Annotated in this window: 60 protein-coding genes, 1 tRNA gene and 1 riboswitch (2 of these 62 only partly in view); of the genes, 28 read left to right on the forward strand and 33 right to left on the reverse strand. The window is 68.5% G+C overall.

Annotation, left to right across the window (positions count from 1 at the left end; genetic code table 11):
* The 3 genes from phnD to STARVERO_RS02850 form a co-directional block, all read left to right on the forward strand.
* Positions 1-5, forward strand: the end of a protein-coding gene (gene phnD / locus STARVERO_RS02840) for a phosphonate ABC transporter substrate-binding protein (RefSeq protein WP_159597842.1). It extends 1,000 nt beyond the left edge of the window; 5 of the gene's 1,005 nt are visible here — the last part of the coding sequence; the start codon falls outside the window, past its left edge; it ends in the stop codon at positions 3-5.
* A gap of 206 nt (positions 6-211) precedes the next feature.
* Positions 212-1,054, forward strand: a complete 843-nt coding sequence (gene phnE / locus STARVERO_RS02845; RefSeq protein WP_159597843.1) for a phosphonate ABC transporter, permease protein PhnE — start codon at positions 212-214, stop codon at positions 1,052-1,054.
* Positions 1,055-1,159: 105 nt separating this feature from the next.
* Complete coding sequence (locus STARVERO_RS02850; protein WP_159597844.1) at positions 1,160-2,902, forward strand: ABC transporter ATP-binding protein/permease; 1,743 nt, start codon at positions 1,160-1,162, stop codon at positions 2,900-2,902.
* A 7-nt stretch (positions 2,903-2,909) separates the two neighbouring features.
* On the opposite strand, the gene clcA is transcribed toward STARVERO_RS02850, so the two are convergent.
* The 4 genes from clcA to STARVERO_RS02870 all read right to left on the reverse strand — a co-directional run bounded on the left by clcA (position 2,910) and on the right by STARVERO_RS02870 (position 7,583).
* Positions 2,910-4,226 carry a H(+)/Cl(-) exchange transporter ClcA gene (gene clcA / locus STARVERO_RS02855; RefSeq protein WP_159597845.1) on the reverse strand — a complete coding sequence of 439 codons (1,317 nt, stop codon included), beginning with the start codon at positions 4,224-4,226 and terminating at the stop codon, positions 2,910-2,912.
* A gap of 148 nt (positions 4,227-4,374) precedes the next feature.
* The gene (locus STARVERO_RS02860) at positions 4,375-5,325 is read right to left on the reverse strand and encodes an ABC transporter substrate-binding protein (protein ID WP_159597846.1); all 951 of its coding nucleotides are present in this window, start codon (positions 5,323-5,325) and stop codon (positions 4,375-4,377) included.
* Between the two features lie 80 nt (positions 5,326-5,405).
* Positions 5,406-5,522: riboswitch (TPP riboswitch) on the reverse strand.
* Positions 5,523-5,566: 44 nt separating this feature from the next.
* The gene (locus STARVERO_RS02865) at positions 5,567-6,769 is read right to left on the reverse strand and encodes a winged helix-turn-helix domain-containing protein (RefSeq protein WP_159597847.1); all 1,203 of its coding nucleotides are present in this window, start codon (positions 6,767-6,769) and stop codon (positions 5,567-5,569) included.
* Positions 6,770-6,830: 61 nt separating this feature from the next.
* Complete coding sequence (locus STARVERO_RS02870; RefSeq protein ID WP_159597848.1) at positions 6,831-7,583, reverse strand: ABC transporter permease; 753 nt, start codon at positions 7,581-7,583, stop codon at positions 6,831-6,833.
* A 161-nt stretch (positions 7,584-7,744) separates the two neighbouring features.
* On the opposite strand from STARVERO_RS02870, the gene STARVERO_RS02875 reads away from it, so the two are divergent.
* From STARVERO_RS02875 to STARVERO_RS02885, 3 genes are all read left to right on the forward strand, one after another.
* Complete coding sequence (locus STARVERO_RS02875; protein WP_144343201.1) at positions 7,745-8,584, forward strand: universal stress protein; 840 nt, start codon at positions 7,745-7,747, stop codon at positions 8,582-8,584.
* A gap of 163 nt (positions 8,585-8,747) precedes the next feature.
* The gene (locus STARVERO_RS02880; RefSeq protein WP_159597849.1) at positions 8,748-9,848 is read left to right on the forward strand and encodes a choloylglycine hydrolase family protein; all 1,101 of its coding nucleotides are present in this window, start codon (positions 8,748-8,750) and stop codon (positions 9,846-9,848) included.
* Between the two features lie 95 nt (positions 9,849-9,943).
* Positions 9,944-10,093: a hypothetical protein gene (locus tag STARVERO_RS02885; RefSeq protein ID WP_186291937.1), complete on the forward strand. Its 150-nt coding sequence runs from the start codon at positions 9,944-9,946 to the stop codon at positions 10,091-10,093.
* Here STARVERO_RS02885 and STARVERO_RS02890 read toward each other — a convergent pair.
* From STARVERO_RS02890 to STARVERO_RS02905, 4 genes are all read right to left on the reverse strand, one after another.
* Positions 10,090-10,479 carry an A1S_2505 family phage non-structural protein gene (locus STARVERO_RS02890; RefSeq protein WP_159597850.1) on the reverse strand — a complete coding sequence of 130 codons (390 nt, stop codon included), beginning with the start codon at positions 10,477-10,479 and terminating at the stop codon, positions 10,090-10,092. The genes STARVERO_RS02885 and STARVERO_RS02890 overlap by 4 nt on opposite strands.
* Positions 10,480-10,605: 126 nt before the next feature.
* Positions 10,606-10,682 (reverse strand) — tRNA-His (locus STARVERO_RS02895).
* 108 nt (positions 10,683-10,790) lie between these two features.
* Entirely contained in the window at positions 10,791-11,555 is a 765-nt protein-coding gene (locus STARVERO_RS02900; protein ID WP_159597851.1) for a TIGR02186 family protein, read from the reverse strand.
* Positions 11,552-12,478, reverse strand: a complete 927-nt coding sequence (locus tag STARVERO_RS02905; protein WP_159597852.1) for a sulfite exporter TauE/SafE family protein — start codon at positions 12,476-12,478, stop codon at positions 11,552-11,554. Before STARVERO_RS02905 ends, STARVERO_RS02900 begins: the two co-directional genes overlap by 4 nt.
* Before the next feature lie 337 nt (positions 12,479-12,815).
* On the opposite strand from STARVERO_RS02905, the gene STARVERO_RS02910 reads away from it, so the two are divergent.
* Together STARVERO_RS02910 and STARVERO_RS02915 are read left to right on the forward strand one after the other, a co-directional pair.
* Complete coding sequence (locus STARVERO_RS02910; RefSeq protein ID WP_159597853.1) at positions 12,816-14,102, forward strand: PQQ-dependent sugar dehydrogenase; 1,287 nt, start codon at positions 12,816-12,818, stop codon at positions 14,100-14,102.
* Positions 14,103-14,164: 62 nt separating this feature from the next.
* Positions 14,165-14,491 (forward strand): c-type cytochrome, encoded by a 327-nt coding sequence (locus STARVERO_RS02915; RefSeq protein ID WP_244616524.1) that lies wholly within the window; start codon positions 14,165-14,167, stop codon positions 14,489-14,491.
* On the opposite strand, the gene STARVERO_RS02920 is transcribed toward STARVERO_RS02915, so the two are convergent.
* The 3 genes from STARVERO_RS02920 to meaB form a co-directional block, all read right to left on the reverse strand.
* Positions 14,469-15,125 carry a pyroglutamyl-peptidase I gene (locus tag STARVERO_RS02920; protein ID WP_159597854.1) on the reverse strand — a complete coding sequence of 219 codons (657 nt, stop codon included), beginning with the start codon at positions 15,123-15,125 and terminating at the stop codon, positions 14,469-14,471. The genes STARVERO_RS02915 and STARVERO_RS02920 overlap by 23 nt on opposite strands.
* A gap of 1 nt (position 15,126) precedes the next feature.
* The gene (locus STARVERO_RS02925) at positions 15,127-15,513 is read right to left on the reverse strand and encodes a response regulator (RefSeq protein WP_144343193.1); all 387 of its coding nucleotides are present in this window, start codon (positions 15,511-15,513) and stop codon (positions 15,127-15,129) included.
* Between the two features lie 109 nt (positions 15,514-15,622).
* The gene (gene meaB / locus STARVERO_RS02930) at positions 15,623-16,615 is read right to left on the reverse strand and encodes a methylmalonyl Co-A mutase-associated GTPase MeaB (protein ID WP_159597855.1); all 993 of its coding nucleotides are present in this window, start codon (positions 16,613-16,615) and stop codon (positions 15,623-15,625) included.
* Between the two features lie 203 nt (positions 16,616-16,818).
* Between meaB and STARVERO_RS02935 the strand changes: the two genes are divergently transcribed.
* A complete protein-coding gene (locus tag STARVERO_RS02935) occupies positions 16,819-17,022 on the forward strand; it encodes a CsbD family protein (RefSeq protein ID WP_144343191.1) in 204 nt (67 codons plus the stop codon).
* Positions 17,023-17,091: 69 nt separating this feature from the next.
* Here the strand turns inward: STARVERO_RS02935 and STARVERO_RS02940 are convergent, their stop codons facing one another.
* The 3 genes from STARVERO_RS02940 to STARVERO_RS02950 all read right to left on the reverse strand — a co-directional run bounded on the left by STARVERO_RS02940 (position 17,092) and on the right by STARVERO_RS02950 (position 21,002).
* Positions 17,092-17,949, reverse strand: coding sequence for a branched-chain amino acid aminotransferase (locus STARVERO_RS02940; protein ID WP_159597856.1), 858 nt, complete (start codon positions 17,947-17,949; stop codon positions 17,092-17,094).
* Between the two features lie 11 nt (positions 17,950-17,960).
* Positions 17,961-19,343 (reverse strand): M20/M25/M40 family metallo-hydrolase, encoded by a 1,383-nt coding sequence (locus STARVERO_RS02945; protein ID WP_159597857.1) that lies wholly within the window; start codon positions 19,341-19,343, stop codon positions 17,961-17,963.
* 126 nt (positions 19,344-19,469) lie between these two features.
* Positions 19,470-21,002, reverse strand: a complete 1,533-nt coding sequence (locus STARVERO_RS02950) for a helicase HerA-like domain-containing protein (protein WP_159597858.1) — start codon at positions 21,000-21,002, stop codon at positions 19,470-19,472.
* 199 nt (positions 21,003-21,201) lie between these two features.
* On the opposite strand from STARVERO_RS02950, the gene folP reads away from it, so the two are divergent.
* Together folP and folK are read left to right on the forward strand one after the other, a co-directional pair.
* On the forward strand, positions 21,202-22,044 hold the full coding sequence (gene folP / locus STARVERO_RS02955) for a dihydropteroate synthase (RefSeq protein ID WP_144343187.1): 843 nt from the start codon (positions 21,202-21,204) through the stop codon (positions 22,042-22,044).
* The gene (gene folK / locus STARVERO_RS02960; RefSeq protein WP_144343186.1) at positions 22,034-22,573 is read left to right on the forward strand and encodes a 2-amino-4-hydroxy-6-hydroxymethyldihydropteridine diphosphokinase; all 540 of its coding nucleotides are present in this window, start codon (positions 22,034-22,036) and stop codon (positions 22,571-22,573) included. The genes folP and folK overlap by 11 nt, the downstream gene beginning before the upstream one ends.
* Positions 22,574-22,635: 62 nt before the next feature.
* Here folK and STARVERO_RS02965 read toward each other — a convergent pair whose 3' ends face one another.
* Positions 22,636-22,968 carry a hypothetical protein gene (locus STARVERO_RS02965; protein ID WP_159597859.1) on the reverse strand — a complete coding sequence of 111 codons (333 nt, stop codon included), beginning with the start codon at positions 22,966-22,968 and terminating at the stop codon, positions 22,636-22,638.
* A 179-nt stretch (positions 22,969-23,147) separates the two neighbouring features.
* On the opposite strand from STARVERO_RS02965, the gene STARVERO_RS02970 reads away from it, so the two are divergent.
* Both STARVERO_RS02970 and STARVERO_RS02975 read left to right on the forward strand, forming a co-directional pair.
* On the forward strand, positions 23,148-24,134 hold the full coding sequence (locus tag STARVERO_RS02970) for a zinc transporter ZntB (RefSeq protein ID WP_144343184.1): 987 nt from the start codon (positions 23,148-23,150) through the stop codon (positions 24,132-24,134).
* Between the two features lie 84 nt (positions 24,135-24,218).
* Positions 24,219-24,590 carry a hypothetical protein gene (locus STARVERO_RS02975; protein WP_144343183.1) on the forward strand — a complete coding sequence of 124 codons (372 nt, stop codon included), beginning with the start codon at positions 24,219-24,221 and terminating at the stop codon, positions 24,588-24,590.
* A gap of 66 nt (positions 24,591-24,656) precedes the next feature.
* On the opposite strand, the gene STARVERO_RS02980 is transcribed toward STARVERO_RS02975, so the two are convergent.
* A complete protein-coding gene (locus tag STARVERO_RS02980) occupies positions 24,657-25,253 on the reverse strand; it encodes a superoxide dismutase (RefSeq protein ID WP_144343182.1) in 597 nt (198 codons plus the stop codon).
* Between the two features lie 378 nt (positions 25,254-25,631).
* Here STARVERO_RS02980 and STARVERO_RS02985 point away from each other — a divergent pair, with 378 nt between their 5' ends.
* Positions 25,632-26,585, forward strand: a complete 954-nt coding sequence (locus STARVERO_RS02985) for a hypothetical protein (RefSeq protein ID WP_244616526.1) — start codon at positions 25,632-25,634, stop codon at positions 26,583-26,585.
* Positions 26,586-26,639: 54 nt separating this feature from the next.
* On the opposite strand, the gene STARVERO_RS02990 is transcribed toward STARVERO_RS02985, so the two are convergent.
* Positions 26,640-28,751, reverse strand: coding sequence for a S9 family peptidase (locus STARVERO_RS02990; protein ID WP_159597861.1), 2,112 nt, complete (start codon positions 28,749-28,751; stop codon positions 26,640-26,642).
* On the reverse strand, positions 28,748-29,185 hold the full coding sequence (gene msrB, locus STARVERO_RS02995) for a peptide-methionine (R)-S-oxide reductase MsrB (RefSeq protein ID WP_159597862.1): 438 nt from the start codon (positions 29,183-29,185) through the stop codon (positions 28,748-28,750). The genes STARVERO_RS02990 and msrB overlap by 4 nt, the downstream gene beginning before the upstream one ends.
* A 366-nt stretch (positions 29,186-29,551) precedes the next feature.
* On the opposite strand from msrB, the gene STARVERO_RS03000 reads away from it, so the two are divergent.
* Positions 29,552-29,974 carry a Ros/MucR family transcriptional regulator gene (locus tag STARVERO_RS03000; RefSeq protein ID WP_144343178.1) on the forward strand — a complete coding sequence of 141 codons (423 nt, stop codon included), beginning with the start codon at positions 29,552-29,554 and terminating at the stop codon, positions 29,972-29,974.
* 56 nt (positions 29,975-30,030) lie between these two features.
* On the opposite strand, the gene STARVERO_RS03005 is transcribed toward STARVERO_RS03000, so the two are convergent.
* A complete protein-coding gene (locus STARVERO_RS03005) occupies positions 30,031-30,333 on the reverse strand; it encodes a hypothetical protein (protein ID WP_244616871.1) in 303 nt (100 codons plus the stop codon).
* Between the two features lie 270 nt (positions 30,334-30,603).
* On the opposite strand from STARVERO_RS03005, the gene STARVERO_RS03010 reads away from it, so the two are divergent.
* Complete coding sequence (locus tag STARVERO_RS03010; protein ID WP_244616528.1) at positions 30,604-30,900, forward strand: helix-turn-helix domain-containing protein; 297 nt, start codon at positions 30,604-30,606, stop codon at positions 30,898-30,900.
* Positions 30,893-31,441, forward strand: a complete 549-nt coding sequence (locus STARVERO_RS03015; RefSeq protein WP_159597864.1) for a DUF6456 domain-containing protein — start codon at positions 30,893-30,895, stop codon at positions 31,439-31,441. The genes STARVERO_RS03010 and STARVERO_RS03015 overlap by 8 nt, the downstream gene beginning before the upstream one ends.
* Before the next feature lie 6 nt (positions 31,442-31,447).
* On the opposite strand, the gene STARVERO_RS03020 is transcribed toward STARVERO_RS03015, so the two are convergent.
* Together STARVERO_RS03020 and STARVERO_RS03025 are read right to left on the reverse strand one after the other, a co-directional pair.
* Positions 31,448-31,882 carry a SufE family protein gene (locus STARVERO_RS03020; protein ID WP_159597865.1) on the reverse strand — a complete coding sequence of 145 codons (435 nt, stop codon included), beginning with the start codon at positions 31,880-31,882 and terminating at the stop codon, positions 31,448-31,450.
* Between the two features lie 95 nt (positions 31,883-31,977).
* The gene (locus STARVERO_RS03025; protein ID WP_144343174.1) at positions 31,978-32,475 is read right to left on the reverse strand and encodes a DUF5330 domain-containing protein; all 498 of its coding nucleotides are present in this window, start codon (positions 32,473-32,475) and stop codon (positions 31,978-31,980) included.
* A gap of 218 nt (positions 32,476-32,693) precedes the next feature.
* On the opposite strand from STARVERO_RS03025, the gene STARVERO_RS03030 reads away from it, so the two are divergent.
* Both STARVERO_RS03030 and STARVERO_RS03035 read left to right on the forward strand, forming a co-directional pair.
* Positions 32,694-33,386, forward strand: a complete 693-nt coding sequence (locus tag STARVERO_RS03030; protein ID WP_159597866.1) for a peptidoglycan-binding domain-containing protein — start codon at positions 32,694-32,696, stop codon at positions 33,384-33,386.
* A gap of 1 nt (position 33,387) precedes the next feature.
* A complete protein-coding gene (locus STARVERO_RS03035) occupies positions 33,388-33,738 on the forward strand; it encodes a DUF1491 family protein (protein WP_159597867.1) in 351 nt (116 codons plus the stop codon).
* Here STARVERO_RS03035 and STARVERO_RS03040 read toward each other — a convergent pair.
* Complete coding sequence (locus STARVERO_RS03040) at positions 33,735-34,937, reverse strand: DUF2336 domain-containing protein (protein ID WP_159597868.1); 1,203 nt, start codon at positions 34,935-34,937, stop codon at positions 33,735-33,737. The genes STARVERO_RS03035 and STARVERO_RS03040 overlap by 4 nt on opposite strands.
* A 143-nt stretch (positions 34,938-35,080) precedes the next feature.
* On the opposite strand from STARVERO_RS03040, the gene STARVERO_RS03045 reads away from it, so the two are divergent.
* Positions 35,081-35,275: a hypothetical protein gene (locus STARVERO_RS03045; protein ID WP_144343170.1), complete on the forward strand. Its 195-nt coding sequence runs from the start codon at positions 35,081-35,083 to the stop codon at positions 35,273-35,275.
* On the opposite strand, the gene STARVERO_RS03050 is transcribed toward STARVERO_RS03045, so the two are convergent.
* The 3 genes from STARVERO_RS03050 to STARVERO_RS03060 all read right to left on the reverse strand — a co-directional run bounded on the left by STARVERO_RS03050 (position 35,270) and on the right by STARVERO_RS03060 (position 38,785).
* A complete protein-coding gene (locus tag STARVERO_RS03050) occupies positions 35,270-35,815 on the reverse strand; it encodes a DUF1254 domain-containing protein (RefSeq protein WP_159597869.1) in 546 nt (181 codons plus the stop codon). The genes STARVERO_RS03045 and STARVERO_RS03050 overlap by 6 nt on opposite strands.
* Positions 35,816-35,873: 58 nt before the next feature.
* Complete coding sequence (locus STARVERO_RS03055; protein WP_144343286.1) at positions 35,874-36,464, reverse strand: DUF1214 domain-containing protein; 591 nt, start codon at positions 36,462-36,464, stop codon at positions 35,874-35,876.
* A gap of 77 nt (positions 36,465-36,541) precedes the next feature.
* A complete protein-coding gene (locus tag STARVERO_RS03060; protein ID WP_159597870.1) occupies positions 36,542-38,785 on the reverse strand; it encodes a transglycosylase domain-containing protein in 2,244 nt (747 codons plus the stop codon).
* A 187-nt stretch (positions 38,786-38,972) separates the two neighbouring features.
* Here STARVERO_RS03060 and STARVERO_RS03065 point away from each other — a divergent pair, with 187 nt between their 5' ends.
* The gene (locus tag STARVERO_RS03065; protein WP_159597871.1) at positions 38,973-39,488 is read left to right on the forward strand and encodes a YcgN family cysteine cluster protein; all 516 of its coding nucleotides are present in this window, start codon (positions 38,973-38,975) and stop codon (positions 39,486-39,488) included.
* A gap of 7 nt (positions 39,489-39,495) precedes the next feature.
* Here the strand turns inward: STARVERO_RS03065 and STARVERO_RS03070 are convergent, their stop codons facing one another.
* From STARVERO_RS03070 to STARVERO_RS03085, 4 genes are all read right to left on the reverse strand, one after another.
* The gene (locus STARVERO_RS03070) at positions 39,496-39,783 is read right to left on the reverse strand and encodes a hypothetical protein (protein ID WP_159597872.1); all 288 of its coding nucleotides are present in this window, start codon (positions 39,781-39,783) and stop codon (positions 39,496-39,498) included.
* 94 nt (positions 39,784-39,877) lie between these two features.
* The gene (locus STARVERO_RS03075) at positions 39,878-40,456 is read right to left on the reverse strand and encodes a LysE family transporter (RefSeq protein ID WP_159597873.1); all 579 of its coding nucleotides are present in this window, start codon (positions 40,454-40,456) and stop codon (positions 39,878-39,880) included.
* 123 nt (positions 40,457-40,579) lie between these two features.
* Entirely contained in the window at positions 40,580-41,719 is a 1,140-nt protein-coding gene (locus tag STARVERO_RS03080; RefSeq protein WP_144343164.1) for an alpha-hydroxy acid oxidase, read from the reverse strand.
* Between the two features lie 59 nt (positions 41,720-41,778).
* Positions 41,779-43,461 (reverse strand): L-lactate permease, encoded by a 1,683-nt coding sequence (locus STARVERO_RS03085; RefSeq protein ID WP_159597874.1) that lies wholly within the window; start codon positions 43,459-43,461, stop codon positions 41,779-41,781.
* Between the two features lie 235 nt (positions 43,462-43,696).
* Here STARVERO_RS03085 and STARVERO_RS03090 point away from each other — a divergent pair, with 235 nt between their 5' ends.
* Both STARVERO_RS03090 and STARVERO_RS03095 read left to right on the forward strand, forming a co-directional pair.
* A complete protein-coding gene (locus STARVERO_RS03090; protein ID WP_244616530.1) occupies positions 43,697-44,458 on the forward strand; it encodes an FCD domain-containing protein in 762 nt (253 codons plus the stop codon).
* A 98-nt stretch (positions 44,459-44,556) separates the two neighbouring features.
* The gene (locus STARVERO_RS03095; protein ID WP_144343161.1) at positions 44,557-44,883 is read left to right on the forward strand and encodes a DUF6481 family protein; all 327 of its coding nucleotides are present in this window, start codon (positions 44,557-44,559) and stop codon (positions 44,881-44,883) included.
* Positions 44,884-44,984: 101 nt separating this feature from the next.
* Here STARVERO_RS03095 and dcd read toward each other — a convergent pair whose 3' ends face one another.
* Positions 44,985-45,542 carry a dCTP deaminase gene (gene dcd, locus STARVERO_RS03100; protein ID WP_159597875.1) on the reverse strand — a complete coding sequence of 186 codons (558 nt, stop codon included), beginning with the start codon at positions 45,540-45,542 and terminating at the stop codon, positions 44,985-44,987.
* Between the two features lie 229 nt (positions 45,543-45,771).
* On the opposite strand from dcd, the gene STARVERO_RS03105 reads away from it, so the two are divergent.
* Together STARVERO_RS03105 and STARVERO_RS03110 are read left to right on the forward strand one after the other, a co-directional pair.
* Entirely contained in the window at positions 45,772-46,341 is a 570-nt protein-coding gene (locus STARVERO_RS03105; protein ID WP_159597876.1) for an NADPH-dependent FMN reductase, read from the forward strand.
* Between the two features lie 300 nt (positions 46,342-46,641).
* On the forward strand, positions 46,642-48,189 hold the full coding sequence (locus tag STARVERO_RS03110; RefSeq protein ID WP_422802120.1) for a serine hydrolase: 1,548 nt from the start codon (positions 46,642-46,644) through the stop codon (positions 48,187-48,189).
* Between the two features lie 9 nt (positions 48,190-48,198).
* Here STARVERO_RS03110 and STARVERO_RS03115 read toward each other — a convergent pair whose 3' ends face one another.
* The 3 genes from STARVERO_RS03115 to STARVERO_RS03125 are packed head-to-tail and all read right to left on the reverse strand — an operon-like array spanning position 48,199 to position 49,436.
* On the reverse strand, positions 48,199-48,696 hold the full coding sequence (locus STARVERO_RS03115; protein WP_159601542.1) for an SAM-dependent methyltransferase: 498 nt from the start codon (positions 48,694-48,696) through the stop codon (positions 48,199-48,201).
* 12 nt (positions 48,697-48,708) lie between these two features.
* Complete coding sequence (locus STARVERO_RS03120) at positions 48,709-48,918, reverse strand: TOBE domain-containing protein (RefSeq protein WP_144343156.1); 210 nt, start codon at positions 48,916-48,918, stop codon at positions 48,709-48,711.
* Positions 48,915-49,436 (reverse strand): molybdopterin-binding protein, encoded by a 522-nt coding sequence (locus STARVERO_RS03125; protein WP_159597878.1) that lies wholly within the window; start codon positions 49,434-49,436, stop codon positions 48,915-48,917. Before STARVERO_RS03125 ends, STARVERO_RS03120 begins: the two co-directional genes overlap by 4 nt.
* A gap of 570 nt (positions 49,437-50,006) precedes the next feature.
* On the opposite strand from STARVERO_RS03125, the gene STARVERO_RS23450 reads away from it, so the two are divergent.
* The 3 genes from STARVERO_RS23450 to STARVERO_RS03140 all read left to right on the forward strand — a co-directional run.
* Positions 50,007-50,705 (forward strand): helix-turn-helix domain-containing protein, encoded by a 699-nt coding sequence (locus STARVERO_RS23450; protein ID WP_244616532.1) that lies wholly within the window; start codon positions 50,007-50,009, stop codon positions 50,703-50,705.
* Entirely contained in the window at positions 50,671-51,993 is a 1,323-nt protein-coding gene (locus STARVERO_RS03135) for a DNA-packaging protein (RefSeq protein WP_159601544.1), read from the forward strand. The genes STARVERO_RS23450 and STARVERO_RS03135 overlap by 35 nt, the downstream gene beginning before the upstream one ends.
* A gap of 122 nt (positions 51,994-52,115) precedes the next feature.
* On the forward strand, positions 52,116-52,863 hold the 5' portion of the coding sequence (locus STARVERO_RS03140) for a phage portal protein (RefSeq protein ID WP_159597879.1). The gene runs 419 nt beyond the window's last position; the window shows 748 of its 1,167 coding nt (coding positions 1-748); it begins with the start codon at positions 52,116-52,118; its stop codon lies beyond the right edge, outside the window.

Consider the following 52,863-nt stretch of genomic DNA (forward strand, 5'->3'; position numbering starts at 1 on the left):
TGTGAGCCGCGGCGGGCGCCGTGCGCCTGCCATACCTGCCGGAAAGACGGGTCCCGGAGCGGCCGAAAGGCCGTCTCCGGGATCGCCGCAAGAAGACGACCGAGACCACGGCCGGACCATCGGCCGAGACCGCCGAACCGAGACGCCCGGCAACGGGACATGATCCTTGCCGCCGCCTCGACGCGGCCGGGCTGACGACAGGGACACCGCGATGTTTGCCACCGAGACCGACCGTTCCGCCCATCGCGCTGCCGAGCGCGCCGTCGAGCGCACCATGCCGGCCCCGCCGGTGACGCCGCTCACCACGCGGCTGACGCATCTCGCGCTCGCCGCCGTCGCCGTCGTCATCCTGGTCTTTGCCTGGCACGAGGCAGAGATGAACCCGGCGCAGCTGATGCGCGACGCCGGCAACATGGCGACGCTTGGTGCCGATTTCCTGCGTCCCGACTTCACCGACTGGGACGTCTATGTGAACGCCATGGTGGAGACGCTGGCGATCGCCATCTGGGGCACGCTGCTCGCCGTGATCGCGGGCATCCCGCTGGGCATTCTCTCGGCCGACAACGTGGCGCCGCACTGGCTGGTCTTCCTCGTGCGGCGGCTGATGGACGCCTGCCGCGCCATCAACGAGCTGGTCTTCGCGCTGATCTTCATCGCCGCCGTGGGGCTCGGCCCCTTCGCCGGCGTGCTGGCGCTGTTCGTGCACACCACGGGCGTGGTGGCGAAGCTGTTCTCCGAGGCGGTCGAGGCCATCGACCCGGCGCCGGTGGAGGGCATTCGCGGCACCGGCGGCACCTGGCTGCAGGAGATCATCTACGGCGTGCTGCCGCAGGTTCTGCCGCTGTGGATCTCCTACGCGCTGTACCGTTTCGAATCCAATGTCCGCTCTGCGACCGTGCTTGGCATCGTCGGCGGCGGCGGCATCGGCATGACCTTCAACGAGACCATGCGCGGCTTCCTCTATTCGCAGGCCTCCGCGATCCTGATCATCGTCGTGCTGACGGTTTCCGTGCTCGACATGGTCAGCCAGCGCGTCCGCAAGAAGTTCATCTGAACGGGCAGGCGCCGAAACCTCTCCAAACCTTAATCTGGCGGCCACTGTCCGGCCAGTATCGGCGCGCCTAGATGGCGGGAACCCGCCGTTCCCGGAGAAGCTTCCTTGCGCGCCATCCTCTCCCTGCTTGCCGATGTCTGGCGGCTTTCCATCCCCTATTTCCGTGGCGAGGACCGATGGCGGGGCGGCGCGCTGCTCGCGGGCGTGGTCGCGATGGAGGTCGGCTGGGTCTACGCGACCGTGCTGATCAACGAGTGGAACAACGCCTTCTACAACGCGATCCAGGAGAAGGACTACGCGGCCTTTACCCACCAGCTCTGGCTGTTCTCCTTCTACGCCGCCTGCGCCATCGCCGTGGCGGTCTACCAGGTCTATCTGCGCCAATGGCTGGAGATCCGCTGGCGCACCTGGATGACGGAGAAGTACCTCACCGCCTGGCTGGCCCATGAGACGCACTATCGGATGCGGCTGAAGGGCGACACGGCGGACAACCCCGACCAGCGCATCGCCGAGGACATCCGCACCTATATCGGCCAGACCATCAGCCTGTTCATCGGGCTACTCAACGCGGTGATGACGCTGGCCTCCTTCGCGGTGATACTCTGGGGCCTGTCGGGAAATTTCTCGTTCAATCTCTTCGGCAAGAGCTGGGACATTCCCGGTTATCTCGTCTGGGCGGCCTTCGCCTATGCGGCGCTCGGCACGCTGATTGCCCATCTCATCGGCCGGGTGCTGGTGAAGTTGAACTTCGACCAGCAGCGCTACGAGGCGGATTACCGCGTCGATCTGGTGCGCGTGCGCGAGAATGGCGAGCAGATCGCGCTGATGAACGGCGAGCCAGTGGAGCGCGAGCGGCTGCTGGGGCGCTTCGGGCATGTGGTGCACAATTTCTGGGGCATCATGATCGCCCAGAAGCGGCTGACCTGGTTCACCGCCGGCTATGGCCAACTCTCGGTGATCTTTCCCTTCGTCGTCGTGGCCCCGGCCTATTTCTTCGGCTCCATCCAGCTCGGCCAGCTCATGCAGACCTCCTCTGCCTTCGAACGGGTGCAGGGATCGTTCTCCTTCTTCATCGGCGCCTATTCGACGCTGGCGGAATGGAAGTCGGTGGTCGACCGTCTGGTCGGCTTCGAGAAGTCGGTGATGGCGACGCAGGCGGAGACGCTGCGCAGCCAGTTTCGCCAGATGTCGGCGAAAGGGAGCGCACCTCTGGAGCTTGCCGATATGGAAGTCCGCCTGCCGGACGGGCGGGCCTTGCTCACCGTCGACGGTCTGGAGATCCACCGGGGCGAGCGCGTGCTGCTGACCGGCCCTTCCGGCAGCGGTAAGAGCACGCTGTTCCGCGCCATAGCCGGCATCTGGCCCTACGGGCGTGGCGAGGTGTCGCGTGCGCCGGGCGCGCGCGTGCTGACGCTGCCGCAGCGACCTTACCTGCCCATCGGCTCGCTGCGCGGCGCACTGGCTTACCCCGACCCGGAGGGAAAGTACGGTAGCGAGCGGTTGCGCGAGGTGCTGGAGACCGTCGGTCTGCCGGGCTTTGCCGCGCGTTTGGACGAACAGGGCCTGTGGCCGGCGATCATGTCGGGTGGCGAGCAGCAGCGGCTGGCCATCGCCCGCGCCCTGCTGATGAAGCCCGACGTGCTGCTGCTCGACGAGGCGACCTCTGCCCTCGACGAGCCGGGGGAGGCGGCGCTCTATCGCGTGCTGCGGGAGAAGCTGCCGGAGACGGCGTTGCTGTCGATCGGCCACCGCTCCACCCTGCTCGGCCTGCATGAGCGGCACATCGAGCTGCGGCGCGACGCGCAGGGGCCGGCCCGGCTTGAGGCAACCCGCCTCGCCACGGCGTAACGCGACCTCAGCGCGGCGCGTGGGAGGCGCGGCCTTCCGCCTCGATCGCCAGCGTGCGTTCCAGCAGGATCTCGTAGATCGGCCGGCCACCGAGCCACTGCGAGGTCATGTTGGCGAAGATGGCGGTGAGCATCACCGGCACCAGCACGGCGTAGGCGCCGGTGAGCTCCAACACCAGCACCATCCCGACCAGCGGCGCGCCGATGGTGGCGGCGAACAGGCCGCCCATGGCGGTGATCGCGAAGGCGGTCTGCGCCTGCTCGGGCAGAGGCAGCACGGTCGCCAGAGCCGAGCCGTAGCAAAGGCCGATGGTGGTGGCGAGCGCGAGGATCGGCGCGAAGATGCCGCCGGCGACGCCGGTGGAATAGCTCGCCATGGTCATGACGAAGCGCAGCAGGACGATGACGGCGAGGATGGCGAGCGGCCGGCCTTCCCTGGTCAGCTCGACGGCAAGCAGTTCGCCGCCCTGCGTCGCTTCGGGCAGTACCAGCACAAGCACACCGATCATGAGGCCGACGATGGCGGGGAAGATGTAGAAGGAGTGCCGCAGGCCGAGTGCGCGCACGCGGTCCAGCGACCAGACCAGTGTACGGTTGAACGCGACGCCGACCACGCCGAGCAGCACGCCGAGGCCGATGAAGGCCGGCAGCAGCCCATAGGGCATCGTCGAGACCTCGAGCAGCATGTAGGGCGTGTCGCCGGTCAGATACTCGGTTACCACGGCGCTCGCGATGGAGGCGAGGACGACCGCTATGTAGGTGCGCGAGCTGTAGGGGAATTGCCGACGCGTCTCCTCGATGACGAACAGTACCGCTGCCAGGGGAGCGTTGAAGGCGGCGGCGAGTCCGGCCGCGCCGCCGGCCGCCAGCAGGCCTCGCATGTCTTCCGACGACCATTTCATCAGGTCCGACGCGGCCTTGGCGACCGAGGCGCCGATATGGATCGTCGGTCCTTCCCGGCCGAGAACCAGGCCGGAGGAGAGCGACAGCAGGCCGCCGACGAACTTCACCGGCAGCACGAGATGCCAGCGCACCTCGCGCAGCCCCTCCATCGCGCCCTCGATCTCCGGCACGCCCGAGCCGCTGGCCTCCGGCGCGAAGCGGCGTACCAGCCAGAGTGAGACGAGGGTCATGATGGCGGCGACGACGGCCGCGGCGGCATAGAGTGCGGGGCCTTCCAGCCGGAGCGTGCCCTGCAGATAGGCGGGCCAGGCGGCTCCCAACCCATTCACGCCGGCATGGAAGGCGGAGCCGAGAACGCCGACGACCGTGCCGACCAGCGCGGCCACGATGTAATAGGCTCCGTTTCCTGCGCCCGCCTTCATGCCTTCCCCCATGCTCCCGACCTGTGGTGCATCGGTAGCATTGCAGGTCGGGAGCCGGAAGGATCGCGGGCCGTTTTCGGGCGGTCCCGATGCCACATCGTTTGATGTGCGACGTAACATCGGGGTTTCCGCCGGAAAGGCGGAGGGCTCAGGGCAGAGCCGGCGCGTAGGTGGAGACCGGCTCGACCGTGTCGATGAGCTTGTGGCTCTTCATGAATTCACCGAAGCGGGCGTAGCGTTCGCCGTCCAGCGCGGCCGGCGCGTGGGTGAAGCGGCGCAGCGTGTCGGTCCAGGCGGTGCGGTTCAGTTCGTCGTCGAGCTTGGGGTTGGCCTTCACGAAGATGCCCCATGCCTCGTCGGGATGGTTGAGGACATAGATCGTGGCGTCCTCCACCGCGGCTAGGAAGCGCTTGAGGCGGGGATCGGCGAGCTTGTCCTTGTGGGCAACGTAGATGAGCTCGTCGAACACCGGCACGCCGTGCTCCTCGGGGAAGAAGGCACGGCCTTCCTTGCCCTCCAGCCGGATCTGGGTGAGCTCGAAATTGCGATAGGCGCCGATCACTGCATCGACCTTGCCGGAGACGAGGGCGGGCGAGAGGGCGAAATTGACGTTGATCATGGTGACGTCGCCCGGCTTGAGCCCGGCGCTCGCCAGCATGGTGCCGAGCAGCGCGTCCTCGAAACCGGCCACGGAATAGCCGACCGTCTTGCCTTTCAGATCGGCGATGGACTTGACCGGCCCGTCCTTCAGCACGACCAGCGCGGTGAGCGGGGTGGAGACCAGCGTGCCGATGCGCGCGAGCGGCAGCCCCTCCTTCACCGAGAGATAGAGGTTCGGCTGATAGCTGACAGCGATGTCCGCCTGCCCGGCGGCGACGAGGCGCGGCGGAGCGGAGGGATCGGCGGGCGGCACCAGCTCGACATCGAGGCCGTGCGCGTCGAAGAAACCCTTCTCCTTCGCGATGATCAGCGGCGCGTGGTCCGGGTTGACGTACCAGTCGAGCAGGACGGTGAGCCTGTCGGCGGCGCTGACGGGGACGAGGCCGAGTGCGAGGACGAATAGCAGGCCGGCCGTCTGCGCGGCGAATTTCTTGAACATGGATCTCCTCCCATCTGGAGATCCGGCGCATGAGCTCTCGGGGGAAATCCGGCGCGGGCACCACGCTCTGCGTGGATCGGGCTCCGCCATCGTTCCGTCCCTTCGCCGGCATGACCCGGATCAGGTTCAAAGGGTCTGGCGGCTGCCATCTCAGCCCCTTCAGCCTTTCGGCCGGCGGGACACCCCTCGGACGCCGGCACGCTAGCATCGCTGGCATGCCAGGGCAAATGGAAGCCGGCGCTCACTTTCCGCGCCAGCCGTCGAGATAGACGGTGCGTTCCACCCCGGCAAAGCGGCCGAGGCGTACGAGCTCGGCGTCGAGGGCGGAAAGGCGGGCCGTGGAGGCGCGCACGCCCGGCTCCAGCCACAGCCGGCGCACGTCGAGCGTGCCGGCCTTGCGGTCGGCTTTCATGTCGATGCGCCCGACCAGTCGATCACCCTCCAGCAGGGGGAAGACGTAATAGCCATAGACCCGTTTCGGCGCGGGCACGAAGACCTCGATGCGGTAATTGAAGCCAAACAGCCGCTCCGCCCGGTTGCGGTCGCGCAGCAGCGGGTCGAACGGGTTGAGCACGCGCAGTCGGGCGGGTGGCGGCGGCAGCGAGGCGAAAATGTCGGCGCTGCCGGCGAAGGCGTGCGAGGCGCGGGGGCGCGAGCCGTCCGCCGGGGTGATCAGCACCGGTTCCAGCCGCGCGGCGTTGCCGGCCACCCACTGGCGGGCTTCCTCCGGCGAGATGAGCCCCCAGAAGGCGGCGATCTCGCCATGGGTAGCGAAGCCGAGCCTTTCCAGCGCAGAGGTGCAGGCCCAATCGACGAAGGCCTCGCGCGACACCTCGCCCCCGTAGTGGCGGGAGGGGATCACGCGCTCGGCGAGATCGTAGACCTTCTGGAAGCCTTCGCGCCCGGCGATGGCGAGGTTGCCGGTGCGCCAGTGATATTCGAGCGCGGTCTTCTCCGGGTGCCAGTTCCACCAGCCACCCGGCGGGCGCTTCGGGGATTCGGTATCCTGCTCGAAGTCGCGGGCCATGAGGCGGCCTTCCGCCTGCACCCGCTCCAGCACGTGGTCGACATAGCTCTCGAAGCCGTTCTCGTGCCAGGAGCGCCAGCGGTCCGCCAGCGTCTCCTGCGCCCGGGCGAAGCGGTGCTTCCAATAGGCGAAGAAGTCGCTCGGGATGATGGCCGCGTCGTGCGTCCAGTGCTCGAAGAGCTCGCCATCCTTCTCAAGCAGGGCGGCAAGATGTTCGCGCCGGTAGGTCGGATTGCGCGAGAACAGAATATGGTGGTGTGCTCGCTCGACCGTCGCGATGCTGTCCACCTGTACGAAGCCGAGGTCGCGGACGAGTTCCAGCAGTCCCGCCTTGGTGAGCTTGCCGCGCGGTCGGCTGAGTTCCTGCTTGGCGAGGAAGATGCGTCGGACGTCGGAATTGGAGAGGTGAATCGCCATGCCGCATCTTGGCAAAGTTCCCTCTTTGTTCCAAGCGCCGGAGCGCACCCGATCGGGGAGGCTACGCCGGTGCCGTTTCCGGGGCCCAGGGCAGCAGGCGGGTCAGGACGCGGTCGACGAGGGTGAAGAGCAGGAGCGCCACGGCGAGCAGGATGGCGAGCGCGGCGAAGACCATGTCGGTCTGCATCCGCGCGTTGGAGTAGAGCATGAGATAGCCCAGGCCCGCCGAGGCGCCGACCCATTCGCCCACCACTGCGCCGATGGGCGAGACGGCGGTGGCGACGCGCAGGCCCGAGGCGAGCGCCGGCAGGGCGGCGGGGATGCGGATGAAGCGCAGCGTCTGCGCGATGCCGGCGCCGTTCAGCCGCGCGAGGTCGACGAGGCCCTGCTCGGTGCGGGCGAGGCCGTCATGGAAAGCCGAGGCGACGGGAAAGAAGATGATGAGGCTCGCCATCACGATCTTCGAGGCGAGGCCGAAGCCGAACCAGATGACGAGCAGCGGCGCGATGGCGAACACAGGCAACGCCTGCGCCACCAGCAGCACCGGCCGCATGGCGCGCCGCGCCAGCGGCGAGGCCGCCATGGCCAGCGCGCAGGCGATTCCCAGCGCCGAGCCGCAGACGAGGCCGAGCAGCATCTCGCCCAGCGTGATGGCCGCGTTGTGGGCGAGGACGTCCGCGTTGTTCCACATGGCGAGGCCGATCCGCAGCGGGCCCGGCAGGATGTAGGCCGGCAGGCCGAACAGCCGGACGGCGCCTTCCCACAGGGCCAGAAGCACGAAGGTGATGGCGAGCGCGCGCCCTATGGCGGCCATGCGGCGAATTCCTACATCAGTTACAGCACTTATAGTCGGCGGGCGGCGGCTGCGCGACCGTTGCCGCCGTCGGGCCGAAGCGGTGCGGGACTACTTGACGGCCGTCAATGGGACGACACTTGATTGGAACAATATTTCAAAGGGACAGAGAGGAGGAACCGATGATCAAGGACATTCTCGTCAGCCTGCGCGTGGGTGAGGGACCGGGCGACGTTGCCGTGGATTATGCGGCATCGGCCGCGGCGGCGCTCGGCGCGCATCTCACTGGCGTGGCGGTGAGCTACGAGATCGATGTGCCGCCGGTCTACACGGAAGCCTTCTCGACGGATTTCATCGAGGCGCAGCGGGCGGAAAGCCAGCGGCTCGCGCAGCAGGCGGTGGAATATTTCGGCGAGGCGGCTCGCTCGGTGGGGCTGTCCGGCGAAGTGCGCCTGATCGACGGCACGCCGGGCGGCGCGGCCGAGCAGATCGGCGTGATGGCCCGCCTTTATGACCTCGCCATCGTCGGCCAGGCCGATCCCGACCGCATGGGCGCCGAAGAGGTGATCACCGAGGCGGTGCTGTTCGATTCCGGGCGGCCGGTGCTTATCGTGCCGCGCAAGCAGCAGAAGCCGTTCTCCGCCAAGCGCATTCTCGTGGCGTGGGACGGCGGGCGCGCGTCGGCGCGCGCGGTCGCGGAGGCCCGTCCCCTGCTCGCCCATGCCAATCTGGTCGAGGCGGTGGTGGTGGACAGCGGCAAGTCCCGGAAGGGCATCGATCTTCCCGGTGCCGACCTCGCCCGCCATCTCGCGCGCCACGAGAAGACCGTCGAGCTGCGCCGGCTGGTACCGGGCGCCGACGAGAGCATCGTCGACGTACTGCTGAAGGAAGTGGCGGCGCGCGACATCGATATCGTGGTCATGGGCGGCTACGGCCATTCGCGGCTGCGCGAATTCGTGCTCGGCGGCGTCACGCGCGACATGCTGGAGCGCATGACGGTGCCGCTGCTGCTGGCGCATTGAGGCGCCGCAGGAGTTGCGTTCAATCAGGCCCGGCGCTCTCTCGCGCCGGGCCTTTCTTTTAGGCGGGCTTGCCGAAAGTCGATCTTAAAGCGGCGCGTGGCAGCGTCGGCTCGTCGCGTCGAGGCCGTCTGGCGCTCGAGCGGCAAGGGTGGGGGAAATGACGATGAAACGAGTTCTCGCGACCGCGCTGGCCTTGATGGCCACGATCAACATGTCCGTCGCCTGTACGGCGGTCGACCTTGCCGCGGCCGACGGCAGCGTCATTGCCGGACGCACCATGGAATGGGCGCTCGACATGAAATGGACGTTGGTGAGCCAGCCCAGGGGCACCACGCTGACGCTGACCGCGCCGAAGGCGAGCGGCCTGCCGCCGGTGAGCTTCACCACGAAATATGCGGTGGTCGGCGTGAGCGCGGCCATCATTCCTGGAGGCGCGCTGCTCGACGGGCAGAATTCCGAAGGCCTCTCCATGAGCGGCAACTTCCTGCCCGGCTTCACCCAGTACCAGACGGTGACGAAGGACGATAAGGCCTATCAGTCCGTTCTTACCTTCGGATCCTGGGCGCTGGGTGGCTTCGCCAGCGTCGCCGAGCTGCGGACCGCCCTGCCGGGGATGAGGGTGTGGGCCGACGATACGCTGCCCACCGGCCCGACGCCGGCGACGCTGCATTTCGTCTTTGTCGACAGGAGCGGCGCGGGCATCGTGGTCGAATATGTCGGCGGCGAGCTGAAGATCCATGACAACGCCGCGCACGTGCTGACCAACGCGCCGACCTATGACTGGCACCTGAACAATGTGCGCAACTATCTCAGCCTCTCCACGGTCGCGGTGACGAGCCAGCGGGTCGGCACCACCAACGTCACAGAGCTCGGGCAGGGCGGCGGGCTGATCGGCCTGCCGGGCGACTACACGCCTCCCTCGCGCTTCGTGCGCGCGACGATGCTGCGCCACAACGTCACCCAACCGAAAGATGCGGCCGAGGCGGCGCAGGCCGTGGGTCACATCCTCAACAATGTCGATATCCCGCTCGGCATCGCCGAGTTCAAGCAGCCGGACGGCACGCTGGGCTCGGACTACACGCAGTGGGTGGTGGTCAAGGACCTGACCAATAACCGCCTGATGATCGCCGACTACGCGCACCGGCTGAACTATCTGACCATCGACCTCGCCCCGCTGTTCGCGCAGGACAAGCCGAGCGCGAAGCTAGTGGACGATCTGCCCTATCCACAGCCGGTGGCGGGCGCCGAGGTGCTGGCACCCTGAGCGGGCCCGCGCCTTCGATAGACACCGGATCGGCCATCATCTGGCCGCGCGCTTGCATGGTCGCTGCGCGGCGGTTCAGACGAGGAGGTCCGGCCATGTCGAAAGAACGGGCGCGTGCGGTGGATGCCTTCGCCGCTGCCTATGCACGCAAGCGGGGCGGGCGCGTTCGCGTGCGGCCCGACGTGTGGCGGGAGCTGCGGGAGGCCGGCGCGGACATGTCGCTCTACATCTGCGACGCGCGCTAGCCGTCCTTGGCGGTGTCGGGATCGCCCGGCGAGAGAACGGCGCGGAACTCGTCCGGCAGCATCACGTTCTCCGGCGCCTCCTTGAACATCGGCGCGATCTGCTCCGGCGTGTAGCCGGCATGGCCGCAGCCGATCGGCGTGAGCTGAAAAGTGAGATCGGGCCGCGCCCGGGCGAATTTGAGGAACCTTCGGACGAATTTCTCGATCTCGCCGAGCGGCAGCGTCTCGATGTTCCAGTCCTTGGTCGGAATGGCGAAGCTCGTGCCGGTGAGGCCGAAGCCGACGCCCCATTCCGCCCCGCGATTCTCGTAGGCCCAGCGGGCGGCGCCGCCGCCGTGGATGCCGGCGAGATTCGAGCCGAAGACAAAGACCGGATTGCGCGCCATGACCATCTCTCCTCCCGCCATCTCTGGCGAATGAGGACGCCGGGGGTCAAGCGAGAAGAACGCAATCGGCCCGTCCGGCAATACCGGCAGGAAGCCTAGGGGCGGAAATGTGCGTGAAAGCTTATCTGGTACAGCTGGGTGGGCTCGAACCACCGACCTCCGGTTCCACAGACCGGCGCTCTAACCAACTGAGCTACAGCTGCGTGCCAGAACGGCGCGGAACCTACTTTGGCGGCCCGCGCTTTGCAAGACCGCCGCGTCCGCTTCGTGCAGGCCGTGGACAAGAATGCGACAGGGCGGGGAGAAGGTCTTCAATCGCGCCGGAAAGCAAGGTTAGCGACGAAGCCGACGGCGAGGGCGCCGAGCGCGGTGACGATGCCATAGAGCCAGGGGTGACCCTGCGCCGTGCTGGCGACGGTTTGCTCGAAGTCGATCTTCGCCACTTCCAGCGTCAGCGCCCCGCGTTCGGAGAGGGCTCCATCGGCGAAGGTCTTCACCACCACGTCATAGGTACCGATCGGCGCCGTGCCGGGGATGGGGATGGCGGCGCGGAAGACATGCGGCGCGATGAACTCGACGCCATCGGTCTTCTCGACATAGAGGCCCTGAGCCTGTTTCACCCGGAGGAAGGCCTGCCGGAACGGATCGCCCGCTACGACGTCGGCATAGTCGCTACCCACGCGCTGAAGCAGGTGATTGTTGGCGAAGCCGGCCTGCTCCTGCCGTAGCACCTCGGCATCGGCCATCAGGGCGGGATCGCGGTTGCTCAGCACGGCAAGGTAGGAAGGGGCCGCGAGAAAGGAGCGGCTGTCGACATTGACCCACAGGCCGAGCCGGCGCTCCTTGCGCCAGGTGACGAAGCTCTCGTTCGGCCCGCGAACGGTAACGACGACGTCATAGAGGCGCGAATCCCGGCTTGCCTCGTCCGCGCCGATGACGCCGAACAGTACAATGCTCTCGCCGGCGAAACTCGACGTAATGGTGACGCGCGACTTGGAGAGCGACAGCACGAGGCCCTCCGCCTGCGCCGGAGCGGCAAGTGCCAGGAGGAGGAAAAGTGCGAGCGCCCGGCTCATCGCGCGCGCTCGTCGATGGTGACGGCGTAGAGATCGGCCGGGCGGGTGGTCTGGTCCACCGCCACGCGGAGGCCGACCGCGAGCACGAGGAGGCCGAGCAGCAGGCGCAGGTTCTCCGCCTTCATCGACTGCCCGGCGCGGGTGCCGAACTGCGTACCGATGGTGCCGCCGACCATCAGGACGAGCCCGAGAACGGCGTCCACGGTCTGGTTGAGCACCGCGTGCATGACGATGGCGGCGACCATCGTCACAAGCGTGAGCATCAGCGAGGTCGCGACCGAGGTCAGCGTGGGCACGCGCAGGAGGTAGATGAGCGCCGGCACCAGCAGGAAGCCGCCGCCGATGCCCATCAGCGCGCCGAGGAAGCCGATGGCGAAGCCGATCGTCACCACCGGGATGGCGGAGACATAGATCCGCGACTGGCGGAAGCGCATCTTGAACGGCATGCGCAGGAACCACGGGTGCGCCCCTGGCCGCTTCACGCTCGCCTTCTCGCCTCGCCACTCGCGCAGCAGGGCGCGCAGGCTCTCGACCACCATCAACGTGCCGATGGTGCCGAGAAGGACGATGTAGGTGATGGCGATGACGAGATCGAGCTGGCCGAAGCGGCGCAGCACCATGAAGGTGACGACGCCTGCCAGCGTTCCTGTCAGGCCTCCCGTTAGAAGCACCAGGCCGAGCTGCACATCCACCAGCTTGCGCCGCATATAGGTCAGCGTGCCGGAGAAGGACGAGGCGGCCATGTGGGTGGAGACGCTCGCCACCGCGACGGCCGGGGGCACGCCGAGGAAGATGAGCAGGGGCGTCATCAGGAAGCCGCCGCCCACACCGAACATGCCCGAGATGAAGCCCACCGCGATCCCCATGGCGAGGAGGGTGAAGATGTTCACCGGCAGTTCCGCAATCGGAAGGTAGATCGTCACAGAATGGTTCCCGCAGGCGGGCGTCGCTTCCGCGCAGGATTTAGCAGCATTTGGCTAACAGCGGGTGACCGGCCGCATGCGGCCCTCTCGCGCAAGCGCGCGCGAAGGCAACCGGTTTCGTTATGTAATACATTATTATTTGTAATTAAATTATCATTTAGAGACAGTGCGTGTAGTATTATGATGTTACAAATCCGAGGCGTTTGCGATCGTTTCAAGATTATTATTAGGAATTATTCGCATAGGGCATGATTTCTGACTTAACGTCAGCGGGGCGCGTGCTAGCCTGCGAGCGTCAACGGACCCGCACGAGGTCCGGGATTCTAGGAGGAAACCAATGTCCATAATCCGGCGTGGCCAGCGTTCCGCTGTGCTGCTGGCGTCGACCATGCTCGCGGGCGCCATGATGATCGCGGCTCCGGCGCAGGCGCAGCAGTCGACCGACAATCTCGAAAAGCTGTCCAATTTCCAGTCCACCGGCGCCTCCATGGAAATGGAGACGGTGCCGCAAACCGGTCCGCGCGTCGATGCGTTCAACAAGACGCTCTCGGGCATCAAGCTGCCGGACGGCTTCAAGATCTCGCTCTACGCCATCGTGCCGGATGCGCGCGAGATGGCGGTCGGCCCGACGACGGGCGTCGTCTTCGTCGGCACCCGCAAGGCGAAGGTCTGGGCGGTGACGGACCGCGACAAGGACCGGGTGGCCGACGAGGTGAAGGTGTTCGCGCCGTCGATCCAGTTCAAGCTGCCGCACGGCGTGTGCTTCTCCAAGGACGGCTTCCTGTTCGTGGCCGAGCAGAACCGCGTCCTGCTCTTCCCGGCGGCGGAGTTCTTCTATGAGGGGCCGGACGTCGCGGCCTTCAACGTCGTCAAGCAGGGCGAGCTGATCCCGCCGAACGAGGAATCGTTCAACCATACGGCGCGTGTCTGCCGTATCGGGCCGGACGACAAGCTCTACATCACGCTCGGAAACCCCTTCAACGTGTTCGCGCCGGAGAAGTTCGATCTCTACAAGAAGAACGGCATCGGCGGCATCGTGCGCTTCGATCGCGATGGCAAGAACCGAGAGGTCTATGCGTGGGGCATCCGCAACTCGGTGGGCATGGACTTCAACCCGAAGGACAAGACCCTCTGGTTCACCGACAACCAGGTCGACGGCATGGGTGACGACATCCCGCCCGGCGAGCTGAACCGGGCCACCAAGGCGGGCCAGAATTTCGGCTTTCCCTATTTCGGCGGCGGCTCGGTCCGCACTGCCGAATACAAGGACCAGACGCCGCCGGCCGACGCGGTAAAACCGGAGGTCGAGATGCCGGCGCACGCCGCCGATCTCGGCATGACCTTCTATACCGGCCAGCAGTTCCCGCAGAAATACCGCGGCGGCATCTTCTCGGTGCAGCACGGCTCGTGGAACCGCACCACGCCGGTGGGCGCACGGGTCATGTTCACACCGGTGAAGGAGGATGGCACCGCCGGCAAGCCGGAGGTGTTCGCGGAGGGCTGGCTGACGCCGAACGGCGAATATCTTGGCCGTCCGGCCTCGGTGGCGCAGCTCAATGACGGTTCGCTGCTGGTGTCGGACGACACGTCCGGCGCGATCTACCGCATCTCCTACGGCAACTGAGCCGCCTCGCTCCCGCTGCCCACGGGCGGCGGGAGCATTCCATCGATCGCCGGGAACAGCTTATGAAATGGTCTTTCTTCATGCCGCTCCTCGCGGCATCGATGTTGTGCGCGCCGGCCATGGCGCAGGATGCGAAGGCCGGGCGGGCCAAGGCTTCGGCCCAATGCGCCGTCTGCCACGGGCAGAACGGCGTCGCCCAGATGCCGACCGCGGCAAATCTCGCCGGCCAGCAGGAACTCTATCTCGTCAAGGCGCTGGAGGACTTTCGCTCCGGCAAGCGCGAGAACGAGATGATGACGGTGGTCGCCAAGGGCCTGTCCGACGCCGATATCGCCAACCTCGCGGCCTGGTTCGCTTCCATCCCTGTCACCGTTCAGCCGCTGCCCTGACGGTGGCCGGAATGGCGAGACGACACTGGCCGGCGAGGGCGACGAGCAGCGCTTCCAGCGCCCCCCGAAGCCGTGCCTGCGAAAGCGCGCCGGGACGCGGCAGCGGGATATGGACGAAGACGGCGAGGCGCGGTCCGCCGTCGGCCCGTCGCCCGGCCCTCGCCCAGCCATAGGCACGCCAGGCGAGAGCGTTGCAGATATAGCGGCCGGCATCGCGCGAGAGGTGCGCCGGCACGCCGGCTTCGCGCAGGGCCCGGAGCAGCGGCATCGCCGCCGCCGCAACCCGGCGGCTGGCCGGTGCCCCTGTCTCCAGGAGGCGTGCGGCGGGACGTTTGCGGGTCACATCCGGAAAAGGGCCGGTGGCGTTGCGGGCCAGCGTCTCGATGGCGACATGGCGACGGCGCCCGGCGACGCCGAGCATCAGCACGATGTCCGGATCGAAAGCGTCGAGGGTCGCGGCGAAGGCCTCCGCCTCGGCCCAACTCGTCGGTAGGATGCTCAGGGTGATGTCGGCTGGCCTGAGCCGCCGGCTGCGGGCCAAGGCGCCCGCCAGCACCGCGGAGGGGTTGCGCGGCATGCCGGGAAAGGGGCCGAAGCCGGTGACGAGGATGCGCGGGCCGGTGCCGTGCGGCATCTCAACCGGTGCGCTCGGCGAGCGCCCGCGCCAGCGCGTTCTCGAGATCGGCGAGCTGGAACGGCTTGTTCAGCAGCGGGCGATCGCGCCACGCCTCGTCGATGGCGCAGCCGGTGTAGCCGGTGGAGAAGACGATGGGGATGCCGTGGCCGGTGACGGCACGGGCGATGTCGTAGCTGTGCCCCTCGCCGAGATTGAGGTCGAGCACGGCGACGTCGAAGTCGCGATGACGGGCGGCGACGAAATTCAGCGCGCCGGCGATCCGGCTTTCGGTGCCGACAACGACGGCGCCCAGCTCTTCCACCATGGCTTCGATCATCGCGGCGACCAGCGTTTCGTCCTCGACAATGAAGACACGCTGTCCGGCCAGCTCGCGCCGCTCGTCCATTCGCCCCGTTACCCCTTCGCCCCAGGCATCCACAGCCGGCTCCGATCCGGCAGCGGCATTTTATGGTTAACGAATAGTTTACCGCCAATCGGGCTTTTTTGCGCGCCGGCTACCAGCCGAAGAGACGCGCGATCTTCGAGGCCCCGAGCGTGGGCGACAGCGTGCCGGCGGCGACGGCGCGCTCGATCGCCGGAAGCTCGGCCCGCAGCGTGGCATCGGCGCGCATGCGGTCGCGCAGGCGGTCGTCGAACAGCGTCCACATCCACTTGACCTGCTGGGCGCTGCGCTTGTCCGCGAATGCGCCCGCGAGCTCCGCGCGCTCGCGATGCAGCCGCACCTGCGACCACAGCTCCTCGATGCCGGCGCCGGTGAGGCCGGAATAGGTGAGCACCGGCGTCGACCAGTGCGCCTCGCGTCCGCCGAGCACGTGCAGTGCGGCGCGATATTCGCTGGCCGCCGCCTTGGCCCGAGTGGTGTTGGCGCCGTCCGCCTTGTTCACCGCCACGATGTCGGCAAGCTCGATGATGCCCTTCTTGATGCCCTGAAGCTCATCGCCGGCGCCAGGAAGCATGAGCACGAGGAAGGTGTCGGTCATGTCGGCGACGGCGGTTTCCGACTGGCCGACGCCGACCGTCTCCACGAGGATGACATCGTAGCCGGCGGCCTCGCACAGCAGCATCGTCTCGCGGGTGCGTGCCGCAACGCCGCCGAGCGTGCCGGCCGAAGGCGAGGGGCGCACGAAGGCCCGCTCGTCCATCGAGAGGCGGGCCATGCGGGTCTTGTCGCCGAGGATCGACCCGCCCGTGCGGGTGGAGGAGGGGTCCACGGCCAGCACCGCGACGCGATGGCCCTGATCGAGCAGATAGCTGCCGAGCGCATCGATGGTGGTGGACTTGCCAACGCCCGGCACACCGGTGATGCCGACGCGCATCGCCGCTCCGGTGAAGGGCAGCAGCGCCTGCAGAAGCTGCTCCGCCAGCGCGCGATGCTCGGCCTTGCGCGATTCCACGAGCGTGATGGCCCGCGCCAGCATGGCGCGGCGGCCGGCGCGCACGCCTTCCACGAGATCGTCGAGCGAGGGGAGGGGCTGGGCGTGGATCAAATCGGGGACCTGCGCGTTGTCGGGGGGATGCTAGAGCATTTCCCCAGGCGAGAAAATCGTCTGGACGGGAAGATGTACTCCAGGCTCTTGAAACTAGAGCATTTTCCTTCCGCGAGGGTGGTCCAGCCATCCGAACGGGCGACGGCTCCGGCAGCCACCCCTGCCCGACGAGGCACGAACCTTATCTCAACAGGGAGAGCCCCATGAACTGGGATCGGATTGAAGGCAACTGGAAACAGCTCAAGGGTCAGGTGCGCCAGCAATGGGGCAAGCTGACCGACGACGATATCGACCGCCTGCACGGCAAGCGGGAGGAGCTGGAGGGCGTGCTGCAGGAGCGCTACGGCCTCGCCAAGGATGAGGCCAACCGGCAGATCGACGACTGGACCCGCCGCTTCAAGATGTGACGGCATCGCGCATGCGGCACGATGCGCGACCGGAACGCAGCCCCCCGCCTTCCGGCGGGGGGCTTTGCGTCAGGGATGGGCGAAATCCCAGTAGAGCTTGCGGGCCTTGCGGTAGACCGGCCCCGGCTGAAGGTCGCGCTCCTCGATGCGGGTGATCGGCGAGACCTTGGAGTAGTTGCCCGTCGTGAAGATCTCGTCTGCGCTCTTGAAATCGGCCCAGTTGAGCGTGCCCTCGATCACCTCGACGCCGGCCTCGCGCAGCAGGCCGATGGTGCGGGTGCGGGTGATGCCGGCAAGGAAGGTGCCGTTGGCAGCCGGCGTCAGGGCGACACCGTCCTTCACGATGAAGATGTTGGCGGTGGCGAGCTCCGCCACATTGCCGAGCATGTCGCACAGGGCGGCATTGTCGAAGCCTCGGCTATGGGCCTCAACCAGCGCGCGGCTGTTGTTGGGGTAGAGGCAGCCCGCCTTGGCGTCGGTGACGGCGCATTCGATGGTCGGGCGGCGGTAGCGAGACAGGGTGATGGAGGTGCCGCGCGTCGGATCGGGCATGGCCGCGTCGTAGATGCTGAGGCACCAGCGGGTCGATTCCGGGTCGGCGTCGACCGTGCGCGCGCCGGGATACTCGGCCCAGTACATGGGACGGATATAGAGCGCGGCGTCCGGCGGGAAGCGCTTCAGCCCGGCATGGGTGAGTTCGACCCACTTCTCGACGGAGACGACCGGCTTCAGTCCCATGGCGACCGCCGAGCGGTTGATGCGCAGGCAGTGCAGGTCGAGGTCGGGCGTCACGCCCTCGAAGGCGCGGGCGCCGTCGAAGACCGAGGTGCCCAGCCAGGCGGCATGGGTGCGCACGCCCATGATCGGCACGTTGCCCTCGTGCCACGCGCCGTCGAAATAGGTCCAGGTCTGCGAGTGTCGTGACATGGGCGCGCCTCCTACTGCGCCAGCGCCGCGAGGATGCGGACCCAGCTCCGGATGCCCTTGTGGAACGAAGTGAGGTCGTACTTCTCGTTCGGCGAGTGGATGCGGTCGTCGTCGAGCGAGAAGCCGACAAGCAGCGTGTCCTGCCCGAGCACCTTCTTGAACTGCCCGACGACCGGGATGGAACCGCCTTCGCCCACCGTGACCGGCGGCGTGCCCCATTCGTCCCCCAGCGCCTTGGCGGCCTTCGCGAGATCGGGATTGTCGTGCGTCACGGCGACGGCCGGGCTACCCTCGCCGCCGAGGAACTCGACCGAGCAGTCGGCGGGGATTTGCGCGCGGATGAAGGCGCGCACCGCGTCGCGTACCCGAACCGGATCCTGGTTCGCCACGAGGCGGCAGGAGATCTTGGCGGTGGCGATGGAGGGGATGACCGTCTTCGAGCCTTCGCCGATATAGCCGCCCCACATGCCGTTCACCTCGAAGGTGGGACGCGAGGAGATGAGCTCGATCAGCAGCCGGTCCTTCTCGCCGGAGGGCAGCGAGAGGCCGACCGGCCCGAGGAAGTTCTCCGGCGTGAGGTCGAGCTTCGACCACGCGGCCTTCATGTAGTCCGGCGGCTCGACGACGCCGTCGTAGAAGCCGGGAATGGCGACATGGCCATTGGCGTCGTGCACGGCGGCGATGGCCTTGGAGAGCACGTGCAGCGGATTGGCGGCAGCACCGCCATAATAGCCCGAGTGCAGGTCGCGGTCGGCGGCGTGGACGACAATCTCGTCATGCATCAGGCCGCGCAGCGACAGGATGATGGAGGGCGTCTGCGCGTCCCACATGCCGGTGTCGCAGACGAGCGCGAGGTCGGCTTTCAGTTCGTCCTTATGCGCGGCGACGAAGGGGCCGATATTGGCGGAGCCGCTCTCTTCCTCGCCCTCGACCATCACCGTCACCTCGACGGGGAGCTTGCCGGTCGCCTTGACGAAGGCGCGGCAGGCCTCGACGAAGGTCATCACCTGTCCCTTATCGTCGGCCGAGCCGCGGGCGACGATGCGCTTCACGCCCTCCGCGTTCTCGACGATGCGCGGCTCGAAGGGCGGGCTCTCCCACAGGTCCAGCGGATCGACCGGCTGTACGTCGTAATGGCCGTAGAACATCACGCGCCGCTCGGCGCCGCCGTTCGAGGCGGCGGTCACAATGGGGTGGCCGGGCGTGTCGTTCAGCTTCGTGGCGAAGCCTAGCGAGGCGAGGTCGTCCGCCAGCCACTGGCCGGCGCGGCGGCACTCTGCGGCATAGGCGCGGTCGGTCGAGATGGAGGGGATGCGCAGGAAGGCGAAAAGGCGCTCGATGGAGGCATCGAGATCGGCGTCCACGGTGGCGAGAACGCGGTCGAGATCGGCCATGGCCGGGGTCCTTGTCCTGGAAAAGTCGTCCCGGCGCGGTGTCGGCTGGCGTCGGAAGGGCCGGTTCGGGGGAGTAATCCCGGCGCCGCGGTGATGCCGCCCGCCGGGACATGGCATCAGGGAGGGCTAGCGGCGCCGGGCGCCGCCGAGCACGTTGCGCAGGATCGCCTTGGTGACTTGATTGGTGACTTCGCGGGTGACCTGCCGCGTGACCTGCTCGCCGACGCTCATGCGGCCGCGCGGGCGCGTGCCGAACAGGCCGCCGAGCACGCTTTCCAGCAGGCCGCCGCCGGCCGTGGCATCAGCCTCGGTGGGGGCGGGGTTGTTGCTGCGCGAGGCGGGCGTCGGCGCGGCCTCGGCCGGCGCGGTCTCCGCGGCGCGCTTAGTCAGCACCTCATAGGCGGATTCGCGGTCCAGCGTCTGATCGTAGACATCGCGCACCGGGCTCTGCTGGATGGCGAGCTGGCGCAGCTCCGGCGTGATCGGCCCGACGCGGCCGGCGGGCGGGGCGATCAGCGTGCGCTCGACCATGGAGGGCGTGCCGTTGCCCTCCAGCATGGAGATCAGCGCCTCGCCCTTGCCGAGCTCGGTGATGACCTGAGCGGTATCGAGCTTGGGGTTGGGGCGGAAGGTATCGGCCGCCGCCTTGACCGCCTTCTGGTCGCGCGGTGTGAAGGCGCGCAGGGCGTGCTGCACGCGGTTGCCGAGCTGGGCGAGCACGCTCTCAGGCACGTCGAGCGGGCTCTGCGTGACGAAATAGACGCCGACGCCCTTCGAGCGGATGAGGCGCACCACCTGCTCGACCTTCTGCAGCAGCGCCTTGGGCGCCTCGTTGAACACGAGATGCGCCTCGTCGAAGAAGAAGACCAGCTTGGGCTTGTCCGGGTCGCCGACCTCGGGAAGCTCTTCGAACAGCTCGGAGAGCAGCCAGAGCAGGAAGGTGGCGTAGAGCTGCGGCGAGCCCATGAGCTTGTCGGCGGCGAGCAGCGAGATCGTTCCGTAGCCCGAGCGCGGGTCGATGCGCATCAGGTCGCTGATCTTCAGCGCCGGCTCGCCGAAGAACTTGTCGGCGCCCTGGTTCTCCAGCACCAGCAGCGAGCGCTGGATGGCACCCACCGTGGCGGCGGAGACATTGCCATAGGTGGTGGTGAGCTTGGCCGCGTTCTCCGCCGTGAAGGCGAGCATGGAGCGCAGGTCCTTGAGGTCCAGCAGCAACAGGCCCTGCTCGTCGGCGATGCGGAAGACGACGTTGAGCACGCCTTCCTGCACCTCGTTGAGGTTCATCAGCCGCGCCAGCAGCAGCGGCCCCATCTCGGAAACAGTGGCGCGGACGGGATGGCCCTGCTCGCCGAACAGATCCCAGAAGATGACCGGGAATTCGTCCGGCACGTAGTCGACGCCGATTTCCTCGCAGCGCTTGATGATCCATTCCTGGCCTTCGCCGGGCATGGCGATGCCGGAGAGATCGCCCTTGATGTCGGCGGCGAAGACCGGCACGCCGGCACGGGAGAAGCCTTCCGCCAGCGTCTGCAGCGTGACGGTCTTGCCGGTGCCGGTGGCGCCGGTGGCGAGGCCGTGGCGGTTCGCCAGCCTGAGAGTGAGATATTCCGGCTTTTCGCTCTTGCCGACGAATATCTTGCCGTCGATGTCTCCGGACATGGCCGCCTCCTGCCAGCGAACTGTGAACGCGCGAACCATGCGCGCTTCCTCGGCCACCTTTAGAGCGCAGGCGGGGGCGGTTCGGCAAGCGGTGCCGCACGCTCACCGCCGTCTCAATCGTGGCCTCGACCATCGAGCGGCTTGCGTTCCGCGTTACGGCGCGCGATTTGGAACGAAAGACCGCAACGCCGGGAACATCATGGCCTGCCTCACCCCGCCCACCCAACGCCTCTTCGACGCGCGCGGCCGCCGGCTCGATTATGCCGACCGCACGCTGGTGATGGGCATCCTCAACGTCACGCCCGATTCCTTCTCCGACGGCGGGCGGAGCGCGGCCCTGTCGGACGCGGTGACCAATGCCTGGCGATTGGTCGACGAGGGCGCGGACATTCTCGACATCGGTGGGGAATCGACCCGGCCCGGCCATACGCCCGTGCCGGCAGAAGAAGAATTGCGGCGCGTGCTGCCGGCGGTCGAGGCGCTGGCCGAGCTGCCGGTGCCGATCTCCATCGACACGCAGAAGGCATCGGTGGCCGAAGCGGCGCTTCAGCGCGGCGCGGCCATCGTCAACGACATATGGGGGCTGATGGGCGACCCGGAGATGGCGCGCGTCGCCGCCGCCTACGATGCGGGCGTGGTGGCCATGCACAACCGGACCAATGTCGATCCGGCCGTGGATATCGTCGCCGATATCGTGGCCTTCTTCGAGCAGTCGCTGGAGCGCGCGGCGCGCGCCGGTATCCGGCCCGAGCGCATGAGCCTCGACCCCGGCATCGGCTTCGGCAAGACCTTCGAGCAAAACCTGCGCGCCCTCTCCGCGCTCGGGGAGTTCGTCCGGCTCGGCTTCCCGATCCTGCTGGGCACTTCGCGCAAATCGCTGATCGGCAAGGTGATCGAGACGACGCCGGCCGAGCGGCTGCCGGGAACCATCGCGTCCAACGTGCTCGGCATTGCGGCTGGCTGCGCCATCATCCGCGTCCATGACGTCGCCGCCCATGTGCAGGCGGCGCGGGTGACGGAGGCGATCCTTCATGCCTCCTGAATTCTTTATCCGCCGGCCGCGCAAGGTCGAGAGGCGCATCGCCTATCTCTGCCTCGGCTCCAATCTCGGCGACCGGGCGGGGACCATGGCGAAGGCGGTGGGGCTGATCGCCCGCACCGGGTTGAAGATCATCGCGCGCTCGTCGCTCTACGAGACGCCGCCCTGGGGGCCGGTGCCGCAGGGGCCGTATCTCAATATGGTGGTGGCGGTCGAGACGGAGCTTTCCGCCCGCGAGCTGCTCAACATGCTGCTCGGCGTCGAGCACGCCTTCGGGCGTGACCGCACCCGCGAGGTGCGCTTCGGGCCGCGTACGATCGACATCGACATCCTGCTCTACGGCGACGAGGTGGTGGCAGAGCCGGATCTCGAAATCCCCCATCCGCGCATGATGGAGCGCGCCTTTGCGCTGATTCCGCTGGCCGAACTGGCGCCGGATCTCGTGGTGCAGGGCGTGCCGGTCCGCGCGGCACTGGAGAAGCTCGACCGCAGCGGCATCGTGAAGGTCGATCCCCAGCCCGTGACCTATTGACGGGCGGTGCGGAAACGCAAAAGGCGGCGGATCGCTCCGCCGCCCTTGGATCCGAGGTGCCGTCAGCGGCAGACCTCGACATTGCGGTAACGCGGCTCGCCCCAGCGGTTGTAGAAGGTCTGGGTCTCGGTCCAGCAGCGCGGGCGATAATAGTTGTTCGCGGCTCCGGCGGCGAGGCCGCCCACCACCAGGCCACCGATGATGCCGGCGGCGACGGCGGCGCCGTTATTGTGGCGACGGTGGCCGTAGTAGTAGCCAGGTCCTCCCCAGCCCGGGCCGCCCCAACCGCGGCCGTGGCCGCGCCAGCCATCGGCTGCGGCGGGAACGGTGGAAGCGAGGGTGAGGCCCGCCAGGGCGAGCGCGGCGAGCCTGGTAGCATTGGAGTAGCGGATCATGGCGTCCTCGGTAAACTCTGCTAGTCGCTCGCGGCCGGGATTGGCCGTTGATGGAGGCAAAGCTAGCTCCCGTCCCCCGAACCCAAACTGAACCGGCTGTTGCAAAAGGTTCATCAAACTGAACGCATTCCAATCCGTCCGTTCATCCGGCGTTCATCCCGGAAATCAGGAGCGCAGCTTTGCCGGACTACGACAGGGAAGGTCTCGTAAGCGCCTGGGCATTCGACGGCGCGGGTGGAGCGCGGCGGATCGACTGGGACGAGATCCGGCGCGGGCCGCCGGACGGAAACGGCTTCGACTGGATCCATCTCCAGCAACTCGATCATGCGCATGGCCGGACCTGGCTGTCCGATGACAGCGGCATCGATCCGTCCATCGTCGAGTCGCTGAACGCGGCCGAGACGCGCCCGCGCTGCGCACTGTTCGACAATGGTGCCTTCCTCAATCTGCGCGGCATCAACCTGATGCCCTATTCGCTGCCGGACGAGATGCACTCGATCCGCTTCTGGGTGGAGCCCCGCCGTATCGTTTCGGTGCGCAAGCGCTCGCTCTCGGCGGTGGGCGATTTCGAGGATGCGATTGCGCGCGGGCGGGCCCCGCGCACGCAAGGCGAGTTCGTCGCCGACCTGTCCATGCGGCTGGTGGACCGGATGGACACGGTGATCACCGCGCTTGCCGAGGACGCCGACGAGCTCGAAGAGCTGGTGCTCAGCGCCACGCTGTCCAATCTCAGTCCGAAGGTCTCGGAGGTCCGGCGCGTCGCCATCATCCTGCGCCGCTACATCGCCCCGCAGCGCGAGGCGCTGAACCATTTCTCGCTGGAAGATGCCGAATGGCTCTCGCCGCGCGACCGCAACCGGCTTCGCGAGGCCGCAGACCGGGTGACGCGCTTCGCCGAGGAACTCGACTCGGTGCGCGACCGGGCGGCTGTGATCCACGACCAGATGGTGGAGCGTCGCGCCGAGCAGATGAACCGCTCCATGCTCATCCTCGCCGCCGTGACGGTGATCTTCGCGCCGTTGACGCTGATCACCGGCCTGATGGGGATGAACGTCGAGGGCATACCCGGCTCGCAGGACCCGAACGGTTTCTGGGGGGTGACGGTGCTGGCGGCGCTTCTCGGCGTCGGTCTCGTCGCGTTTCTGCGCGCGATACGCTGGCTGTAGGTCCCTTTCCGCCCGGGCCGGCGGTATTACATTGAAAACGGGCGGAAGCCGCGAAGGTCGCCTCTTCCGCGGGAGGAGCGTGTCATGACGCGCGTGATTCCGATCGGCTGTGCCGGAGTGCTGGCGACGATTCTGGTGGTCGCTGCCGGAGCGCCGACGGCGAAGGCCTATGAGTTTACCGGCACCTTCCCGGGGGGAGACTGCCGCCGGATGGCGGCGTCCACACCGCCGGCGAAGCTCTGGTACGGCCATTTCACCGGCCGCCGGCAGTCGCCCTGGAATGTGGACTTCATCGAGGGCCGGACGGTGGACGGCTGCTTTCGCACCAAGGCGGAATGCGACAACTGGCTCTACCAGTGGCGCTCGGCCTGGCAGCTCAATTTCTGGAACGACTACTGCGTCAGGGGATGGCCGCCCGCGCCGCGCGGATGGCGCCCGCGCACGCAGGGCCAGTAGAACGCAAAACGCCGCCGCCCGGTCGGGCAGCGGCGTCCATGCGGGACCTGCGAACGGCCCGAAGGCTCAGACGGCCTTGGAATAGAGCTGGGCGACGTATTCCCAGTTCACCAGGTTGTCGACGAAGGCCTTGAGGTAGTCGGGGCGGCGGTTGCGGTAGTCGATGTAATAGGAGTGCTCCCACACGTCGACGCCGAGGATCGGGGTCGCGCCCTTGACCAGCGGGCTCTCGCCGTTCGGGGTCTTGTCGATGACGAGCTTGCCGTCCTTGACCGCGAGCCACGCCCAGCCGGAGCCGAACTGGGTGACGCCGGCCTGGACGAAGTCTTCCTTGAACTTCTCGACCGAACCGAGGTCCTCGACGATCTTCTTCTCGAGCTCACCCGGGATGGCGCCGCCGCCATTCGGCTTCAGCCAGTTCCAGAAGTGCAGGTGGTTGTAGTGCTGGCCGGCATTGTTGAAGAGGCCGGCGTTCTTGCCGTAGGAGCCCTTGACGATCTCCTCCAGCGACTTGCCTTCCCACTCCGTGCCCTTCAGCAGGTTGTTGCCGTTGTTGACATAGGCCAGGTGGTGCTTGTCGTGGTGGTATTCCAGCGTCTCGCGCGACATGTACGGGGCGAGAGCGTCGTAGGAATAGGGAAGATCAGGAAGCGTGAAGGACATCGAATCTGTCTCCGCGAAATGAAATCCGGCCGAACCCCGGCGCGGGAGCTTCCGCGGGTGCGCGAGCACCGCGAAAGATCGGCGCTGATTAGATAGGTCGGTATCGACCCGCGGACAACCAAAAGCATCGCGCGCGCCCGATTTCTTCCCCCGCCTTCGGAGGGGTGGAAAAGAGGCGGCCGTAGGGGAGAGGCACGGCGCTTTCGTTAAAGCGACACTAGACGTAAGGTCTCATAATGAAGGACCGGCTGCGAATCGGTCCCGTGGAGTTTGTTGATGGGTGCAATAGTCATCGGAATCGGGGCGGCGCTTGCCGTGCTTGGGTTCGTCCTGGGAGCGATGGGCTACGGCTCTTCGGAGACGGCCGGAGCAGGCCGCATGATGACGGTCGGCAGTTCCATTTTTATTGGTGGACTTCTGCTCGTTGCCCTCGGTTCCATTCTGCGGGTCTTGCGTGAAATCGCCGACAAGCTGGAAGGCGCGGTGCATTTCGAGCCGGAGGAAGACGAGTTCCACACCGGCCACGGCCCGGCGGGCTACGTCGCCGCCGGCCATGCTCCGGGAGCGGCTTCCGTGGCGTCCGCCCGTGTCGTGGAAGAAGAGGAATTCGTCGCCGTTTCGACCGCCCTCCCGGAAGACGAGCCTGCCCTGATCGAAGAGCCGACGGCGGAGGAGCGTGGACTGCCGTCCTGGTTCCGCCGCAAGCGTCAGGAAGAGGCCGGGCTGGCACGGGACGAGGAGGTGGAGCTGGAGCCCGAGGCTTCGCCGCTCGTGCGCGAGCCGGCGCCTGATTTCGATTCGCTTCCCTCGCCCCGCCCGGCTCCTGCGGAACCGTTTCGCGCGGAGCCCGTGCGGCCGGAGCCGTCGCGGGTCGAATCTTCCCGTATCGAGCCTCCGCGCCGCGAGCCGCCGCCCTTCCTTCGCACGGGCTCGGCCGAGCGCCCGGCGCCGGGTCTCGGGGGCGAGACCTTCGAGCCTCGCGTACCCGAGCCGCGTCTGCCCGACCCCCGCGCTCCTGAACCCCGTGCTCCCGAAACGCGCCTTTCTGAGCCGCGCCCTCCCGAGCCGCGCCCGTCGCGGCCGCCGGAGGAGGCTCCCGCCGAGCCGCCGGCGTTCCTGCGCGATGCCGATCTTCTCTCCGGCGAGCCGGAAGTGGAGGAGCCGGAGGCGGAGCCCGACGTCACGGTGCTGAAGTCCGGCACCATCGGCGGCATGGCCTACAAGCTTTATTCGGACGGCTCGATCGAGGCGGACCTGCCCGACGGCACGCTGCGCTTCGCCTCGCTGCAGGAGTTGCGCGACCATGTGTCCGGCGGCGCCAATCGCGCCTGAACCGACCAGCCGATGACATAAAAGGAAGGGCGCCTCGCGGCGCCCTTCGTCGTTTCAAAGCCCTGTCGCGGCCCCTGCCATGGCCAGGGCGAAGGCGTAGACCATGGCGGTTTCTTCCAGCCGGTCGAAGCGCCCGGCGGCGCCTCCATGGCCGGCTTCCATATTGGTGCGCAGCAGGAGGGGCCGACTGTCGGTCTTCGTCTCGCGCAGCCGCGCCACCCATTTCGCCGGCTCCCAATAGGTCACCCGCGGATCGGTGAGGCCGGCGAGCGCGAAGATCGCCGGATAGTCCTTCGCCGCGACATTGTCGTAGGGCGAATAGGCGCGGATGGTGGCGAAGGCTTCCGCGTCGGTGATCGGGTTCCCCCATTCCGGCCATTCCGGCGGGGTGAGGGGCAGCGTGTCGTCGAGCATGGTATTGAGCACGTCGACGAAGGGCACTTCCGCGACGATGCCGGCAAAGAGGGCCGGCCGCATGTTCGCGACGGCACCCATCAGCATGCCGCCGGCCGAGCCGCCATGGGCGACGATGCGGTCGGGCGCGACGATCTTCTCGGCCACCAGATGTTCGCCGGCGGCGATGAAGTCGGTGAAGCTGTTGGTCTTCTTCGCCAGCTTGCCTTCCCGGTACCAGCGCCAGCCCTTCTCCGTGCCGCCGCGTATATGGGCGATGGCGTAGACGAAGCCGCGATCCACCAGCGACAGGCGCGAGGTGGAGAAGCTCGCGGGAATGGAGATGCCGTAGGCGCCGTAGCCATAGAGGAGGCAGGGGGCGGTGCCGTCGAGCGGCGTATCCCTGGCGAAGAGCAGCGAGACGGGAATGAGTTCACCGTCCGGCGCCGGGGCCATCAGCCGGCGGGTGACGTAGCGCGCCGGATCGTGCCCGGAGGGCACTTCCTGGCGCTTGCGCAGCACGCGGGCGCGGCTCTCGACGTCATAGTCCCACACCTCGGAAGGGGTGGTCATCGAGGAATAGGTGAAACGGATCTCGGTCTTGTCGAAACCGTAACCGGGGTCGAAGCCGAGCGCATAGGCCTCCTCGGCGAAGGCGACGACATGCTCCGATCCGTCCTTGAGTGCGCGCACCACGATACGCGGCAGGCCATCCTCGCGTTCCAGCCGGACCAGATGGTCACGGAAGGCGCTCTGCGAGAGCAGGAGCCTGCCCGGCTTGTGCGGCACCAGATCGCGCCAGTTGGCGCGCCCGGGGCTGGCGAGCGGGGCGGTGACGATCTTGAAGTCCTCGGCCTCGTCGGCGTTGGTCTCGATGATCAGGCTCTCCACGCCTCCGAGGGAGGGGTGGTGCTCGACCCCGTAGCGCAGGCCCGGCTCGCGCGGCTCCACGCGGACCGGCGGGGCGAGCGGCGCGTGCAGGTCCAGCAGCCAGACCTCGCTGGTGTCGTGGTCGCCGCAGGAGATGAGGCCGAAGCGGCCGGATTGCGTGCGCCCGAGCGAGACGAAGAAGCCCTTGTCCGGCTCCTCGTAGATGAGCACGTCGTCGGCCGGGTCCGAGCCGAGCAGGTGGCGGTAGACGAAGCTCGGACGGTGCTCGGCGTCGCGGCGGATGTAATAGATGTGCCGGCCGTCCGTACTCCAGAGCACGTCTCCGGTGGTCTCGGTGACCACGTCCGGCAGGTCGACGCCGGCGGCGATGTCGCGGATGCGCAGCGTGTAGTACTCCGACCCGGCCTCGTCGGCCGTCCAGGCGTACAGCGCGTGGTCGGGCGACTGCTGGGCGTCGCCGAACTGGAAATAGGCCTTGCCCTCGGCCAGGGCATCGCCGTCGAGCAGTATCGTTTCGCCCGCGACGGCGCCTGCCGGCCGCCGGCAGATCAGCGGGTGCTGGCCACCTTCGCGGAAGCGGGTGAAATAGGCGTAGGGACCGTCCGTCGCCGGAACGGATGCGTCGTCTTCCTTGATCCGCGCGCGCATCTCCTTGACGAGGGTGCGGCGCAGGTCGGCATGCGGGGCGAGCCAGGCATCGGCGGCCGCGTTCTCCGCCTCCAGGAAGGCGCGGATGTCGGCATCGAGCACGGACGGGTCGCGCATGACCTCGCGCCAGTTATCGGCGCGAAGCCAGGCGTGTGGGTCGACCAGGGTCTGGCCATGGAAGCTGCGGACCAGCGGCGGATGGGCGGGGGCCGTCACGGCGGGGCGCGTGTTCACGAGGCGGCACCCGGCGCGGTCGGCTCGTCGGCCTTGAAGGAGAGGGCGACGCCGTTGATGCAGAAGCGTTGCCCCGTCGGGCGCGGGCCATCCGGGAAGACATGGCCGAGATGGGCGTCGCAGGTGGCGCAGCGCACCTCGATGCGATGCATGCCGTAGGAATGGTCGTGATATTCGGTGACCGCCTCGGCATCGACCGGCTGGAAGAAGCTCGGCCAGCCGGTGCCCGATTCGAACTTGGCGTTGGAGCGGAACAGCGGCGCGCCGCAGCAGACGCAGCTGTAGAGGCCGGGTTCCTTCTGCGACAGATGCGGGCCGCTGAAGGCGCATTCCGTGCCGTGGCCGCGCGTCACGCGGTACTGCTCGGGGGTCAGTTCGGCACGCCACTGCGCGTCCGTCTTCACCACTCTGGGTCGGCGGGAGGGCTGGTTCATCGCGGAATCCTTGAGGTTTTCCGCAGAGATAATCGTCCCCTCCCGCTCCGGCAAGTGTTGGTGCCCTTCACGAAGTCTTGCCTTGCCCCGCAAGAGGCCGGAGCCAGCTTGAAAATAGGCAGCTTGCCCAACTTGAGCTTGATCTAGCTCAGGGACAGTCTGGCGCCCCTGGGTCAGCACGCAGAATTGTGTTGGAATTTGTTCGAAAAATCTTGTTATCGGCGGGCGCGAAGTCTATCTATCAGATTGTATCCAGGCGCCGAATGAAGATGCGCCGACGTGACGTATTCCCCTGCACGTCTGCGGATGCGGCACGGCGCCCACATGTGGCGTCACGGTTTATCGATGTCATTTGAAGAACGAGCCATGAGCGACACCAAGGACGCTGACAGCTATATCGAACTGGCCGCCGACATCGTCTCGGCATATGTGAGCAACAATGCGGTTTCGGCCAATGATCTGACCGCCCTCATCGGCGATGTGCACGGCGCCCTGCAGCGCGTGGACAAGGGCCAGGCCGAGCCGGTCGTGGAGCCGCTGAAGCCGGCGGTGCCGGTCAAGAAGTCCGTCATGCCGGACTACATCGTCTGCCTTGAGGACGGAAAGAAGTTCAAGTCGCTGAAGCGCCACCTGCGCACGCAGTACAACCTCACGCCGGAAGAATACCGCGAGAAGTGGGGTTTGCCGTCCGACTATCCGATGGTCGCGCCCAACTATGCGGCGGCGCGCTCGGCGCTGGCCAAGGAGATGGGCCTCGGCCAGCAGCGTCGGCGTTCCGCGCGCGGTTGAGACACGAAGCTGAGACGCGCGGCCGGTTCGCCGGCATGAAAGAGAACGGAAGGCCGTCACCTGGGGTGGCGGCCTTTTTCGTTGCGCACGTCGGCGTGCTCCTGTGTTGCGCCGACAACCGGTGGTGGGCCTTCCGCCTCAGCAAGCAGCCGGCGCAGGGCCGCGTGACGCAGGGCGTCATAGTCCACGCCGCAGCGGGCCGCGCGGCGCTCCAGGCGAAGCATTCGGCGCAGATTGATACGGCGCTCCTCGCCGGATCGTCCCAGAAAGGGCCGCAACGCGGCGGCCCGGGCGGCGATGGCTTCCGCCGGTTCATCGCTTCGTACCGCCCGGATGCGGCGGGCTCGACGGGTGTGCATGTTCAACCTCGCTGATCCATGCGCGCCAGTATCGGCAAGGTGGCGAGGGGTGCGGATAAATTTCCTATTTTCTGAACGGCGCAGTTCTGATTGTGGCTTCTGTGTACAATGTTCTCTTTTTGTTCTTGATTGCGGGCGGCGTGGATTATAGGCTTGTATTCCTATCAAGGAGGCAGCCCCATGCTCCCACGCAGCGAAGTCGAAACGGCCGATTCCACCCATCCATTCCATACCGACGCCCCCCGCAGAGAACCTTGCCTTGTGGCGGCGATGCATGCCGCGGAAGCGGTGGGCGTGCCGGTCGATGTCGTCATCGGGTCGCGCCGGCGTGATAGCCGCTGCACCTCGGCGCGGGCGCTGGGAATGTATCTGGCCCATGTCGGGCTTGGACTACCGATGACCCGCGTCGCGGCCGGTTTTGGCCGTCACCGCTCCACCGTCGCCCATGCCTGCCGCAAGATCGAGGAACGTCGCGAGGTTGCCGGCTGGGACCGCTGGGTGGCCGCGCTGGAAGAGAGCGTGCGCGGGCTGGCGGGTGCCCCTATGTCGGGAGGCGTGCATGTCTGAGCCGCGGATCGACCATGTCGAGATCGAGATCGACGGTGCGCGGACACGCGTCGCCGTCGATCTCGAGGAAAGCCCGCTCGGCTGGCTCGCGCGTCGGCGCGGGCGGGACGGCCGCAGCTTCGTCTCACCGGTACAACTCATCGCCGGCGAGCGGCTCCGGGTGGATTTTACCCGCGCGGGAATGACGCCGCGCCTCGGTGCCGACTGGGAAGCGGTGGCACGCGGCAGCCGGCGGGGGCTCGTCCCCGGCCTCAATGCGTCGGAAGCGATGCTGGCGGCGCGTCAGCGCCTGTCACGCGCGCTGGAGGCGACGGGACCGGAATTCTCCGGCCTTCTGCTCGATGTGTGCTGCTTTCTCAAGGGGGTGGAGCAGATCGAGCGGGAGAGGGGCTGGCCGGCGCGCACCGCCAAGGTCGTCCTGTCGCTCGCGCTCGACCGGCTGGCCCGCCATTACGGGCTGGGGGAGGTGGCGCAGGGGCCGGAGCGAACGCGCGGCCGCGCCTGGAGGGCCGGCGAGGCGACGGGCGATCCGTCTCAGTAAACCGTCTCAGTGAACCGTGTCGGCGAGGACCCGCCGCGCCTCGGCGCGGATGCGCTCGACCATGGAGCGCAGGCCGTTGGAACGCTGGGGCGTCAGGTGCTCCTTGAGGCCGATGCGCTCGAACACCGAGGTCGGATCGGTGGCGGCGATGTCATGGGCCGGACGGCCGGAATAAAGCGCCAGAAGGATGGCGACGAGGCCGCGCACGATGTGGGCGTCGGAGTCGCCGAGGAAGACGAGGTGCGGGCCATCGTTGTCCGGCCGGGCCTCGCTCACCAGCCAGACCTGGCTGGCGCAACCCTGCACCTTCGACTGCTCGGTGCGTCGCTCCTCCGGAAAGGGCGGCAAGGTGCGGCCGAGCTCGATCAGGTAGCGGTAGCGGTCGTCCCAATTATCGAGAAGCTCGAAGTCCTCGATGATGCTGTCGATCTTTGATGTCATCGGCGCCTCTTCAGCCGCATATAGGGGCGCCATGGGGGCGAGCGCAATGGCTGGGGCCGCTTGCGCACCTGCTCTTTCGTCGCGGCTGCTGATGCTCAGGCCGGGCGCCGGGGAGGACGCGGCACGGCGCCGGCTGCCGGCTCGGCGGGGGCTTCCGCCGGCGATGCGCCGGTGACGGCGGGCGGTGTAAGCGGCAGGGACGCGGCCGGCTGGCGCGGACCCTGCCATCCCGGGCTGAGGTCGTGGGCGTTCAGCGTGTCGCCGGCGGGCGTGCCCGCGGCGCGGGCGGCCGCCTTGCGCTTTTCCTCGATGATCTGTTCGGACAGATAGCTCAGGGCGAAGCGGGCGCCGGCTTCCGCGCGCTCGCCGATGACCTCGATGAGCCCCGCGCCGATGGCACAGGCATTGGGCTGGCGCGCGCAGAAGCCGCTCGCGTCGGCGACAGCCGAAGTGGCGGCCGAGAGCGCGTCCATTGCGCTGACCTTCGAATCCGTGACTGCCGTGGTGCCGTTCGACGACGGCCCGCCTACCACTGCGGGCAGCAGCAGGAAGACGACGGTCAGCCAGAAACCGATGCGCAACAGGAAAAACATGATCCGTCTCGCGGAAGCTCGCCTCGATGGTTCTTCAGGTGCCGCAGAATAAGGGCTCCGGGTTGCTCAACCGGTGTCGGAATCACGAAAATTCCGACGATCGCGGAAAGCGGCTGTTAAGGACGTCGCCGTTTTAGGGTTCGCTTAAACCCCTGCATGGCAGAGTGCCTCGCGACGGCACGGATGCCTCCCGAAACGGTTGCCACGAAACGGTTGTCATGCCCCGATCCTACGCAAGCGACCTTCTGGTGGACGAAATCGACCTTGGAAGCGAGCGCGTCGCGATTCCTTCCTTTCGTGCCGGCTGGCGCCGCTCGGACCTGTTCATGATGGTCCTTGCCGCTGCCGCCAGCACGGCGATCCTGTTCAATGCGCTGGGGCTGCAGCAGGGGCGGTCGGGCACAATGCCGCGTCAGGCGGCGGCACCGACTCCTACGGCCGCGCCCGCCGACATCCGTCAGGTGAATGGTTCCGGCGGTGCCGCGCCGCAGGCCGCGACCAGCGCGCCGCAAGCCGCGCCCGCAGCCTCGGCTCCCGCGCAGCCCGAGACGCCTCCGGCCTCGCTCGCCGTGGCGCCGCTGCCGCCGACCAAGCCTGCTCCTCCTGCGCCGCGCCCGGCCGCCGTTGCGGCGGCCCCCGCCGCGCTGCCTGCGCCCGCCCCTGTGGCGAATGCGTCGCCGGCCGGGCTCGTTCCGCCCGGCGAGGTGCCGGTGTCGCCGCGCATCATGGATGTCCAGAAGGCGCTGGCGCGGCTCGGCTACGGTCCCATCCGCATCGACGGAAAGCTGGGGGCGACGACCGAAGAGGCTATCCAGCGCTTCGAGCGCGACCGCCGGCTGCCGGTGACCGGGCAGCTTTCCGACCGCGTGATCCGCGAACTGAACGCGGTCGCGGGCCTTTCCATCCAGTAGGATGACGAGCCGCCTCAAGAGCGCGATCTGGGTCTCCGCCCTCGTGCGCCGCGCGAACGGCGCGGGCGCCTTCACCGCCGTGCGTCGGCGCGGGGCCGAGGAGGCCGGTGCGATCTTCGTGAAGGTGGCGACGCTCGACGGCAACGCCGCGCTCTACGGGCCGGCCCTGCCCTCGCTCGATCGTGAACCCGAGCCGGGAGAGCGGCTGTTCACGCCGCTGCTGCCGCCGGGCAGCCCGGAACGCGACGCGGAAGAGCGGATGGCGCGCGAGATGCGTTACGATTCCGACCTGTGGTTCGTCGAGATCGAGGACCGGGAAGGCCGGTCCTTCCTCGATCTGGCGACGGACTAGCCGTTGCGGCGCCGGTCCTCGGCGGTTTCCGGCGGGGCCTGGGCGGCGGAGTACGGAACGGCATAGCTGCGCATCGAGGGCGCATCTTCCGGCCGCTCGCGCGTCGGGCGCCGGCCGGAACGCCAGGACGCCACCAGATGCTGGGCACTGGCGAGCGGAAGCGAATCGAACATCTCGGCAAGGCGTGCCATTTCCTCCGCCGAACGGCCGGTGGCCGGATGCAGGCGGAACAGGACCCGCGAAAGGATGGCGAAGGACAGGCCGAGCGTCCGTGCGGCGACCGCCATCGCCTGGCCGGTGGGGTCCGCCACGATGCGGGCGGCATTCTCTGGCGTGACACTGAGCGTGCGTTCGATGAGCCGGGCCAACTCGCCGGAGCCGGTCGCCTTGGCCGCGTCGAGCAGGGCATCGATGAAGCCAGCCGGGGGAACGACGGCGCGTTCGACGAGCGGCAGCGGCGGCAGGGTGACGAGCCGGGCGATGAGGGCGGCACGCTCCTCTGGGCCGGCGGCGAAGAAATCGATGGCTGACGCGGGCGCGCTCTCGGGGTCGGGCAGGTGGGCCCCGGGAGTTCCCGTCTCGGCTTCGGCGTCGCCGGCAGCCGACATCTCGGTCGGTTCCGCCGTCACCGCGACCGGGGGAGGGGCAGGGCCCGTATCGTCGACGGTGGCTGCCGCGGATGGGGCCGCAGCGGGTTCCTCCGCCATCTCGCTCGTCCCGTCCGGTGAATCCTCCCGCTCCCCCTGTTCCCGGCGGTGGTGCACCAGCTCGGCGATGCGACGGGCGAGGGCGGGAGAGACGTCGCGGCGCGCCGCGATGGCGGCGAGGTGCGCCGGGGCGGCGCGCTCGGCCAGATCGGCGAGATCGGCTTCGCTCAATACCGGCGAGAGGCGGAGGACCGGGCCGGCGAGGGAGAGCGGCGCGGTCGCGAGATAAAGGGCCAGTGCACGCGGCATTGCCGGATTCGGCGCCAGTTCACGGATGTGCTTGGCGGCGACCGGCACCTCGACCGCTTCGATGAGGCGTATGGCGAGGGTGACGAATCGCGCCTCGGCCGCCTCGTTGTGGACGGGATGCCGGAGGAACTCCTGAACGAGCAGCCGCAGCATGTCCGGGCGCGTGTCCCCGAGCGAGTCCGGATGGACGCGCCGCGCCGGGTCGATCGGATCGGATGGGCCGAAGCCGGGGGTGGAAGGCATGGACGGCGGAGCGCTCGCGAATGGTATCTGACACTTCCGACGGGAAGCGCGAAACCAAGCTAGGCGGCGAACGTTAGAAAGCCGTTAACCATAATGACCCGTACTGGGGGTCAGGTCCGGTTGACGGAGCAACGGAGGGCGCGATGGGCGCGGTGGTGCCGTTTCCGATCCGTCGGGCGCAGGGGAAAACCCGCGGCGTCCGTGTGCCGCCCGATATGACGGGCGAAATCGTCATTCTTCAGGTCGTGCAGTTCGTGCGGCCGGAACAGGTGCCTCTGGTGCCTGCCGCCAAAAAGTCTCGCATCAAGGTCAGTGCCCCGATCCGCGAGCCGCTATGAAGCGGGGCCGCAGGTCGCGGCATCCATCCGCGCCCGAACCTCGTCGCGGGCGCCGCGCTCGCGCACCAGCGCGCGGATGATGACGATGCCCTCGTCGCTGGGCGATTCGACGATCAGGCGGTCAGCCGCCGTCACCTCTTCGTCCTCCGGCAGCGCGGCGCGCTGCTTGGCATTCATCAGATCGAGCTCGATGATGCTGCGCCCGGCCGAGCGGTCGTTGATGGCGTAGAAGGGCATGCCGTAGCGCGTGTAGAACGACACCGAGGTGTAGTCCTCGGTCGTCGGCACCCGCACCTTCAACGGCCCCTCGCCGAGATCGTAGAGGCACACCGCCGAGATGAAGGCCGGATCGGTTGCCGGCAGCACCGCGCCGAGCGCGGAGGGATCGTCGATCTGCGCCACCATGTTGGGGCTGCCGACGGCGGAAAGGCGCGCATAGGCGTCCTGCTCGGCGAGATAGGGCAGCATCAGCACCGCCACCAGATGAACGATGGCGCCGAGCACGATGCCCGCGACGATGGGCAGGATGAGGCGGGTCATCGGCGTGCGCTCCCGCGAAGCGAGGGGAAGCGGCACGCGGGCGACGGGACAAGGGCGTTCATGACGGGCGGTCCCACGGGCAGCGCTCCGTCACCAGATTGGGCATCTGGGGCGCATCGCTGGTGCGGTTGGCGAGGCCCACCGGGGTGTCGTAGAGGCGCAGGGTGAGCACGATGCGGTCGCGCGCGCCGGTCGGCAGCCAGTTGCCCGGCCGCGCCCGCGGCCCGAGCAGCACGTCGAGCGTACCGTCGCGGTTCCAGACCACTTCGGTGCTGGTGAAGCCCGAACGATCGGCGGCGTTCTCGATCAGCCGGCCCTGGGCGTCGGTCGCGGTGAGCGTCCACAGGCGCGCCTGTGGCACGCTGCCGGACAGCCGGATGTCGCAGCGCCCGTCGAGCGCCCGCCCGTTCGCATCGACGGCGGCGGTGAAGGCGATGCCGTCCGCCAGTTCGAGCGGCAGTTCGCCGGCCCGCGCGAGGGCGGCGCGCGCATAGGGATCCGCCGTTTCCGTACCGGCCTTCGGCCAGGTCTCCCACGGGCCGGAGCGCACCAGGCCGGGGCCGTAGCCGTTCACCGTGGTGATCCAGGTGAGGCCGAGCCCGACGGCGGCGCCGATAGCCAAGGTCAGAAGGAACAGCAGGGAACGCACGGTCGGCAGCAATCCGGTGAAGCGGGGCGCCTCATGCATGGGCGCATGCGGCACGAAGGTCAATCGTGGGCGTAGTGTCAGTTGCTTCCGGCCTGGGGTGAGCCGGGCACCGCCACCGGTTCGGCGGCGGCGGTCGGACGGCGAACCGGTTGCCCCGCCGCCTCGCGCAGCCGGGCGGACAGGCCCATCAGCCGTTCGGCGGAAGCGGGTGTGAGGGTGACGGGACGCTGCACGCCCTCGATCTCGAGCGGTGCCGCCTGCGCGACCGCGCCGTCGAGCTTCGGCGCGGGCTGGTTGCCGAGGCCCGGCGTCGGCTTCAGCTCGATGCCCTGATGGGCGAAGGCCATCACCTTCTGCCAGGTCATGGCCGGAAGCGAGCCGCCGGTCATTTTCTTCGTCGAGGCATAGTCGTCATTGCCGAACCAGATCGCCCCGACATAGTTGCCGGTGAAGCCGACGAACCAGGCATCGCGATAGGCGTTGGTGGTGCCGGTCTTGCCGGAGACCTTGGTGCCCGGGATCATGGCGCGCCGGCCGGTGCCGTTCTCCACCACGCTGTTCAGCATCGGATTGATCATGGCGATGATCTCGGGCGGGATGATCTGCTTCGGCTTGGGCGCGTTCTGCGCAAAGCTCCACACCGGATCGCCCGCCGGGGTGCGCATCTCGACGATGGCGTGGGGGTCGACCGAATAACCTCCGGAGGCGAAGACCGAGTAGGCGGTCGCCATGTCGACTACCGTCACCTCCGCCGCGCCGAGCGGCAGGGCGCGGGTGATCTTGAGTTCCGTGCGCAGGCCCATCGCATGGGCGAGGTCGACGATGCGCCCGCGCCCGATCGCCTCGGCGAGCTTCACCGCCACCGTGTTGAGCGAGCGGGTGAGGGCGCCGATGAGCTGGATCGAGCCGGCATAGGAGCGGCCGTAATTCTGCGGGCACCAGTTGCCGATGCAGATCGGCCCGTCGACCACGATGGTGGTGGGCTTGTATTTACCGGTCATCAGCGCCGCCGTGTAGACGAACGGCTTGAACGAGGAGCCGGGCTGGCGCAGCGCGTCGGTGGCGCGGTTGAACTGGCTCTCGCCATAGTCGCGCCCGCCCACCATGGCGCGCACCGCGCCGTTCGGCTCCATCACCACCATGGCCGACTGCTTGGCGCCGTAGTCCTTGCCGAACTGCTTGAGGCTGTCGCGGATGGCGGTGTCTGCGGCCTTCTGGATATTGGGATCGAGCGCCGTGCGCACGACGAAGGAGCGCTCGGCATAGCCTCTGGGCAGGGTGTCGACGATCTGCTTCACCTGATCGAAGGCGTAGTCGAGATAGTATTCCGGCAGGTCGTCCTGCTTGCGGTCGATGGGTGTCGCCGGGTTGCGGCGGGCGCCGAAGACCTGGCCCTCCGTCATGAAACCGGCGTCGACGAGATTGTCGAGTACGACGCTGGCGCGTCCGCGCGCCGCCGGCAGGTTGACGTGCGGGGCGAACTTCGACGGGGCCTTGAACAGGCCGGCCAGCATGGCCGCCTCGGCGAGGTTCACGTCGCGGGCGGACTTGCCGAAATAGTACTGCGCCGCGGCGTCCACGCCGAAGGCGCCGCCGCCCATATAGGCGCGGTCGAGATAGAGCTTGAGGATCTGGTTCTTGGTGAGGTGGAACTCCAGCCACAGCGCCAGGAAGGCTTCCTTGATCTTGCGCTCCAGCGTGCGCTCGTTCGACAGGAACAGGTTCTTGGCGAGCTGCTGGGTCAGCGAGGAGCCGCCCTGCACGACGCCGCCGGCGCGCGCGTTCGACAGCACGGCGCGGAAGGTGCCGGGGATGTCGATGCCGAAATGCTCGTAGAAGCGCCGGTCCTCGGTGGCGAGCACCGCCTTGATCAGGTGATCGGGGAACTCCTCCAGCGGCACGGTATCGTTGTGGCGGATGCCGCGCTCGCCGATGGTGTTGCCGTAGCGGTCGAGGAAGGTGACGGAGAGCTCCGCCTTCTTGAGCCAGTCGTCCGAGGTCTCGTGGAAGGCCGGCACGGCGAGGGCGAGCACGAGCACGGCGCCGACCGCGCCCCACGTCATGCCCTCGGAAGCGAGCGAGATCGCCCAGCGTCCCGGTCCCTGCACGTTGAAGCGCTCGGTGAAGGCGACGAAGCCATCCCACGCTCCGCGCAGCCGCACGCCGCCCGAATAGATCGTGCTGTCGATCCAGGAATCGATCGCCAGCAGGGCATTGCGGATCCGCTTGCCGGCGGTGCGCGGTGCGGGCGCGCGTTCGGGCGGTTCCTGCGTATCCTGCGGCCGGCTGTCCGGCGGATCGGTGTTCGGCGTATCGTTCAAGCCCGTACTCCCGGGGCGCCCGGACGTTCCGTTCATGGCATCGCGCCCTTATAGCGAAGCCCGTGCCGTCGGACGAGGGCGGCATGAAGGCTCGCCAGAGCGAACGTGCAACGCTATCTAAGGTTTGATTGCCGGTTCGTGAAGCGCGGGGCCGGCTTCCTGATTATCCGACGGAAACTCGACCCTTATGGCTTACGACACGGCCGAGGATGCGGCCGATAGCGATGCAGCGCCGTTCTGGCGCACCAAGTCTCTGGAAGAGATGGATTCTTCCGAGTGGGAGAGCCTATGCGACGGCTGTGGCCGCTGCTGCCTCGTCAAGCTGCAGGACGAGGATACCGACGCCATCGCCTATACCGACATCGGCTGCAAATTGCTCGACGAAGACGGCTGCCGTTGCCGCGACTATCCCAACCGGCAGGCGCAGGTGCCCGATTGCGTGCGCCTGACGCCCGAGGCCGTGCGCTCGCTGAGCTGGCTGCCGCCGTCCTGCGGCTACCGGCTGGTTGCCGAGGGGCGTGACCTCTACTGGTGGCACCCCCTGGTCTCGGGCGATGCCGAGACCGTGCATGCGGCGGGCGTCTCCGTGCGCGGCAGGGTCCCGGTGCTGGAGGACGAACTGCCGCTGGAGGATTACCTCGACCACATGGTGCGCTGGCCGGTGCGCCTGCCGCGTGGGGCGATGCGCAAGGCCAGACGCTAGCGGGCAATCAGGGCGTGGGGCCGCCGCCGCCGCGCTCGTCGGCATATTCGATGCCGTTCTGAACCTGCTGGATCGCCTGCTGGATCAGCTCGATCGCCGTCTCGCGGTGGCCGCCCTTGTTCGGCGTCGCCTCGCGCAGGGAGGCCAAGGCGGAATAGAGCGCTGACAGCGCCCGTTCCATATTGCCCTGATAGGCGGAGGCCGGCAGCACCGGCAGGGTCGCGAAGGCTGCGGCGAGGGCGCCACCCGCCGCGAGCGCCGAAAGGTCACGGCGCGTCATCATCTCTTTGGACATGTCGATCTCCATCTCTCCCGGCAGAGCGAGCATGGATCGGCATCTCGCCGCGGGCAATGGAAAAGCCGCGCGTGAAGGTCGGCTGTCCGGGCATCTAGCGCAGAAGCGGCGCGGTCAGAAGCACAACCGCGAAGGCGCTGACAGCCGCGGCCCCGACCCGCGGCACCAATCCGGTGCGTCCGGCCGCTTCCGCTGCCCGTCCCATCAGGGCGCCGACGCCGATCCAGCCGAGGGCGACGCCGGCCGTGAGGCCTGCAAAGGCCGCAAGATAGAGCCAACCGGCCTCGGCCTGCAGCGGCACGATGCCAAGGGCGAAGACGATGGCCTTGGGATTGAGCAGCGTGGTCATAAAGACCCGGGCGGGCGTGACGATGCCCGCGCCGGCGGCAGGGCTCGCCGCGCCGTGCCAGAGCTTCCACGCGACGTGCAGCAGATAGAGGCCGACCAGAAGCCGCAGCGTCAGCCCCAGCGTGGGCGAGGCCGCCACCACCGGGCCGAGCAGGTAGCCGATGAGCGAAATGGAGATGAGATAGCCCGTCGCCTCTGCCGGAATGAGCGGCAGCGCGCGCCGGAATCCCGCCGCCGCGCCGGCCGTGGCCAGCAGCGTGTTGGTCGGGCCGGGAGTGGCCAGCAGCGCCAGGACGGCGAGGACGAACAGGACGGGATCGGTCATGCCGCCCTGTCTAGCGGTGATCGCCAAGCGCCCGCATCGGGGGCTCTGCTTAGGCGCCGACGGTCGCCCCGGCCGCCGGCAGAGCCGGAAGGCCGGGGGAGACGCTCTTCGGGGCAGGTCCTCTCAGAGGGCGAGGACGCTCTTGTCGACCTGGGTGATGTCCTTGACGCCGGTGAGCGCCATGGAGACGTCGAGCTCCTTGCGGATGAGCTCGATGCCCTTGGCCACGCCCGCCTGGCCACCGGCGGCCAACGACCACAGGAAGGCCTTGCCCATCATGCAGCCCCGGGCGCCGAGCGCGACGGCCTTGAGGACATCCTGACCCGACTGCACGCCGCCGTCGAACCAGATCTCGCTCTTGCCGCCGCCGATGGCGTCGACGATCTTCGGCAGCGCGGAGATCGAGGACACGGCGCCGTCGAGCTGGCGGCCGCCATGGTTGGAGACGACGATGGCGTCCGCGCCGGTGGAGGCGGCGATCTTCGCGTCCTCCACATCGAGCACGCCCTTGAGGATGAGCTTGCCCGGCCAGATCGAGCGGACCCACTCGACATCCTTCCACGACAGGGAGGGGTCGAACTGGCCGGCGATCCACTGCGAGAGGGTGGTGAGGCTGTCGGCGCCCGGCACGCGCTCGGCGAGGTTGCCGAAGGAATGGCGCTTGCCCATCAGCACCTTGGCCGCCCAGACCGGCTTGGTGGCGACGTCGATGGCATTGGCGAGGGTGAGCTTGGGCGGAACGGCGAGGCCGTTCTTGAGGTCCATGTGGCGCTGGCCCTGGATCTGCAGGTCGAGCGTCAGCACGAGGGCCGAGCACTTGGCGGCCTTGGCGCGCTCGATCAGCGATTCCGAGAACTTGCGGTCCTTCATCACATAGAGCTGGAACCAGAAGGGCTTGTTCACCGCGCCGGCCACGTCCTCGATCGAGCAGATCGACATGGTGGAAAGAGTGAAGGGGATGCCCGCGGCGTGCGCGGCGCGGCAGCCGTGGATTTCACCGTCGCCATGGAACAGGCCGGTGAGGCCGGTCGGGGCGATGGCGAGCGGGAGGGAGACCTTCTCGCCGATCATCGTCGTCGCGGTCGAGCGTTCCGAGACGTCGATCATCACGCGCTGGCGCAGCGGGATGGCGGCGAGGTCGGCCTTGTTGGCCCTGAGCGTGGTCTCGTCATAGGAGCCGCGGTCGGCATAGTGGAAGATGGCGCGCGGCACCTTCCGCTTGGCGATGGCTCGCAGGTCCTGGATGTTGGTGACGGTGACCATCGTGCGGGCTCCTTGCAGAAGTGTTTCGGGGGAGGCTGATACGCCTCCCCCGGTTTACGTCAATGGTGGATGACGAGGCTGGTGAACGGCCAGACATAGGCCTGGAGCGTGACCAGCAGTCCGACCAGCACCGCGAGCGCGATGGAATGGAAGAACACGTACCGCAGGATGGTACCTTCCGAGTTCTGCCAGCCGGTCGCGGTGGAGGCGACCACGATCGACTGCGCGTCGATCATCTTGCCCATCACGCCGCCCGAGGAGTTGGCGGCGGCCATCAGCGTGGGCGACAGGCCGAGCTGCTCGGCGGTGATCTTCTGCAGGCCGCCGAACAGCACGTTCGACGCCGTGTCCGAGCCGGTGAGCGCAACGCCCAGCCAGCCGAGCATGGTGCCGAACAGCGGGTAGAACGGCCCCGTCATCGCAAACGCCAGCCCCAGCGTGGCATCCAGGCCCGAGTACCGGGTCAGGAAGCCTAGGGCCAGCATGATGGCGATGGTGGCGAGCGAGTAGCGCACCTTCCAGATCGTGCGGCCGTAGATCTTCACCAGACCCACCGGCGAGAAGCCCATCAGCAGGCCGCCGACGATGGCCGACAGGAAGATGCCGGTGCCGGTCATCGACAGGATGTTGAAGTTGAACACGGCGGCCTCGGCGTGCGCGGTCGCGACGACCGGCGGCACCTTGAACACCATGTTGTGCAGGCCCTCGAACGGGATCTTCGAGATGAAGATGGCGTCGAGCGCGGTCTTCACCTGCGGGATGCCCCAGGCGAACACGAACACGGTCAGGATCGCCCAGGGCAGCCACGCGCGCACCAGCGCGCCGGCGGTGGGACGGTCGGCCGAGAAGTCGGTGGCGGTCTTGGTGGTGAGCCCTTCCGAGCCGTCGCCGTTCGTGCGGCCCTTCAGCGCGGTCGAGGTCCAGATCTTCTTCGGCTGCCAGACGCGCAGGAAGGCGATGAGGCACAGCATCGACACGATGGCCGCCACCACGTCCACCAGCCACGGGCCGTGGAAGTTCGAGACGAGGAACTGCGGCAGGGCGAAGGTGACGCCGCAGACCAGGATGGCCGGCCAGATCTCCATCATGCCGCGCCAGCCCGCGAACGCCCAGATGAGCCAGAACGGCACGATCAGCGAGAAGAACGGCAGCTGGCGGCCGATCATCGCCGACAGGTCGAGCAGGTCGAGGCCGGTGACGGCCGCCAGCGCGATGACCGGGGTGCCGAGCGCGCCATAGGCGACCGGGGCGGTGTTGGCGATCAGCGACAGGCCCGAGGCGGCGAGCGGCGAGAAGCCGAGGCCGATGAGCAGCGCCGCGGTGACGGCGACCGGCGTGCCGAAGCCCGCCGCGCCCTCGAAGAAGGCGCCGAAGGAGAACGCGATCAGCAGCAGCTGCAGGCGGCGGTCGCCGGTGATGCCGGCGATGGAGCGCTGCAGCGTCGTGAAGGACCCGTTGGCCTCGGTCAGCTGATGCAGGAAAATGATGTTGAGAACGATCCAGCCGATCGGCATCAGGCCGTAGGCGGCGCCATAACCGGCGGCGAGACCGGCCTTGTCCGCCGGCATGCCAAACAGGAAGACGGCGATGACGAACGCGGCCACAAGGCCGGCAAAGGCGGCGACATGCGCCTTCATGTGCAGGAAGCCGAGGCCGACAAGCATGACGACAATCGGCACCGCAGCGAAGAGCGTCGACAGCGCCAAGCTGCCGAACGGATCGTATACTTGGTTCCAGGTCACGGGCGTTTCTCCGGGGGCAGGGGAACGGAGTTGCTCTCCGCTTATGGCGAATATGCTTGGGCGCGGCCTCGACCGTGCCAACCTTCCCAGGCTGGAAGGAGGTTACAAAAAAGTCTCGTTTGGTAAGTTCGTCTTACCAGACGAGTCAATTGGTTCTCAGCTTAGCCATTGGTTGTAGTGCGGCCAGCGGACGACCGAAAATAATATAGGAAAAACAATGGGGAGGGAGCCGACCGTGGAAAGGCTACGGACACCGAAGCTCGCCGAGGCGATTGCCGAACATATAGAAAGACTCATTCTCGAAGGCGTTCTGCGCCCCGGCGAGAAGCTGGCCAGCGAGCGCGACCTCGCCGAAAGGCTGGAGGTCTCGCGCCCTTCGCTGCGCGACGCGCTGGAGATTCTGGAGCGGCGCGGGCTGCTGGCGACGAGCCGCGACGGCACCCGCGTGACGCAGTTCCTCTCCGGCCTGACCGACCCGCTCGCCGGGCTGCTGCAATCCAACGAGCAGGTGACGGCGGACTATTTCGAATATCGCGCCGCCGTCGAGCGCACCGCCGCCGGCCTCGCCGCCGTGCGGGCCACCGAGCCGGAGCGGCAGGCGATCCGCGACTGCCTCGCCGAGATGGAGGCCGCGCATCAGGCGCAGGAGGCCGACCGCGAGGCGGAAGCCGACATCGTGCTGCACCGGCTGGTCTACGCGGCCTCGCACAACCTCGTCATCCTGCACGTCATGCGCGCCTTCTCGGAGATGCTGCGGCGGGACATCTTCTTCAACCGCACCAGCCTGTTCACGCAGGCGGAGTTCCGCGACGCGCTGCTCACCCAGCACAAGGCGATCGGCGAGGCGGTGGTGGCGGGAGACCGCGAGGCGGCGGAGAGGGCGATCTACGACCACCTGAAATTCACCGGCGACACGGTGGAGCGGACGCGGCGCGACGCCGCGCGGGTGGACCTCGCGGTGCGCCGGCTCAACCGCTCCACGCTTCTGTCGCCGTGAGCGGGCGCGTGTCGCCGTGAGCGCGCGCGGAGCGGAAAAATGCCGCCGATCGCCGCGAGCGACTGTCCATCGGCCCGTTTAGAGAGTAGGGAAGGCCGATGAAAATACTCGATCGCTTCCAAGACCGTCAGCAAGCCTCCGCCACCGCGAAGGCCCGTCTCGTTGCCCGCCTCGCCGAACGGCCCAGCGCGGACGACCCCGCCGTGATCGCCCGTGCCGCCGAGCGCAAGGCCGCGGCGGAAGCCCGCGAGGCCGCCCGGATCGCCCGCAAGGAAGCCGCCGCCGCCGCGGCGGAAGCCGCAGCCGCAGCCGCGGAAGCCGCGCGCGCCGCCGCCGCCGAGCAGGCGGTCGCCGACGAGGCGGCCCGGAAGGCCAAGCGCGACGAGCGCTACGCCGCCCGCAAGGCGCGCGTCGGCCAGCGCTAGCCTCGGGCCAGCCAGAGAGACAACGCCTCACCGGCGCGGCGGGACACCCGTCGCGCCGTTTGCCTTCGCGCTGCTGCCTTCGCGCCGCTTGCGTGGCAGCGTCAGCCGGCCGCGCGCTGGCCGGCGAACTGGCCGCCATAGCCGCGCTGGGGAACGCCGAGCGTCTGTTCGAGGATGAGCTGGCACACCTTCATGCCGGCGCGCAGGCGGATGGGACGCGGGCCGAGATTGATGATCTCGAGCTGGATGCGCCCGGTGGAGCCGGCATGGATGGTCGGCGCGGTGAGATGAACGATGAGGCCGATGCGGGCGAGCGAACTCTTGCCCTCCACCCGCGCGGCGAGGCGCGCCCCGGCGCGCAGGTCCACCCGCTCCAGCGTCCAGCCCAGCACCAGCCGGCCCGGATCGAGCACGAAGCCGCCGTCGCCGATCTCGATATCGTCGGCCATGCCGGTGATGGCTTCGCAGAAGCTGTAGCCCGGCCCGGCGGGATCGATGACCGGATCCTCGCCCTCGGCGGGATCGCGGTACAGGGTGAGGCGGCTGTCGAGGCGCAGGTCCACGCCATTGGGCGCGTAGAACTCGGCCGGAGGGGCGGGGTCGATGGCGACGGAGCCTTCGGCCATGGCGTCGAGAATGTCGCGGTCGGTCAGGATCAAGGGGATCGGCTCTCCACAGATCAGCGCAACGTCAGGATCGGTAACATGGTTTTCCCGGCCGGGGAACGGCGCGGGGTGCGCGGCACATGCACGCCCGGATGCCCGGCCATGCAAGAAGCGTTGTGCGCGAATGCAATGAATCGGGCTTGAGCATCGCGCGGCGCCGCCCGAATGTAACCGTCGATGTGATCCGCCCGTTTCCGGGCGCAGCAATTGGAGTTTCTGATCGATGTCTGGCCTTCCCAAGCTTCTCGGCATTTCCGGCAGCCTGCGTTCCGGCGCCTTTTCCACCGCCGTGCTGGAGGCCCTGAAGGTCGCCATCGCTTCCAAGGCCGAGCTGACCGTGCTCACCCTCAACGACGTGCCGCTCTACAACCAGGACGAGGACGGCGCCACGCAGCCTTCCGGCGCGGCGGCGCTGCGCGCGGCCATCGCGGCGGCGGACGGCGTGATCTTCGCCTCGCCGGAATATAATTACGGCCCCTCGGGCGCGCTGAAGAACGCCATCGACTGGGGCTCGCGCCCCTATGCCAAGGGCGCGCTGCTCGGCAAGCCGGCGCTGGTGATCACCTCCTCGCCGGGCTCGACCGGCGGCATCCGCGCGCAGGCGCAGGTGCGCGAATCGCTGAGCGCGGCCGGCGCGCGGGTGGTGACCTATCCCCACCTCGCCATTCCCAATGTCGGCGACAAGATCAAGGACGGCGCGTTCGCCGACGAGAAGACGCAGAGCTTCGTGACCGGCGGCGTCGACGCGCTGCTGAAGGAAATCCGCCTGACGGCGCTCGCCAAGAGCGCGTGACGACGGGCGCCATGAGCGCATGACGGGGGCGCCGGCTGGCCGGCATCCCTTCCCGCAGATCGATCCCGGAGCGGCTGGCAGGCCGTCTCCGGGATTTGCGTTTCGGGGGAGCGGATTGGCCTGCCGGCGCTTGTCCGTACAGCGCTTTTCCCGATAGCGGTTTTTCCTTGAGAAGCCGGGGCGCTCGGTCACTATGTCCGCCGCCTTGCCATGGGGGAGACCCGAATGCCCAGCCAGCCCCGACCGACATCGGCGCGCCTTCGCTCCGGCGGCCCTGCGCGCGTCCTTCGCGCGCCCGCCTTGCTCGCGTCCACCTTGCTTGCGCCCGCTCTTCTCGCGTCCACCCTGATCAGCCTCGCGCTGCTGGCCGTGCCCGCCGCGGCGCAGGGCGTCTCCCGCGAGCGGATCCAGGCGGCGCTGCCGCAGCTCGACGTCATGGCCGCCAGGGCGGTGGCGGACGGGCAGGTGCCGGGGCTTTCCATCGCCATCGTCCACGAGGACGAGGTGGTGTTCCTCAAGGGCTACGGCCTGCGCGAGGCGGGCCGGCCCGGCGCGGTGGACGCGGACACGGTGTTCCAGCTCGCCTCCTTCTCCAAGCCGATCTCCGCCACCATCGTCGCGGCGCTGGTGAGCGAGGGCGTGGCGGACTGGGACGACACCGTCGCCGCGCTCGACCCGGCTTTCCAGCTCCACGATGCCTATCCCAGCCAGCAGGTGACGGTGCGCGACCTGCTCGCCCACCGCTCGGGGCTGCCGGGCGACGCCGGCAACGAGCTGGAGGCGCTCGGCTACGACCGCGCGACGATCCTCGAGCGGCTGCGGCTGGTGCCGCCCTCGTCGAGCTTCCGGGCGGGCTATTCCTATTCGAATTTCGGCTACACCGCCGGGGCCCTCGCCGCCGCCGCGCCGACCGGCAAGCCGTGGGAGGAGGTGGCGCGGGAGAAACTGTTCGGGCCGCTCGGCATGGGCTCGACCTCCGCGCGCTACGCCGATTTCATCGCCCGCGACAACCGCGCCGCGCTGCATATCGGCGGTATCGGCCGCTGGGCGGCGAAGCTGAAGCGCGAGCCGGACGCGCAGGCGCCGGCGGGCGGGGTCTCCTCGAACGCGCGCGACCTGGCACGCTGGCTGCGGCTGGAGCTCGCCGGCGGCACTTTCGACGGCAGGCGGCTGATCGCGCCGGAGGCGCTGGCCGCCACCCACCAGCCGGTGATGGCGCGGGGCAACAACCCGGTGACGGGCGCCGCCTCCTTCTACGCGCTCGGCTGGAACGTCGAGTTCGGCCGGCACGGGCTGAGCTGGGGCCATGCCGGGGCGTTCAGCGTCGGCGCGCGCACGCTGGTGACGATCTACCCCGAGGCGAAGATCGGCATCGTGGTGCTGGCCAACGCCTTCCCGACCGGCGTGCCGGAGGGGCTGGCCGACAATTTCCTCGACCTCGCCTTCGACGGCCGGCTGGAGAAGGACTGGATCGGCCCGTGGAACGCCGGCTATGAGGGGTTGTTCGGCCCGGCGGTGGCGGCGGCGCAGAAGCGCTACGCGCCGCGCCCGGACCCGCTGCCGGCGGCGCCGCCCGCCGCCTATGCCGGGCGCTACGCCAACGCCTATGTCGGCGCGGCCGAGGTGGCGGTGGCAGACGACGGGCTGGAACTTCGGCTGGGGCCGGAGGGGAAGGCGCGCTTCACGCTCACCCATTTCAACCGCGACGTCTTCACCTACACGCCGACGCCGGAGCTGCCGAACATGCCGGTCGGCGTCAGCTTCGCGCTCGGCCCGGACGGGCGGGCGGAGGCGGTGACGATCGAGGATCTGAACGGCTTCGGGATGGGGACGCTGGAGCGGCAGTGAGCGGCGGGCTCACTCCCCCACCTGCCAGTCGCCGGGCTGCTCGGGGGCGATGGGGGTGAAGAGGGCGCGATCGGGCTTCAGGTCGAGGAGCGGGGTGCCGTCGACGCAGTCGAGCCCGCGCACCAGCAGCACGCCGTCGCCGTCGATGCTGATGAGGCGGGCGATGGCGGTACCGATGGGGTTGGGCCGCACCGGCGCGCGCAGCGAGAACGTGCCGTGCAGCTCGCCGTCATTGGCGGGGCTTTGCAGCACGAGGTCGCGGCGCGACAGGTGCATCCAGTACAGCACCTCGATCCGCGCATAGGCCTCGATGCCGGCCAGCGCCCGCTGCCACGGCTCGAAGATCTCGACATGGCAGAGCGGCCCGTCCGGCCGGCCGAGGCGCGGGGTCTCCAGCCGCGAGGTCCACGGCGTGCGGATGCGGCCGATGAAGACGAGGCCGGCGTCGCGCGCGGCCGGCGGGTCGACGGCGACCTCGCCGTCCCTGATCTCGTTGAGACGGACGATGCCGGCCTCCCCTCAGTCGACGGCGATCATGACGTCGGAAGCCTTGATGACGGCATAGGCCTTGCCGCCCTCCTTCAGGCCGAGCTCGTCCACCGCCTCGTTGGTGATGGAGGAGGTGATGACCTGACCGCCGCCGATGTCGATGCGCACATGCGAGGTGGTGGCGCCCTTGGTGACCTTGAGGACGGTGCCGGGGACGATGTTGCGGGCGCTGAGCTTCATGGCGTTTTCTCCTGTGGGATGGGATCGAGCACGCGGACGGAAATCCGCGCGATGTCGAAGACGTTGCGCGCCCCGCGCCGGTCGCCCGGCACGATGAGGCGCGGAAGGCGGTCGGCGGCGCGGGCCTCGCCCTCGCGCGCATAGGCGAGGAGCACGGGCGTGTCGCCCAGCTCCGGCGCGAGGTCGGCCGCCGCCAGCACGAGCGTGTAGCCGTCGCCGGCGGTGACGACGACGAGGGTGCGCAGCAGCGCCGGATGGTTCGCCGGATCGACGAAGCCGTGGCCGGCGAGCAGGTCCCACAGCCGCGTGCCGGTGTAGCGCGCCTTTTCCTCGCCCTTGGAGGTGAGGAAGGCGACCTCCCGAGTCTCGGCCGGCAGGGCGTGCAGCGCGTCGAGCGGCAGGGCGACCTCCTGTCCCGGCGCCGGTCCCACGAGCATCACCGGATCGCGCGCCGCCGCCGGGACGGCGAGCAGCGCGAGAAGGACCGGCAGGGCGGGGATCAGGCGGGGCAGGGGCATGGGGACGTGCTCAAAGGTATATCCGAAGGGATATATGAAGGCGCCGGCCGGGGCAATGCGCGGCGTGGGGCGGGGTCATGGCCGAAGAGTCTTTCCTGGGTCCCGGATCGGCGCTGCACGCCGTGCCGCTTGTCCGGGACACGGCGGCGCGCGGCCGATGGGGCGATGCGCCGCCCATACCGGATGGGAGCCGTCCCCGTGCACCGTCATGCCCGGCCTTGGGCCGGGCATTCAGACGTTCCGCCGGGTCGGAGGCGTGGATGGCCGGGATGGGCCCGGCTACGACCGCGAGAGGCGGAAAGGTTGCTTGTGAAGGGCGTCCGCACGGGTGGCTTTGGCGGGATATCGCGCTTGCAGCTCCGGCTATGGCCAAGAAATCCTATTATAGGAAAATAGTCCTTGACAGCGTGACGCTGCCGGGGTAGGTTTTCGTCATGCTCCACAAATGCGTCGAGAGGCCGGGCGGCCTTCCTGTGCGGGGCATAGGGATTGGCGGCGCTGTCCGACGGGCGCGCCGGGGCCGGCCTTCGGGCCGGCTTTTTTGTTTCCAGCCTCATACGGGGAGGTGGCATGTCGGCAGGTAGTCGCATCGCTCCGAGTGGACGGAACCTCTCGCCGGCGGCGCTCATCGAGGCGCGGCAGCTCTATGAGGAGACCAACGTGCCGGTCGAGAGCATCGCGGTGCTGCTCGGCATTCACAAGACGACACTCTATCGCCACGCCCGGCACAAGGGATGGCGCTCGCGCCTTCTCGACGGCCGGGTGCCGTCGGCCGTCGCCGGGCAGGCGCCGGTGCCGGCGGGGCCTTTGACGGAGGCGGCTTCGGTTCAGCCGGGCGTCGCTGCGCCGGATTTTTCCGCGTTGGCCGCCGGCGTGCCGGAGGCTTTGGGCGGCGAGGTTTCGGGCGGCAAGGTTTCCGGTGGCGAGGCTTCGGGCGGAGAGACGGCGGGGACGCCGGTCGCGGGGCGGGACAAGCTGCCGCGCGGCGAGCTGATCGCCCGGCTGGTGCGACGGATCGAGGCGGAGATCGCCGCCATCGAGCGGCTGATCGCCCGCGCGGGCTGCGAGCGCGTGACCGACGGCGTGGCCGAGACCGAGCGCGCGGCGCGCACGCTGGCGGTGCTCGTGCGCTCGCTGCGCGAATTGTCGGCGCTGGAGACCAACGGGCCGGACGGGGACGAGGATGACGCCAGCCGTGACGCCGACGCCTTCCGACGCGAGCTTGGCGAAACTCTTGAACGTGTGCTGGCGGCAGGGGAGGCTCCCTGAGGCCATCGCCGCGCTGCCGCCGGGAACGGCGGAATGGCTGCTGCACCACTGGCCGCTGATCGGCCGGCCGGCGCAGCAGCCGCCGCGCGCGGCGCAGGGCGGCGGCGACTGGCTGACCTGGCTGGTGCTGGGCGGGCGCGGGGCCGGCAAGACCCGCGCCGGCGCCGAGTGGGTGCGGGCGCTGGTGTTCGGCCGGGCCGGGCCGCCGGCCGGGCGCATCGCGCTGGTGGCGGAAAGCCTCGCCGACCTGCGCGAGGTGATGGTGGAGGGCGTCTCCGGCCTGCTCAGCGTGCATCCGCGCCACGAGCGGCCGAGCTGGGAACCGACGCGCCGGCGCCTCGAATGGCCGAACGGGGCGGTGGCGCAGGGCTTTTCGGCGGACGACCCGGAAAGCCTGCGCGGGCCGCAATTCCATGCCGCCTGGTGCGACGAGCTGGCCAAGTGGCGCTACGCGCAGGCGGCGTTCGACATGCTGCAATTCGGGCTGCGGCTGGGCCGCCGCCCGCGCCAGATGGCGACCACGACGCCGCGCCCGAACCCGCTGATCCGCGCGCTGATCGCCGATCCGCGCACGGCGGTGACGCGGATGGGCACGGCGTCCAACGCGGCGCATCTGGCGCCGACCTTTCTGGAGACGGTGGTCGGCCGCTATGCCGGCACGCGGCTTGGCCGGCAGGAGCTGGACGGCGAGCTGATCGAGGACCGGCCGGACGCGCTGTGGAACCGCGCGGCGATCGAGGCGGCGCGGGAAGGCGCGGCGCCGGAGCTCGTCCGCCAAATGGAGCGTGTGGTGGTGGCGGTGGACCCGCCGGCCTCCTCGCGCAAGCACGCCGACGCCTGCGGGATCGTGGCGGCGGGGATCGACCGCGACGGCATGGTGCACGTGCTCGGCGACGAGAGCGCGCAGGGGCTGACGCCCATCGGCTGGGGCGGCCGGGCGGTGGGGCTGTTCCACCGGCTGGAGGCCGACCGGGTGGTGGTGGAGGTGAACCAGGGCGGGGAGATGGTGAAGACCATCCTCGCCGGGATCGACCCCGCCGTGCCGGTGAGCGAGGTGCGGGCGACGCGCGGCAAATGGCTGCGCGCCGAGCCGGTGGCCGCGCTCTACGAGCAGGGCCGGGTGCGTCATGCCGGCGCCTTTCCGGCGCTGGAGGACGAGATGTGCGATTTCGGCCCCGAGGGCCTGTCGAACGGGCGCTCGCCCGACCGGCTGGACGCGCTGGTCTGGGCGGTGACGGCGCTGGCGCTGGGGCCGCGGGAGGCCGCGCCACGGGTGCGGCGGGTGTGAATGTCCAGACGTCATCCCGGACGGTCCGCAGGACCGATCCGGGATCGCGACCAGAACGGAGAGCGATCCCGGCTCTTCGGCTTCGCCTGCGGCCGGGATGACGACCTATTTCAGGAGTCCTCATGAAGCTCTTCTCATTCCGCCGGCCGGCGGCGCCGCCGGAGGCCAAGGCCTCGCGCACGCAGGCGCTGGTGGCGCTGCTCGCCGGACACCGGCCGCAATGGACGCCGCGCGACTATGCCGGGCTGGCGCGCGAGGGCTATCTGCGCAACGCCGTGGCGCATCGCTGCGTGCGGCTCGTCGCGCAGGCGGCGGGCGAGGTGCGCTTCACCCTGATGGAGGGCGGACGGGAGAGCGAGGCGCATCCGCTCGCCGAACTGCTGGCGCGCCCCAACCCGCGCCTTTCCGGCACCGGGCTGATGGAGGCGCTGGCGGCGCATCTGATGATCGCCGGCAACGCCTATGTCGAGGCGGTGGCGCTGGGCGGTGAGCTGCGCGAGCTGCACGTGCTGCGCCCCGACCGCATGCGGGTGGTGCCCGGCGCGGACGGCTGGGCGCAGGCCTATGAATACACGGCGGGCGGGCGCAGCGTGCGCTTCGCGCCGGAAGACGGGGGTGGGGCGCCCGTTGCGCCGATCCTGCACATCGCGCTGTTCCACCCGCTCGACGACCATTACGGCGCCCCGCCGCTGGAGGCGGCGCAGGTGGCGCTGGACCTGCACAACGCCGCCGGCGCCTGGAACAAGGCGCTGATCGACAACGCGGCGCGGCCTTCCGGGGCGCTGGTCTATGGCGGGGCGGGCAACCTCTCCGACGAGCAGTTCGACCGGCTGAAGGAGGAGCTGGAGCAGAACTTCTCCGGCAGCGCCA

The organism is Starkeya nomas (assembly GCF_902703545.1).
Classification (GTDB): Bacteria; Pseudomonadota; Alphaproteobacteria; order Rhizobiales; family Xanthobacteraceae; genus Ancylobacter; species Ancylobacter moscoviensis.

Bases quoted from the DNA above. Each gene is read 5' to 3' on its own strand.
- phnE (WP_159597843.1), top strand. From the start codon at position 212: ATGTTTGCCACCGAGACCGACCGTTCCGCCCATCGCGCTGCCGAGCGC.
- clcA (WP_159597845.1), bottom strand. From the start codon at position 4,226: ATGAAGGCGGGCGCAGGAAACGGAGCCTATTACATCGTGGCCGCGCTG.
- STARVERO_RS02860 (WP_159597846.1), bottom strand. From the start codon at position 5,325: ATGTTCAAGAAATTCGCCGCGCAGACGGCCGGCCTGCTATTCGTCCTC.
- STARVERO_RS02865 (WP_159597847.1), bottom strand. From the start codon at position 6,769: ATGGCGATTCACCTCTCCAATTCCGACGTCCGACGCATCTTCCTCGCC.
- STARVERO_RS02870 (WP_159597848.1), bottom strand. From the start codon at position 7,583: ATGGCCGCCATAGGGCGCGCGCTCGCCATCACCTTCGTGCTTCTGGCC.
- STARVERO_RS02875 (WP_144343201.1), top strand. From the start codon at position 7,745: ATGATCAAGGACATTCTCGTCAGCCTGCGCGTGGGTGAGGGACCGGGC.
- STARVERO_RS02880 (WP_159597849.1), top strand. From the start codon at position 8,748: ATGAAACGAGTTCTCGCGACCGCGCTGGCCTTGATGGCCACGATCAAC.
- STARVERO_RS02885 (WP_186291937.1), top strand. From the start codon at position 9,944: ATGTCGAAAGAACGGGCGCGTGCGGTGGATGCCTTCGCCGCTGCCTAT.
- STARVERO_RS02890 (WP_159597850.1), bottom strand. From the start codon at position 10,479: ATGGCGCGCAATCCGGTCTTTGTCTTCGGCTCGAATCTCGCCGGCATC.
- STARVERO_RS02900 (WP_159597851.1), bottom strand. From the start codon at position 11,555: ATGAGCCGGGCGCTCGCACTTTTCCTCCTCCTGGCACTTGCCGCTCCG.
- STARVERO_RS02910 (WP_159597853.1), top strand. From the start codon at position 12,816: ATGTCCATAATCCGGCGTGGCCAGCGTTCCGCTGTGCTGCTGGCGTCG.
- STARVERO_RS02915 (WP_244616524.1), top strand. From the start codon at position 14,165: ATGAAATGGTCTTTCTTCATGCCGCTCCTCGCGGCATCGATGTTGTGC.
- STARVERO_RS02920 (WP_159597854.1), bottom strand. From the start codon at position 15,125: ATGCCGCACGGCACCGGCCCGCGCATCCTCGTCACCGGCTTCGGCCCC.
- STARVERO_RS02925 (WP_144343193.1), bottom strand. From the start codon at position 15,513: ATGGACGAGCGGCGCGAGCTGGCCGGACAGCGTGTCTTCATTGTCGAG.
- STARVERO_RS02935 (WP_144343191.1), top strand. From the start codon at position 16,819: ATGAACTGGGATCGGATTGAAGGCAACTGGAAACAGCTCAAGGGTCAG.
- STARVERO_RS02940 (WP_159597856.1), bottom strand. From the start codon at position 17,949: ATGTCACGACACTCGCAGACCTGGACCTATTTCGACGGCGCGTGGCAC.
- STARVERO_RS02945 (WP_159597857.1), bottom strand. From the start codon at position 19,343: ATGGCCGATCTCGACCGCGTTCTCGCCACCGTGGACGCCGATCTCGAT.
- STARVERO_RS02950 (WP_159597858.1), bottom strand. From the start codon at position 21,002: ATGTCCGGAGACATCGACGGCAAGATATTCGTCGGCAAGAGCGAAAAG.
- folP (WP_144343187.1), top strand. From the start codon at position 21,202: ATGGCCTGCCTCACCCCGCCCACCCAACGCCTCTTCGACGCGCGCGGC.
- folK (WP_144343186.1), top strand. From the start codon at position 22,034: ATGCCTCCTGAATTCTTTATCCGCCGGCCGCGCAAGGTCGAGAGGCGC.
- STARVERO_RS02965 (WP_159597859.1), bottom strand. From the start codon at position 22,968: ATGATCCGCTACTCCAATGCTACCAGGCTCGCCGCGCTCGCCCTGGCG.
- STARVERO_RS02975 (WP_144343183.1), top strand. From the start codon at position 24,219: ATGACGCGCGTGATTCCGATCGGCTGTGCCGGAGTGCTGGCGACGATT.
- STARVERO_RS02980 (WP_144343182.1), bottom strand. From the start codon at position 25,253: ATGTCCTTCACGCTTCCTGATCTTCCCTATTCCTACGACGCTCTCGCC.
- STARVERO_RS02985 (WP_244616526.1), top strand. From the start codon at position 25,632: ATGATGACGGTCGGCAGTTCCATTTTTATTGGTGGACTTCTGCTCGTT.
- msrB (WP_159597862.1), bottom strand. From the start codon at position 29,185: ATGAACCAGCCCTCCCGCCGACCCAGAGTGGTGAAGACGGACGCGCAG.
- STARVERO_RS03000 (WP_144343178.1), top strand. From the start codon at position 29,552: ATGAGCGACACCAAGGACGCTGACAGCTATATCGAACTGGCCGCCGAC.
- STARVERO_RS03005 (WP_244616871.1), bottom strand. From the start codon at position 30,333: ATGCACACCCGTCGAGCCCGCCGCATCCGGGCGGTACGAAGCGATGAA.
- STARVERO_RS03010 (WP_244616528.1), top strand. From the start codon at position 30,604: ATGCATGCCGCGGAAGCGGTGGGCGTGCCGGTCGATGTCGTCATCGGG.
- STARVERO_RS03015 (WP_159597864.1), top strand. From the start codon at position 30,893: ATGTCTGAGCCGCGGATCGACCATGTCGAGATCGAGATCGACGGTGCG.
- STARVERO_RS03020 (WP_159597865.1), bottom strand. From the start codon at position 31,882: ATGACATCAAAGATCGACAGCATCATCGAGGACTTCGAGCTTCTCGAT.
- STARVERO_RS03025 (WP_144343174.1), bottom strand. From the start codon at position 32,475: ATGTTTTTCCTGTTGCGCATCGGTTTCTGGCTGACCGTCGTCTTCCTG.
- STARVERO_RS03030 (WP_159597866.1), top strand. From the start codon at position 32,694: ATGCCCCGATCCTACGCAAGCGACCTTCTGGTGGACGAAATCGACCTT.
- STARVERO_RS03035 (WP_159597867.1), top strand. From the start codon at position 33,388: ATGACGAGCCGCCTCAAGAGCGCGATCTGGGTCTCCGCCCTCGTGCGC.
- STARVERO_RS03040 (WP_159597868.1), bottom strand. From the start codon at position 34,937: ATGCCTTCCACCCCCGGCTTCGGCCCATCCGATCCGATCGACCCGGCG.
- STARVERO_RS03045 (WP_144343170.1), top strand. From the start codon at position 35,081: ATGGGCGCGGTGGTGCCGTTTCCGATCCGTCGGGCGCAGGGGAAAACC.
- STARVERO_RS03050 (WP_159597869.1), bottom strand. From the start codon at position 35,815: ATGACCCGCCTCATCCTGCCCATCGTCGCGGGCATCGTGCTCGGCGCC.
- STARVERO_RS03065 (WP_159597871.1), top strand. From the start codon at position 38,973: ATGGCTTACGACACGGCCGAGGATGCGGCCGATAGCGATGCAGCGCCG.
- STARVERO_RS03070 (WP_159597872.1), bottom strand. From the start codon at position 39,783: ATGTCCAAAGAGATGATGACGCGCCGTGACCTTTCGGCGCTCGCGGCG.
- STARVERO_RS03075 (WP_159597873.1), bottom strand. From the start codon at position 40,456: ATGACCGATCCCGTCCTGTTCGTCCTCGCCGTCCTGGCGCTGCTGGCC.
- STARVERO_RS03080 (WP_144343164.1), bottom strand. From the start codon at position 41,719: ATGGTCACCGTCACCAACATCCAGGACCTGCGAGCCATCGCCAAGCGG.
- STARVERO_RS03095 (WP_144343161.1), top strand. From the start codon at position 44,557: ATGAAAATACTCGATCGCTTCCAAGACCGTCAGCAAGCCTCCGCCACC.
- STARVERO_RS03105 (WP_159597876.1), top strand. From the start codon at position 45,772: ATGTCTGGCCTTCCCAAGCTTCTCGGCATTTCCGGCAGCCTGCGTTCC.
- STARVERO_RS03120 (WP_144343156.1), bottom strand. From the start codon at position 48,918: ATGAAGCTCAGCGCCCGCAACATCGTCCCCGGCACCGTCCTCAAGGTC.
- STARVERO_RS03125 (WP_159597878.1), bottom strand. From the start codon at position 49,436: ATGCCCCTGCCCCGCCTGATCCCCGCCCTGCCGGTCCTTCTCGCGCTG.
- STARVERO_RS23450 (WP_244616532.1), top strand. From the start codon at position 50,007: ATGTCGGCAGGTAGTCGCATCGCTCCGAGTGGACGGAACCTCTCGCCG.